The organism is Collinsella sp. BIOML-A6 (assembly GCF_009875845.1).
In the GTDB taxonomy this organism is placed as follows: Bacteria; Actinomycetota; Coriobacteriia; order Coriobacteriales; family Coriobacteriaceae; genus Collinsella; species Collinsella aerofaciens_H.
This window is the reverse complement of sequence record NZ_WWSL01000013.1, coordinates 1-57,671: the sequence shown is the minus strand read 5'-3', so window position 1 is coordinate 57,671 and position 57,671 is coordinate 1. Positions and strand designations below refer to the sequence as shown.

At 60.6% G+C, this 57,671-nt stretch carries 44 protein-coding genes and 2 pseudogenes (1 of these 46 running past the window's edge); 29 read left to right on the top strand and 17 right to left on the bottom strand.

From position 1 onward, the window contains the following. The 12 genes from GT495_RS05940 to GT495_RS05885 form a co-directional block, all read left to right on the top strand. Window positions 1-343: the 3' portion of a PD-(D/E)XK nuclease family protein gene (locus GT495_RS05940; protein ID WP_161161294.1), read on the top strand. Its footprint begins 2,756 nt before the window's first position; 343 of the gene's 3,099 nt are visible here — the last part of the coding sequence; the start codon falls outside the window, past its left edge; its stop codon occupies window positions 341-343. Between the two features lie 3 nt (window positions 344-346). Further along, complete coding sequence (locus GT495_RS05935) at window positions 347-3,979, top strand: UvrD-helicase domain-containing protein (protein ID WP_161161293.1); 3,633 nt, start codon at window positions 347-349, stop codon at window positions 3,977-3,979. A 136-nt stretch (window positions 3,980-4,115) separates the two neighbouring features. Then, entirely contained in the window at window positions 4,116-4,625 is a 510-nt protein-coding gene (locus GT495_RS05930; RefSeq protein WP_161161292.1) for a DUF3284 domain-containing protein, read from the top strand. Between the two features lie 103 nt (window positions 4,626-4,728). Next, the gene (locus tag GT495_RS05925; protein ID WP_161161291.1) at window positions 4,729-5,928 is read left to right on the top strand and encodes an MFS transporter; all 1,200 of its coding nucleotides are present in this window, start codon (window positions 4,729-4,731) and stop codon (window positions 5,926-5,928) included. Between the two features lie 240 nt (window positions 5,929-6,168). Beyond that, entirely contained in the window at window positions 6,169-9,972 is a 3,804-nt protein-coding gene (gene dnaE, locus GT495_RS05920) for a DNA polymerase III subunit alpha (RefSeq protein WP_161161290.1), read from the top strand. 161 nt (window positions 9,973-10,133) lie between these two features. Next, complete coding sequence (locus GT495_RS05915) at window positions 10,134-13,598, top strand: DEAD/DEAH box helicase (protein WP_161161289.1); 3,465 nt, start codon at window positions 10,134-10,136, stop codon at window positions 13,596-13,598. Window positions 13,599-13,699: 101 nt separating this feature from the next. Beyond that, window positions 13,700-14,062 carry a desulfoferrodoxin family protein gene (locus GT495_RS05910; RefSeq protein WP_161161288.1) on the top strand — a complete coding sequence of 121 codons (363 nt, stop codon included), beginning with the start codon at window positions 13,700-13,702 and terminating at the stop codon, window positions 14,060-14,062. A 117-nt stretch (window positions 14,063-14,179) separates the two neighbouring features. Next, window positions 14,180-16,165: a hypothetical protein gene (locus GT495_RS05905; RefSeq protein ID WP_161161287.1), complete on the top strand. Its 1,986-nt coding sequence runs from the start codon at window positions 14,180-14,182 to the stop codon at window positions 16,163-16,165. A gap of 294 nt (window positions 16,166-16,459) precedes the next feature. Then, complete coding sequence (gene ruvC / locus GT495_RS05900; RefSeq protein ID WP_161161286.1) at window positions 16,460-16,981, top strand: crossover junction endodeoxyribonuclease RuvC; 522 nt, start codon at window positions 16,460-16,462, stop codon at window positions 16,979-16,981. Further along, window positions 16,981-17,601, top strand: coding sequence for a Holliday junction branch migration protein RuvA (ruvA, locus tag GT495_RS05895; RefSeq protein ID WP_161161285.1), 621 nt, complete (start codon window positions 16,981-16,983; stop codon window positions 17,599-17,601). The genes ruvC and ruvA overlap by 1 nt, the downstream gene beginning before the upstream one ends. Then, on the top strand, window positions 17,601-18,668 hold the full coding sequence (gene ruvB / locus GT495_RS05890) for a Holliday junction branch migration DNA helicase RuvB (protein WP_152073622.1): 1,068 nt from the start codon (window positions 17,601-17,603) through the stop codon (window positions 18,666-18,668). Before ruvA ends, ruvB begins: the two co-directional genes overlap by 1 nt. 147 nt (window positions 18,669-18,815) lie before the next feature. Next, window positions 18,816-20,483, top strand: a complete 1,668-nt coding sequence (locus tag GT495_RS05885) for a formate--tetrahydrofolate ligase (protein WP_152078140.1) — start codon at window positions 18,816-18,818, stop codon at window positions 20,481-20,483. Between the two features lie 147 nt (window positions 20,484-20,630). Here the strand turns inward: GT495_RS05885 and GT495_RS05880 are convergent, their stop codons facing one another. The 8 genes and pseudogenes from GT495_RS05880 to GT495_RS05845 form a co-directional block, all read right to left on the bottom strand. Continuing rightward, the gene (locus GT495_RS05880; RefSeq protein WP_161161284.1) at window positions 20,631-21,557 is read right to left on the bottom strand and encodes an urease accessory protein UreD; all 927 of its coding nucleotides are present in this window, start codon (window positions 21,555-21,557) and stop codon (window positions 20,631-20,633) included. Then, window positions 21,558-22,178, bottom strand: coding sequence for an urease accessory protein UreG (gene ureG, locus GT495_RS05875; protein WP_152076804.1), 621 nt, complete (start codon window positions 22,176-22,178; stop codon window positions 21,558-21,560). A 66-nt stretch (window positions 22,179-22,244) separates the two neighbouring features. Then, window positions 22,245-22,937: an urease accessory UreF family protein gene (locus tag GT495_RS05870; RefSeq protein ID WP_161161283.1), complete on the bottom strand. Its 693-nt coding sequence runs from the start codon at window positions 22,935-22,937 to the stop codon at window positions 22,245-22,247. Beyond that, window positions 22,934-23,512: a hypothetical protein gene (locus GT495_RS05865; RefSeq protein ID WP_161161282.1), complete on the bottom strand. Its 579-nt coding sequence runs from the start codon at window positions 23,510-23,512 to the stop codon at window positions 22,934-22,936. Before GT495_RS05865 ends, GT495_RS05870 begins: the two co-directional genes overlap by 4 nt. A 77-nt stretch (window positions 23,513-23,589) precedes the next feature. After that, window positions 23,590-25,311 (bottom strand): urease subunit alpha, encoded by a 1,722-nt coding sequence (gene ureC / locus GT495_RS05860; protein ID WP_161161281.1) that lies wholly within the window; start codon window positions 25,309-25,311, stop codon window positions 23,590-23,592. Window positions 25,312-25,439: 128 nt separating this feature from the next. Further along, a pseudogene (gene ureB / locus GT495_RS05855) lies at window positions 25,440-25,739 on the bottom strand (urease subunit beta); the annotation flags it as partial. Between the two features lie 18 nt (window positions 25,740-25,757). Continuing rightward, entirely contained in the window at window positions 25,758-26,060 is a 303-nt protein-coding gene (gene ureA, locus GT495_RS05850; protein WP_161161280.1) for an urease subunit gamma, read from the bottom strand. Between the two features lie 78 nt (window positions 26,061-26,138). Then, a complete protein-coding gene (locus GT495_RS05845) occupies window positions 26,139-27,392 on the bottom strand; it encodes a hypothetical protein (protein WP_161161279.1) in 1,254 nt (417 codons plus the stop codon). A 366-nt stretch (window positions 27,393-27,758) separates the two neighbouring features. Here GT495_RS05845 and GT495_RS11100 point away from each other — a divergent pair. From GT495_RS11100 to GT495_RS05835, 3 genes and pseudogenes are all read left to right on the top strand, one after another. Continuing rightward, a pseudogene (locus GT495_RS11100) lies at window positions 27,759-27,899 on the top strand (zinc-ribbon domain-containing protein); the annotation flags it as partial. 6 nt (window positions 27,900-27,905) lie between these two features. Further along, complete coding sequence (locus tag GT495_RS05840) at window positions 27,906-28,277, top strand: hypothetical protein (RefSeq protein WP_240128124.1); 372 nt, start codon at window positions 27,906-27,908, stop codon at window positions 28,275-28,277. After that, window positions 28,238-29,041: a hypothetical protein gene (locus GT495_RS05835; protein WP_161162689.1), complete on the top strand. Its 804-nt coding sequence runs from the start codon at window positions 28,238-28,240 to the stop codon at window positions 29,039-29,041. The genes GT495_RS05840 and GT495_RS05835 overlap by 40 nt, the downstream gene beginning before the upstream one ends. Window positions 29,042-29,333: 292 nt before the next feature. Here GT495_RS05835 and GT495_RS05830 read toward each other — a convergent pair whose 3' ends face one another. Then, window positions 29,334-29,570 (bottom strand): hypothetical protein, encoded by a 237-nt coding sequence (locus GT495_RS05830; protein WP_035137347.1) that lies wholly within the window; start codon window positions 29,568-29,570, stop codon window positions 29,334-29,336. A gap of 138 nt (window positions 29,571-29,708) precedes the next feature. Between GT495_RS05830 and GT495_RS05825 the strand changes: the two genes are divergently transcribed. After that, entirely contained in the window at window positions 29,709-30,677 is a 969-nt protein-coding gene (locus tag GT495_RS05825) for a hypothetical protein (RefSeq protein WP_161161276.1), read from the top strand. 110 nt (window positions 30,678-30,787) lie between these two features. Here GT495_RS05825 and GT495_RS05820 read toward each other — a convergent pair whose 3' ends face one another. Continuing rightward, window positions 30,788-31,969 carry a cation diffusion facilitator family transporter gene (locus GT495_RS05820; protein ID WP_161161275.1) on the bottom strand — a complete coding sequence of 394 codons (1,182 nt, stop codon included), beginning with the start codon at window positions 31,967-31,969 and terminating at the stop codon, window positions 30,788-30,790. A gap of 226 nt (window positions 31,970-32,195) precedes the next feature. Here GT495_RS05820 and GT495_RS10660 point away from each other — a divergent pair, with 226 nt between their 5' ends. Both GT495_RS10660 and GT495_RS05815 read left to right on the top strand, forming a co-directional pair. Further along, entirely contained in the window at window positions 32,196-32,555 is a 360-nt protein-coding gene (locus GT495_RS10660; protein WP_192924357.1) for a hypothetical protein, read from the top strand. A 54-nt stretch (window positions 32,556-32,609) separates the two neighbouring features. Then, window positions 32,610-33,410 carry a hypothetical protein gene (locus GT495_RS05815; protein WP_161162688.1) on the top strand — a complete coding sequence of 267 codons (801 nt, stop codon included), beginning with the start codon at window positions 32,610-32,612 and terminating at the stop codon, window positions 33,408-33,410. Between the two features lie 165 nt (window positions 33,411-33,575). On the opposite strand, the gene GT495_RS05810 is transcribed toward GT495_RS05815, so the two are convergent. Together GT495_RS05810 and GT495_RS05805 are read right to left on the bottom strand one after the other, a co-directional pair. Continuing rightward, window positions 33,576-34,364, bottom strand: coding sequence for an ADP-ribosylglycohydrolase family protein (locus GT495_RS05810; RefSeq protein ID WP_161161273.1), 789 nt, complete (start codon window positions 34,362-34,364; stop codon window positions 33,576-33,578). Between the two features lie 63 nt (window positions 34,365-34,427). Beyond that, the gene (locus GT495_RS05805; RefSeq protein ID WP_161161272.1) at window positions 34,428-35,441 is read right to left on the bottom strand and encodes a PDDEXK nuclease domain-containing protein; all 1,014 of its coding nucleotides are present in this window, start codon (window positions 35,439-35,441) and stop codon (window positions 34,428-34,430) included. Window positions 35,442-35,645: 204 nt separating this feature from the next. Here GT495_RS05805 and GT495_RS05800 point away from each other — a divergent pair, with 204 nt between their 5' ends. Then, window positions 35,646-35,915 carry a hypothetical protein gene (locus GT495_RS05800; protein WP_161161271.1) on the top strand — a complete coding sequence of 90 codons (270 nt, stop codon included), beginning with the start codon at window positions 35,646-35,648 and terminating at the stop codon, window positions 35,913-35,915. An 85-nt stretch (window positions 35,916-36,000) separates the two neighbouring features. Here GT495_RS05800 and GT495_RS05795 read toward each other — a convergent pair whose 3' ends face one another. Further along, complete coding sequence (locus GT495_RS05795; RefSeq protein WP_161161270.1) at window positions 36,001-36,591, bottom strand: hypothetical protein; 591 nt, start codon at window positions 36,589-36,591, stop codon at window positions 36,001-36,003. A gap of 238 nt (window positions 36,592-36,829) precedes the next feature. Here GT495_RS05795 and GT495_RS05790 point away from each other — a divergent pair, with 238 nt between their 5' ends. The 8 genes from GT495_RS05790 (at window position 36,830) to GT495_RS05755 (ending at window position 51,403) form a co-directional block, all read left to right on the top strand. Continuing rightward, window positions 36,830-37,678, top strand: a complete 849-nt coding sequence (locus GT495_RS05790) for a zinc ribbon domain-containing protein (protein WP_161161269.1) — start codon at window positions 36,830-36,832, stop codon at window positions 37,676-37,678. Between the two features lie 188 nt (window positions 37,679-37,866). After that, window positions 37,867-38,499 carry a cyclodeaminase/cyclohydrolase family protein gene (locus GT495_RS05785; protein ID WP_161161268.1) on the top strand — a complete coding sequence of 211 codons (633 nt, stop codon included), beginning with the start codon at window positions 37,867-37,869 and terminating at the stop codon, window positions 38,497-38,499. A 2-nt stretch (window positions 38,500-38,501) separates the two neighbouring features. Beyond that, a complete protein-coding gene (locus tag GT495_RS05780; protein WP_161161267.1) occupies window positions 38,502-39,356 on the top strand; it encodes a bifunctional 5,10-methylenetetrahydrofolate dehydrogenase/5,10-methenyltetrahydrofolate cyclohydrolase in 855 nt (284 codons plus the stop codon). A gap of 354 nt (window positions 39,357-39,710) precedes the next feature. Next, window positions 39,711-41,234 (top strand): C69 family dipeptidase, encoded by a 1,524-nt coding sequence (locus GT495_RS05775; protein WP_161161265.1) that lies wholly within the window; start codon window positions 39,711-39,713, stop codon window positions 41,232-41,234. 148 nt (window positions 41,235-41,382) lie between these two features. Then, complete coding sequence (locus GT495_RS05770; RefSeq protein WP_152073649.1) at window positions 41,383-41,799, top strand: hypothetical protein; 417 nt, start codon at window positions 41,383-41,385, stop codon at window positions 41,797-41,799. Between the two features lie 8 nt (window positions 41,800-41,807). After that, entirely contained in the window at window positions 41,808-43,571 is a 1,764-nt protein-coding gene (locus GT495_RS05765; RefSeq protein WP_156600297.1) for an AarF/ABC1/UbiB kinase family protein, read from the top strand. Between the two features lie 431 nt (window positions 43,572-44,002). Next, window positions 44,003-50,497: an InlB B-repeat-containing protein gene (locus tag GT495_RS05760; RefSeq protein ID WP_161161264.1), complete on the top strand. Its 6,495-nt coding sequence runs from the start codon at window positions 44,003-44,005 to the stop codon at window positions 50,495-50,497. Between the two features lie 9 nt (window positions 50,498-50,506). Beyond that, window positions 50,507-51,403 (top strand): DUF4430 domain-containing protein, encoded by an 897-nt coding sequence (locus GT495_RS05755; RefSeq protein WP_370457604.1) that lies wholly within the window; start codon window positions 50,507-50,509, stop codon window positions 51,401-51,403. Between the two features lie 159 nt (window positions 51,404-51,562). Here the strand turns inward: GT495_RS05755 and GT495_RS05750 are convergent, their stop codons facing one another. The 3 genes from GT495_RS05750 to GT495_RS05740 all read right to left on the bottom strand — a co-directional run bounded on the left by GT495_RS05750 (window position 51,563) and on the right by GT495_RS05740 (window position 54,580). After that, on the bottom strand, window positions 51,563-51,970 hold the full coding sequence (locus tag GT495_RS05750; protein WP_152073652.1) for a GtrA family protein: 408 nt from the start codon (window positions 51,968-51,970) through the stop codon (window positions 51,563-51,565). A 219-nt stretch (window positions 51,971-52,189) separates the two neighbouring features. After that, window positions 52,190-52,585 (bottom strand): GtrA family protein, encoded by a 396-nt coding sequence (locus GT495_RS05745; protein ID WP_161161263.1) that lies wholly within the window; start codon window positions 52,583-52,585, stop codon window positions 52,190-52,192. A 78-nt stretch (window positions 52,586-52,663) separates the two neighbouring features. Next, on the bottom strand, window positions 52,664-54,580 hold the full coding sequence (locus GT495_RS05740) for a fructose-1,6-bisphosphatase (RefSeq protein ID WP_161161262.1): 1,917 nt from the start codon (window positions 54,578-54,580) through the stop codon (window positions 52,664-52,666). 320 nt (window positions 54,581-54,900) lie between these two features. Here GT495_RS05740 and GT495_RS05735 point away from each other — a divergent pair, with 320 nt between their 5' ends. After that, window positions 54,901-55,791, top strand: a complete 891-nt coding sequence (locus tag GT495_RS05735) for a DegV family protein (RefSeq protein WP_161161261.1) — start codon at window positions 54,901-54,903, stop codon at window positions 55,789-55,791. 81 nt (window positions 55,792-55,872) lie between these two features. Here GT495_RS05735 and GT495_RS05730 read toward each other — a convergent pair whose 3' ends face one another. Beyond that, window positions 55,873-56,964, bottom strand: a complete 1,092-nt coding sequence (locus tag GT495_RS05730; protein WP_161161260.1) for a hypothetical protein — start codon at window positions 56,962-56,964, stop codon at window positions 55,873-55,875. Window positions 56,965-57,217: 253 nt separating this feature from the next. Between GT495_RS05730 and GT495_RS05725 the strand changes: the two genes are divergently transcribed. Next, a partial coding sequence (locus GT495_RS05725; protein ID WP_161162687.1) for a helix-turn-helix domain-containing protein occupies window positions 57,218-57,671 on the top strand: 454 nt, incomplete at its 3' end.

The following is a 57,671-nucleotide window of genomic DNA, read 5'->3' as shown; positions in this document are numbered from 1 at the left end:
CTACGCCCAGGCCATGCGCCGGGCGCTGGATTTGGACACCCGCGCGGCGCTCTACTTTTCGACCAAGGGCGGCAAGCCGGCGTTGCGCGGTGCCGCGAGCGCCGAGCTGCTCGAGGAAGAGCGCGGCGACGGTCGCATCCCGGGCCTTAAGAAAGGTTTCCCCGGCGAGGGTGGCAGCATGGACTTCGACGCCCTGCTCGATCGCGTGGAGGCTGGCATCGCCGAGCGCCTGCGCGAGCTCGAGGCAGGCGACGTCGCCGCCGTCGACCCGACGTCGGCTCAGGCCGCGCATGCGCGCTGCCCGTATAACCACGAAGGAACGTTTGTAAGGAGGGACGTGTAGACCATGGATCTTTCGACTTTGATGCCGCAACAGCTGCAGATCGTCAAAACGCTCGACCGTCCGCTGTTTGTCTCGGCGGGCGCCGGTTCGGGCAAGACCTTTACACTCACGCGCCGCATCGTCTATGCGCTCTCGCCCGAATCCGGTCCGTTCGTCGAGCATCTTGACCAGGTGCTCGCCATTACCTTTACCAAAGATGCCGCGGCCGAGATCCGTGACCGCGTGCGCCGCGCGCTCATCGACGAGGGCATGGACGAGGAGGCCCTGACCGTCGACGATGCGTGGATCTCGACCATTCACGGCATGTGCTCGCGCATCCTGCGCGCACACGCGTTGGAGCTGGGCATCGATCCCGAGTTCACGGTGCTCACCGATACCGACGAGCTTATGGACCAGGCTGTTGAGCATGTGCTGGGTCGCGCGACGGCGCCCGATGCCGCCCCCGAGCTTGCGGCATCGCTCAAGGCCCTCTACGCCTGGTATCCCATGGCGGGCGAGGGCGGTCCCTTTGGCGCCGGCACGACCATCAAGGGGCTGGTGCGCGACCTGCTGGAGCTGTCGAGCCAGTTGCCGGGCGGCATGGACGACGTGCGCGTGGCGCGCGGCCAGGCCGATACCTCGGCACTCGCCGATGCCTATCGCGCGGCGCTGGGCGCAAGCAAGGCCGCGACCGAGAAGGCGCAGGTGGCGCTCGATGCCATCGACGCGTTCGAGGCGAGCGGCAAGACCATGGCCGATGCGGCGCGACTCATGATGTCGTGCACCATGCCGCGCGCGAGCAAGGCATTCCCCAAGGAGCAGGTCGAGCTGCTCAAGGCGGAGGCCGCCGATGCGTTTATCAATATCGTGCTTGCCTGCGGTGGTCCCGCGCTCGATGCGCTGGTGGGCTTGGCCCGCTCTGTAGAGGCTGAGTACCGCGTACTCAAGGCCGGCCAGTCTGCCCTCGACAACAACGACCTGCTCCGCATGGCATACGAGGCGCTGCGCGACTACCCGGCCATTCGAGCGGCATATGAGGGACGCTTTAAGATGGTCATGATCGACGAGTTCCAGGATACCGATCAGATGCAAGTCGACCTGATCCGTTACCTGACGGGTGCGGGGGAGCGCGCGCTGTGCACCGTAGGCGATGCACAGCAGTCGATCTACCGCTTCCGTGGGGCGGAGGTCGAGGTGTTCCGTCGCCAGGAGCGCAAAGTGGGATCGACGGCGGCGTCCGAGACGGGCGCCGCGCCAGATGTCCCCGCCGGCGAGCTCGTCAAACTCGTGCGCAACTTCCGCAGCCATGACGAGGTGCTGCGTTACGTGGCACGCGTCTTCGACGGCGATGACGGCGGCCTGATGCAGGGCTTTTTGGATCTTGAGGCGAGCGACGGCCGCAAGGACACGCTGGTGGCAGACGTCTCGCGTCGCCAGGCCCTCTTTGTTGTCGGCGGCAGTACGCAGGAACGCACGCAGGCCAAGGCCCGTGCGATCGCCGAGCGGTTCCGCGCGCTTGCCGATGCCGGCCAGCCCCAAGGTGGCATGGTGCTGCTGCTGGGCCGCATGACCAACGCCGATATCTATGCGCAGGCCTTCCGCGACCAAGGGCTCGACTGCGTCATCGCAGGCGGCTCGGTCTTTGCGCAGGCTGCCGAGGTGCAGACGGTACGTGCCCTGGTGTGCGCGCTTGCCAATCCGGCCGATACGGCGCAGGGCCTTATGCCGCTGCTGGCCTCGCCGATGTTTGCGCTCGGCGCTCAGGAATTCCTGGCGCTGGCGACCAAGCTGGACGACCAGACGGGGGAGACCTCGCGCCGCAACATCGACGCGGGCATCATGAGCGATTCCGATGTGCCGGGTTTGCAGAACCTGCCTCTCGTGACGCGTGCCCGCGAGGTGCTGCGCTATGCGCTTCGTCGTGTGGGCCGCGATTCGTTCGCGGCGATCGCGCGCGACGTGGTCAACGCTTCCGGCTGGTTTGTGCGTCTGGCGCAGCGTGGTCCCGAGGGCAAGGCCATTGCCGCCAACGTGCTCAAGGCGCTCGACGCCGTGGCCGAGGCGGAGGCCGAGTTCGGTAACTCGCCGCGTTCCATCGCGCTGGCCTTCGATCGCTTCCTGGCGGGCAAGGAGGCGCCGGGCGCGCTCAACGAGGAGGGTGACGGCGCGGTACGCATCATGACCGTGCATGCATCCAAGGGCCTGGAGTATCCGGTCGTGGCGGTTGCGGAGTGTTTTGGCGTGCGCAAATCGTCCGGTGCGGCACAGATGGGCCGCGTCGAGGGCGGAGCGCAAGTCGTGGCGCTGCCGGCACGCTTCGACGGCGTTAAACTCGCGGACGGCACGTTCGTGAAGGGCGATGACGTCAAAAAGCAGTTTGAGCACGCGTTTAAGGGCAAGGGCACGTCGCTGTGGCTGCCGCCAGAGCTCATGGAGGATGTCTGCGCGACGGGTTCTCCCGCCGAGGCATTTGCTCGCCTGCGCAACGACGACCTGCAGCTTTCGCTCGAGGAGCGGGCTCGTTTGCTCTATGTCGCCATGACGCGAGCGCGTGAGCTGGTGATCTTGGCGATGGATGCCGGCGTGAGCCGCGGCAAGCTGTGCGCGCCGACCTTCGATGTCGAGACCGATCTGACCTATGACGTGCTGCGCCGTATTCTGCCGACGGACGGCCTGGACATGCCACAGCTCGATGCCGACCGCCTGGTGTTCGACGACTCCCAGCCGGGCGACTACGAGCTTATCTCGCTGGCGGACTTTACGTTTGGCGAGCAGGCGTTTGAGGCCAACGCTTCACTGGATGCCGAGGGCAGGCTTGTCCGCGGCGATGCGGAGCCGGAGGGTGCCGGTGCAGATGCCCGCGCTGCTGTTCCCGGTCCTGCCGACCCCGAGCCCGATGCGTTTGAGCTCGTGTATCCCCAGGCGGTGGGCGTGCGCATGGGCACCTGCCCGTATCCGGCGCGCGATTCGTACAGCTACTCGTCAATTGCCACGGCGCTGCATGCCGAGGCCGAGGACCGTGCCGCCGAGGCACACGTGCCCATGGACGAGGCTGGCGATGATGCCGAGTCGGATGGCTCGGAGATGGCCGATGCGGACGTGGCTGCTGTCGAGCCCGCCGGCAATCCCATGGCCTTGGGTTCGGCCTTCCATGCCGCCTGCCAGTGGCTCATCGAGATGGGTGCCGATGCACTGCCCACCGCGCGCGCCGAAGCGCTGGCGCGTCTATGGCGCCTGACGCCGGAGCAGCGCGAGCGCTTCGACGTTGCCCTGGACCGCTGGCTTAGGTCGGCTGTTCGTGCCGACCTGCTCGCGTGGCCGTGCGTTCGCGCCGAGGTGCCGTTCTTTTCGCTGGGCTGCGAGGACGAGGACATCGCTCGCTACGGTGCATATGCCGAAGGCGCCATCGACGCTTTGGCGACGAACCCGGCGGATTCGTCGCGCGCGCTGGTTATCGACTACAAGACGGGCGGCACGCCGGACGAGACACCGGAACAGCTGCAGGAGAAGCACGCCCTGCAGGCGCGCGTCTACGCTGATGTTCTGCACAAGGCGGGCTTTGAGGCCGTGACGGTCAAGTTCGTCCGCGTGGAACAGGCCGATCCAGCCATCTTCGTCGAACCCGCCGAACCCCAAGTGGTCACCTACAACCTCTAGCCACCTCAGGCTTTACGGTGCTATTTGGTTGGTTTTGCGGCCGTAAAGCCCTCAATCGTCCAAATGGCACCGCAACGCATGGGAGAGCCTGGGGCGGTACAATGGCTCGAACGGTTCAAACGAATAAGGAGCCATCATGCAGCTCACCAAAACGCTTAAGGTGACGCCGGAGGAGCTTTTTGACGCTCTGGTGGGGTCCATCATGCAGGATATCGAGAACGCCACGGGCAAGCATCCCAGCCGCAACAAGCTCAACGGCTATAAGTACGAGAAGCGCGCCCAGTCCGCAAAAGGCAAGGCCAAGGGCACGGCGATCAAGGTTAAGATCAAGCACTTTGACTACCCGTGTCTCTATGAGGTCCGTTTTCAGTATGCGGCGGGTATCAATACCATGCGCTATGAGGCTGCACCTGCTGGCGATGGTGCCTGCGAGCTCACCTATACCGAGGATTTTCAGGGTGTGGGTGGCAACACGTCTGGCCCGCACGGCAAGCTCGGCCTCTTCTTCTATGAGCGCAAGCTCAAGAGTCACGCCAACCAGACGATTGATCAAATCGTCAAATACATCGAGGGTGAGCGCCGCGTAAAGGCTAATCCCGCCTTCGCCGATGATACTGCCGAAAACGCTTCGGATGTATTCCATTGATACCCTGTACAAAAGCTTTACCGCTCTTCACATCAACTGTGAACACTTCAGGCTTCGAGTCGGTAGCGAGCGGCCCGACAAAATCAGTTGATGGAAGTGCCAAATGAATAAGAATGCCGCTACGCAACTGCACATCTATTCCGCCTTTTTCGTTCTCGCGGGATTTGTTTTAAATCGGGGAGTGTTTCTACTTTTCCTTGCGGAGAAAGGAATGTCTGTCACGGAAATCGCGCTTTATCAAGCCTTGTTTAACATTGCAACGGTCGTCCTCGAGCTGCCAACAGGGCTGATAGGCGATTTCTTTGGAAAGAAGTTTTCGATTCAAGTGGGCGTGCTGCTGCTTTTCTTCCATACGGCCGGCATGCTGTTGCTCTCAGGTCCCTTTCTTGTCGTGCTTTCCCTCGTTGAGGCACTCGCCTACTCCCTTCAATCGGGATCCGAACAAGCTCTTTTATATGAAATTGCCCGAAATGCCGGTCAAGGAGAGCGCTTCCTCACCATCAATGCTCGGCTGCTTGCCGCGCAATCAATCGCTACGGGAATGGCAATTGTGCTCGGATCTTTCATTGCCCAAGTATCTTGGAGCGCCCTCTACGTATGTGTCTCCGTTTTCTATCTCCTGCAGCTTTTCCTTCTGTATCCCATTGAGAGGACGGAAGCGACCCGTTCTGAAAGCTCTGAGATGAGAAGGTTTGACGCGGCCAAGATGTTCAGACGCGAAACCTGGCGTGTTGGAGAATCCGCTTTTGCGGTATTGCTTCTTCTAATCGGCACAAGCATGCTCGATGGATTCTATGGGAGTTATTACAACTTGAATCAGTTGGTATTCGACGCATTTGATGCTCCCGTCTCCATAATAGGAATCTTTTTCGGTGCATCCTATGCAGTAAATGCGACGGCCTACATTGCAGCAGATTTCTTCTCATTGCGTTTCGGGAAAAGAAATACCATGCTCGGCTCGATGCTAATCGAGGCTGGCCTTTTCATGATTCTTCCGTGGTTCGCTTCAAATCCGCTGTGCTTGTTTGGCCTTAGCATGGTGCTTTGTTTTCTCCCAGAAGTGGTGTACATCACTTCGGAAAACTTAATCCAAGATGCGATAGCGGACGATCTCCGCGCGACGATCCTTTCCGTCGCGTCTCTGGTAAGGGCTCTCTTTTCCGCAATGTTTTTCTCCATATTTGGACATGTGCTGGGGTTATATCCCATTCAGATAGCGCTCGGTATTATTGGTGTAATCGCGATAGCAATTACCGCCGTTGTTTCATTGAAAATGGTAGGAATACAGGTCTCCAAGAATTGATATATCGATTGACGAGCTATCCGAAGCGTCGAGCCTTCTTGATGGACATGACTATTCGTCACAAATCACTCCGCGCATCGCCGGGGTTCCAGTAATACTCGATAAATCAGGATGCCCTCATTCCCCTTTCTGAAGGTCCCGAAAAGACTGCACGTGTGGGTTTGGCTAGGTTCGGGTGCCGTCCGCGCCGTGCGGTAAAATCGTTCAGTCAGAACACGAACCCGCATCGGAGCTCATCACATGGCATTCGTCCATCTGCACAACCACACTGTTTTCTCCATGCTCGACGGCGCAACCCGTATCCAGGATATGGTCAACCGCGCCGTAGAGCTGGGCATGCCCGCCGTCGCCATTACCGACCACGGCTACATGTATGGCGTGCCCGACCTGGCACTGGCCTGCGACGCCGTCAACCACAACACGCCCGAGTACAAAACCTGGAGTCACGACAAGTCCTTCTTGGAAAAGGACCGCCGCGACGAGCTGGTGGAACCCGATCCCGAGGCAAACCCGCGCGAGCATGCCCAGTATGTGAAGGACATGGCCATGTGGGACGATAAGGGCAACATCGACGAGCTCAAGCCGCCCCTGGTCATCAAGCCCATATTTGGCTGCGAGGTCTACTTTACGCCGGACGAGACGCTCGCCCGCGACCATAAACCCGAGCTCTACCACATGATCCTTCTGGCCAAAGACCAGGAGGGCTACGTCAACCTGATGCAGACGGTCTCCGAGGCCGCCGTGCAGGGCTTTTACTACAAACCGCGCGTGACGCTTGACAACCTGCGCCGCCATGCCAAGGGTATGATCTGCACGAGCGCCTGCATCGCCGGCATCATTCCCAAATACATCGACCACGGTGACATGGAGGGCGCCATCAAGTGGGCCGAGACCTTCCGTGACACCTTCGACCCCGGCGACTTCTATATCGAGATTCAGGAACACGGCATTACCACCGATAACGGCCTGACCGACGAGCAGATGGACCGCACGCTCATCGACATCGCCAAGCAGGTGGGTGTTAAGGTCATCGCCACCAACGACTTCCACTACCTGCGCCGCGAGGATGCGCCCGTGCAGGACGTCATCATGTGTATTGGCATGAACGCCAAGGTCGACGACCCCAACCGCATGCGCATGACCGGCTCGGAGTTTTACATGAAGACCGAGGAGGAGATGCGGGCGATGTTCCCGTATTGCCCCGAGGCCTGCGACAACACGCTCGAGATCGCCGACAAGTGCTACGTGGAGCTGGACTGGGACTCCATCATCCTGCCGCGCTTCCCGCTGCTCGATTCCGGCGAGACGCACGAGAGCCAGTTCCGCCGCGAGTGCGAGAAAGGCCTGCGCCAGCACTACGGTGACGACTGGGCCACGCGCGAGATCGGTGGCGTCAACATCAAAGAGCGCTTTGAGTACGAATACAAGGTCATCTGCGACAAAGGCTTTGCCGCCTACTTTTTGATCGTCGCCGAGTACGTGCAATGGGCCAAGGACAACGGCATCGGCGTCGGCCCCGGCCGTGGCTCGGCCGCCGGCGCCATCGTCGCCTACGCCATGAACATCACCGCGTTCGATCCGCTCGAAAACGGCCTGATGTTCGAGAGGTTCCTGTCCCCGCAACGTACCGAGATGCCCGATATCGATATGGACTTCGACGATGAGCGGCGCCTCGAGGTCGTGGAGCACGTTCGCCAGCTCTACGGCCCCGAGAAGGTCACCCACGTCATCACCTACTCGACCATTAAGGCCAAGCAGGCCATCAACGACGCCGCGCGCGTCCTGGACTACCCGGTCTACATGGGCCAGCGCCTGTCCAAGATGGTCTCGAGCGATCCCAAGGTCAAGCTCAAACAGGTGCTCGACAAGCAACCCGGCAAAGAGGATCTGTTTAACCCCGACTTTGCCGAGGCCTATAAAAAGGACGACGACGCCCGTCGCATCATCGACACGGCGCTCTCGATCGAGGGCCTCACCCGTGGCGAGGGCGTGCACGCGTGCGCCGTTCTGATCTGCCGCGACCCCGTCAACGAGCACGTGCCCACCAAGCTCGACACCAAGGGCGGCGTCGAGATTACCCAGTACGAGGGTCATACCGTCGCCGACATGGGCCTGCTCAAGATGGACTTTTTGGGCCTGCGCACGCTGACGGTTATCTCCAAGGCCAAGGCAAACATCAAAAAGAACTTCGGCATCGATATCAAAGAGGAAGAGATCCCCTTTGACGATCCCGAGATCTTTAAGCTCATGGGCTCCGGCCACACCGCCGGTGTCTTCCAGGTCGAGTCCGCCGGCATGACGGCCACGATCAAGAACATGAAGCCCACCGAGTACAAGCACGTCGTAGCATTGATCGCCCTGTACCGCCCGGGCCCGCTGGGCGCCGGCATGGTTTCGTCCTACATCAACCGTATGAACGGCAAGGAGCCGGCCGTTTCCTACGACGACCGTCTGGACGACATCCTGGGCGAAACCTACGGCACCATGGTCTACCAGGAGCAGGTTATGCTCATCTCCGTCGAGATGTGCGGCTTCTCCAAGGGCGAATCGGACTCGCGTATCCGTAAGCCCGTGGCTAAGAAAAAGATCAAGCTGCTCACGTCGACGGTGCTCCACTGGGAGGATGGCTCGGACGAGACCACCTACGACCACTGGATGAACGGCGCTATCAAGAACAACTACACGCGCGAGGTCGCCCAGAAGATTTGGGACGATGTTCTCGAGTTCGCATCTTACGCCTTTAACAAGTCGCACTCCGCCGGCTACGCCATCTTGGTTATGCAGACGGCGTGGCTCAAGGCGCATTATCCACACGAGTACATGGCGGCCGTTCTGACGTCCTACACGGGCAAGACCGACAAGATCGTTCACTACGTCTCGGCATGCCGTCACGACGGCATCCCCGTGCTGTCGCCAGATGTTAACGAGTCCGGTACCGAGTTCACGGCGACCAAGGAAGGCGTACGCTTTGGTCTGGCCGGCATCCGCGGCGTGGGCACCGGCGTGGCGCAGGCGATTATCGCCGAGCGCGAGGCGGGCGGCCCGTTTAAGACGCTGCACGACTTTGTCGAGCGCGTGGACTCGAGCCAGGCCAACCGCCGCGTGATCGAATCGCTGATCAAGGCAGGCGCCTTCGACTCCACGGGCTATCCGCGCCGCCAGATGATGCACTTTGTGGACAAGAACAACCCCGAGAACATCATCGACGCCGCGGTAAAGCGCCAGAAGGACCGCGCGAGCGGCCAGACCTCGTTCTTCGATATGTTTGGCGACGTTGAGGGTTCGGGCTTCGAGGTCAGCGTGCCCGATCCGGACGGCCAGGAATGGGACCGCCACCTCAAGCTGAGCCAGGAGAAAGAGGTTCTGGGCATCTATGTCTCGGATCACCCGCTGCGCCCGTTTGAGTATGCACTAGCCAAGGCGCGCGACTTTTCGTTCTCGCAGATCGACACCGGCTACGAAGTTCAGAATCCTACGGGCGGCACCATCAACCAGGAGATTCCCGAGGGTAAGGCGCTGTGGTGGGCCGGCATGGTCTCAAGCGTGTCCAAGCGCGTGACCAAAAACGGCGACCCCATGGGCATCGTGCAGCTCGAGGACATGGAAGGCGAGGCCACCGTCGTGGTGTTCCCTAAGACCTACAAGGAGGCCGAGGGGTATCTGTACGGCGAGGTCGATCCCGAGACCGGCGTGCAGCTGTCCGACGCGTTTGTGCGCATTAAGGGCAAACTCGAGCGCTCGGACCGCGGTGACCAGATTATCGCGCAGGAAATCGTGCCGCTCGAGCTTAGCGAGGAAAACAACAAGCCCAAGGTGTTTGAGGTCATGGTGCCCAACAGCCGCTTTAGCCAGGGAAACATGGCGCGTCTTGCCACGGTGCTCACCACTAACCCGGGCGGCGACCGCGTGGAGATCTTTATCGAGCAGGTGGACGGGCGCGTGCTGCGTGCCGAGGTACCTGCTAAGGTCAACGCGCGCTCGATTCCGCTGCTGGCCGAGGCCAAGGCCATCGTGGGCAACCAGGGCAGAGTGACGGTGATTTAAGGACGGCGTTGGCGGGGTAGCTAATTTGGGACGGGGCTTTTTTAGCTACCCTTTGGCTGACGGCGAATGAGTCGGGGTTGGAATACATCTCAACCGACATTTGGGGGTAGCTAAAATAGCCCCGTCCCAAATTAGCTACCATGTGTGGATTGGAGGAAGTAATGGCGCAGGGGACGTTTGCACAGGCGCTCCGGAAAGAGGCGGCGCTGAGCGGCACCTTTATGAAGGGCCGCTCGCTCATGCTCAACGGCGCCGTGCTGTCGATCGAGGACAGCGGCTCGCGCTTCTCCAAGAATGTGACGGTTGAGGGCTCGGTGCGCGGCTCGCGCGGCGACCTGTACAAGACGCACGTGGCGCTCGACATGGACGAGCACGAGGTGATCGACTTCGACTGCGATTGTCCCGCTGCCTATCGCTACCCCGGCATGTGCAAGCATGCCATCGCCACAGCGCTGGCGTACCTGGACGCCAGCGGCATCGAGCCTGTTGAGGGGCTGCGCACGCCGGTCCGCACGTTTGCGGCGCAGCCGAAACAGCCCGCGCGCACCGCGCCCAAGGCGCCGGCCGTCAACCCCAACTTTCCCTTTCCGGCGCCCGTCCCCACGAGCCCCAGCCTCATGGCGGCGCTCTCCGATCTTTCGGACGCGCGCATGGATGAGCTGGCGAGCATGCGCCGCAAGCTTGCTGGTGCCGTTGATCCCGACGCCCCCAAAGCGGCGTTGGAGCCCTCGTTGGTGCCGTACTACAATCCGCTGTTCGCCGACCGCTTTAGCTGGGCGCTCGAGTTCCGTATTCGCTGCGGTTCGGTGTCCTACGTGGTCAAGGATATCGACGGCATGGCCGACGCCTATGTTCGAGGCGGCACCTTCTCGTACGGCAAGAAACTCACGTTTGTCCATACGCCCGAAGCCTTCGAAGACGTGTCGACAAAGCTGCTCAACCTTGTTGTGACGACAGTTGCCTATCTCGATGACATCACAAGCTCGCGCTCGGCGTCGTATGACTTTGCACGCAGCGGCTTTGTCGCCGAGCGCCAGTTGCCGCTGTCCGAGCATAGCATCGTATATGTGCTGGACCTGCTGCGCGGCCGGACCATCTCCTTTGAGCCCGCCTGGTCGCGGGGGACGACGACGCATCGCACCTATGACGTGGCGGTCGAGATGCCTCCGGAAGGGGAAGACGAGGCACTGTCTAAGCGACCACCGCTCCTTGCCGCCAAAATCGCGCCGGCGGCTGGTGGCAGCTACGATCTGCGCCTGCCGGCCGATGCATACTGCTTTGCTTCGGACGACGTTGCCTATCTGGTCGACACCCGTCGTGCGCGCCGCACCGATGCGGCGTTTGCCCAGCATGCAGCGCCGTTTCTATCGCGCTTGCTGCCCTGTCGCACGCCGGTCCATATCGCTGCCGACCAGGTGGGGGAGTTCTGTCGTATGGCGCTGCCCATTTTGCGCGGCTACACCGACCTCACCGCGCCCGCTGCGCTCGATACCGTGGCGCCCGAGCCGAGCTTTGCCATGGCGATTGGTGTCGACGATGGGCTCGTGACCTGCAAAATTACGGTTACCTACGGCGACTGGTCGACAGATCTCTTTAGTCTGGGCGCTCCGGGCAGTCCCTTCGAAGAGCGGCGTCCGGGCGTGCCGCCGCGCGACGAGGTGGCAGAGTTTCGCGTTATGGACACGGCTGCCCTGTATTTCGACTTTTACGAGAGCGGCCTGGCGTTTGAGGAACGCGATGACGAGAGCCTGTTCCACTTGCTGACCGAGGGCCTGTCTGCCCTGTCCGAGCTGGGCGAGGTCATGCTCAGCGACCGCCTGCGCCAGATTTCGGTTCGCCCTGCGCCCAAGCTTTCTGTGCGCGCGACCGTCAAGAGCAATCTGCTCGATGTCGAATTGGGCGCGAGCGGCCTTTCGGCGGCAGACCTTGCCATCTATCTGGACTCGTACAAACGTCATCAGACGTTTGCGCGTCTCACGTCGGGCGACATCATTCGCTTGGACGAGGGAGCGCGCGCCGCGTTTGGCCTTGCCGAGGATCTGGGGGTCGATGCTGTCGACCTGCTCGACGGCGTGTCGCTTCCCGCGTCGAGCACCCTGTTTGTCGACAGCATGCTCGCGCGCACGCCCGCGCTCGAGGCCGATCGCGACGCTGCATTCCGTCGCACCGTCGAGCGCCTGGATACGCTCGGAAAGATGGACTTTACGGTGCCGGTCTCGCTCAAGGCCTCACTGCGCGGCTATCAGGTCGACGGCTACCAGTGGCTCGGTTCGCTCGAGCACCTGGGCCTCGGCGGCATCTTGGCCGACGATATGGGCCTGGGTAAAACGCTGCAGATGATCGCACATATCCTGGCGCGCGTGGAGGCGGGGGACACTAAGCCCACGCTCGTGGTGTGCCCTGCGTCGCTCGTGTACAACTGGACCGCCGAGCTGGAGCGCTTTGCCCCGTCGCTCGATGTGTGTGCCATTGTGGACGCCAAGGCTCAACGCTGCGTGCAGATCGCCGGCGTGGCCGAGCATAACGTGGTCGTGACGTCGTATGACCTCATGCGCCGCGATATCGACGAGTATGCCGAGCAGGACTTTGCCCGCGTGGTGCTCGACGAGGCCCAGTACATTAAAAATCCGCTCACGCAGGTGGCGCGCGCCGCCAAGCGCCTGCCTGCCGGCGTGCGCTTTGCCCTGACGGGCACGCCCATCGAAAACCGCTTGTCCGAGCTCTGGAGCATCTTCGACTTTTTGATGCCGGGCCTGCTTGGCACGCGCGAGTCGTTTGCCAAGCGCTTCGAAAGCCCGGTCGAGCACGCCGAGGGTGACAGCGCCGCTCGCCTGCAGGCGCTCGTGTCGCCGTTTGTGCTGCGCCGTGTCAAGGAGGACGTGGTGGCCGATCTGCCCGAGAAGATCGAGGACACCGTCATGGCACAGCTCACCGGCGAGCAGCGCAAGCTCTACCTGGCCAACCAAGACCGTATCGCCCAGCAGCTGCAGCATCGCGAGGCATCCGAGTTTAAGAAAGACAAGCTCAAGGTGCTCGCCGAGCTCACCAAGCTGCGCCAGATCTGCTGCGACCCGCGTCTACACTACGAGGACTACAAGGCGGGGAGCGCCAAGCTCGACGCTTGCATGGAACTCGTGCACGGTGCGCTCGACGGCGGACATCACATTCTGCTGTTCAGCCAGTTCACGGGCATGCTCGATATCATCGGCAAGCGCTTGGCCAAGGAGGACATCGCCTTCTTTAAGCTCACGGGGGCTTCGTCCAAGGAGAGCCGCGCCAAGATGGTCGCGCAGTTCCAGGCAGGCGAGGTGCCGGTGTTTCTGATCTCGCTCAAGGCGGGCGGCGTGGGTCTCAACCTGACGGCGGCCGACGTGGTCATTCACTACGACCCATGGTGGAACGTGGCCGCGCAGGACCAGGCGACCGACCGCGCGCACCGTATTGGCCAGCAACATACCGTGACCGTGTACAAGCTCATCGCCAAGGACACGATCGAGGAGCGCATCATGCAGATGCAGGAGTCCAAACGCGACCTGGTCAACAGCGTGCTCGGCGGCGACGGAATTTCCTCGGCGCTGTTTACCCGCGAAGACGTTCTGGCGCTGCTTGGCGGCGACGGGCGCTAGCCTCGCTCGTTATGTGTTCATTTGCGATGCCGTGGATGGTTCGCGCGCCTTTGGGCATAAGAAGCATCGAGAACATCGGCACATCAGCAAAGGAGAACATCATGGCGAAATTCTTTAAGGACCCCGACGGCAAGCTCATCGCCGCCCTTGGCAACGACGTTGCAACCCCTGCCGGCTGTACGGAGCTGACCGCGAACACCGAGGACGCGGCGCACGAGAAGCACGTGCCCGTCATCGAGAGCGAGCGCGACGGTCACGTGATCCGTGCGCGCGTGGGCTCGGTCGAGCATCCTATGGTGCCCGAGCACTACATCGAGTGGATTGCCCTTGAGGCCGAGGGCCGTCTGGAGGTCCATTACCTCCAGCCCGGCATGAAGCCCGCGACGTTTTTTGCCGGCGGTTCCAAGACCGGTACCGTCTATGCCTATTGCAACCTGCACGGGCTGTGGTCCGCGACGTTCTAGGAGCGCGCCCCCGCTCGGGGTATCATAGCTAGCATATGCACATGCAAGCGCCGACTGCATCTTGCGGCCGGCGCTTTTACTGCGATAACGACGGTTTACGACGGAAAGGGCTGAGCCATGAAGCTCGCACTTGCACAGATCGATATGCGCCTGGGTGATATTGAGGGTATCTGCGGTCGCATCGAGGACCAGGCGCGCCTGGCTCACGAGCGCGGTGCGCGTGTACTGTGCGTGCCGGCTCCGCTCTTTATGGGAGCCCTGCCCGGCGGCCTGGTGGGCGCTGTCGACTTTGAGCATGACATGCTTGCCGGCTTGACCGGCGTCGCCGAGCGTATTCAAGAGCTCGATATGATCTGCATCGTGCCCGCAGCGGTTTCGTTTGAGGGCCAGCCCCTGCTCGACTATATGATGCTCAAGGACGGTCGCGTGGTGCCCGCGCGTGCGAGCATTGCCCTGCAGCGTGGCGAGAACAACGACGCGCGTTGGGCGCCGCCGGTGTTCGACGTGGACGGCGTGCGCACCGCGGTGATCTTCGACCTGGCCCGCGAGCTCGAGATGCTGCCGACCGGCGTCGACCTCATTGCCTATTTCCAGTTCAACGCATTCGATATGACCGACCGCGAGACCGCCGCGATCGCCGCCGTGCGCAGCGGAGCCTACCGCAAGATCGCATCTAAGCGCAGCGTGTGGTTTGCCTGCATGGCGCCGGTCGGTGCATACGACGAGTCGGTGTATACCGGCGGCTCGTTTGTGCTTGACGACTGCGGCCGCGTGGTGGCCCAAGCGCCGTGTTTTGAGGAGAGCCTGCTGGTTCAGGAGATCCAGCGCGGTGTGATGCTCGATGCCTTGGAGGACCACGAGCTGCCCGAGTTTTGCTCCGAGGAATGGCTGTGGCAGGCGCTGGTGCTCGCCGTGCGCGATAACGCCCGCGCCCGCGGTACGTCGCGCGCCGTGGTGGCGCTCGAGGGCGACTTGCCGTCGTCTTTGCTTGCGGCGCTGGCCGTCGATGCATTGGGCTCGCGCAACGTGATCGGCCTGGTGTTGGGGCGCAACCGCATCTTTACGCCGGCGCAGGAAGAGGCCGAGGCTGCTCGCTGTGCCGCCGTTCGCTCCATTGCCGAGCGACTGCATATTCGCACGGTTGAGCGCGATGCGCCGGATGCCGCGCGTGTGCTCGACCGCGATGTGTCGGCGGGCGACGCCGAGCGCCTGCGTTCTCGCACGCTGGGCCTTATGCTGGAGGATACGGCGCTCGAGCTGGGTGCGATGGCGTTGAGCCCGCTGTCCAAAACTGAGTACGCGCTGGCGGCGCCCGCGCTTTGCGGTGGCTACCAGGGCGATTATGCGCCCTTTGGCGATGTATACCTGTCGACGCTCGAGTTTGTTGCGCGCGCACGCAACCGTACGTCTGCCGTGGTGCCGCAGGAGCTCGTGACGCTCAACGCGGTGGAGGATTGCATGGAGCGCGTGCTGGCGCAGGCGCTCTCGGCGCTTGACGGTCCGGTCGACATGCTCGACCGCGCGGCGCAGCTGCTCGGCGGGCTTGAGCCGGGCGAGGTCGATGGCACGCTCGAGGCGCACGTGGACCGCAACCGTCCCTTTGACGATATCCCGATGGCCGCTGGCAAGCCCGAGGCCTGCTCGCTGCTGCTGATGCTCGTGCGCCAGGGAGAGGCGGCTCGCCGCCAGCTGCCGACGGCGCCGATCGTCTCGGCCCGTTCGTTTGCCGAGCGTGCCTGGCCGTATATGCTCGCGTGGTCCGATCTTGGCCTGAGCGGTAAAGGGCGTATGACGGTCGATTCGTTGGCGCGCACCGAGGTGCGCCGCTTTGCCGACGACGATACGAGTGACCGTATGCGTGGTGAGATGATGGGCATTTTGGGCGAGCTGCTGGGTATTTCGCCCGAGCAGATGGAGGAGCTGCGCTCCGAGGACGGCCAGCGCCGCCTGCACGAGGGCATGAAGAAGTTTGAGGGCGAGGTCCAGGACGCCATCGATAAGATGATGGGCGGCCAGGGTGGCCCGCAGGGTGGGCCCCAGGGCACGCCGATACCGCAGCCGCCGGTTGATCCGAGACAGTTTCCGTTCTTTAGTCAGAACTAACTATGGGATAGGGGCAAGGTTACGCGGTTCTACCAAACCGCGTAACGAGCCGACGCTGCGCGAGCCCCTGCCGGGCAATCTGCCGCTCAAGCCGTCGCTTGCGTACAGAAGTACGCGGCGCTCCTCTTTCGCGACACCTTGCCACGGCAGGGACTCGCTCGCTGACTTATGCTCAACCTATGGTTCAACCTTGCTTGCTAGATACGGTCGCTGTTGTGTTATTCTAGAACAGACGTTCGTGAATAGTGTGCGGGGCCCTGTCTCGCGCCGTGCTAGTGGCGAGGGGAGGTCGGCTTGGTTATCTTGGGTATCGACCCCGGTTTGGCCCATACGGGTTGGGGGATTATCGAGGAGCGGCGCGGCGAGGTTCGCTGTCGTGCCTACGGTTGTATTGAGACCAGTGCCGGAAGCCCGCTCGCGGTGCGCCTGTCTCACATCGCCCGCGACCTCAAGGATGTCATCGAGCGCTACCGCCCCGATACCGCCGCCATCGAGAGCATTTACTTCGGCGCCAACGTCCGCTCGGCAATTCCTACGGCACATGCCCGCGGGTCTGCGCTTGTGGCGCTTTCGGAGTGCGCGCTCGAGATCGGCGAGTACACGCCTATGCAGATCAAGCAGGCTGTGGTGGGCACCGGTGCCGCAGATAAGCGGCAGGTCGCCTACATGGTGCGCACGCTCACGCAGCTCGATCACGACCCGCATCCCGATCATGCCGCCGATGCCCTGGCTTGCGCCATCTGCCACGTAAACCTCAGCCGCACCCGTGCCCTTACCGGTGGCGAGTTCTATCAACAGAGAGGAACCGGATACTGATGATTTCCCAGCTCCACGGAACGCTTGTCGAGGCCACGATGAGCTCAGCCGTCGTCGATGTGTCGGGCGTGGGCTTTGAGCTCGGCATCTCGGGCAGCACCGCGGCCACATTGCCGACGCCCGGCGGCGAGGTTCGCCTCTACACGCGCATGCAGGTGCGTGAGGACGCCATGACGCTCTTTGGCTTTGCCTCCAAGGACGAGCGCACGATGTTCGATCGGCTCGTGTCCGTCTCGGGTGTTGGCCCGCGCCTGGCGCTCGCCGTGCTCTCCACCTATACCGTGGGGCAACTGTATTCGCTGGTGATGGCCGAGGACGACAAGGGCATGGCCAAGGTGCCCGGTGTGGGCAAAAAGACGGCGCAGCGCCTTATCTTGGAACTCAAGAGCACCTTTGCCAAGGACAAGGGCTTTGTGCCGGTCGACGTGATTCCCGGACAGGTTGCGATGCCCGCGCCCGCTGCCGCTCCCTCGGCCATCGACGATGCCCGCGCGGCACTCCTTTCCATGGGCTTTAGCCCACAGGAGACCGATGTCGCCCTGAGCGGGTATGATGGGCAGGATATGCGTGTCGAGGATCTGCTCGGCGCGGCGCTTAAGCGACTCGGAATGGATGCGTGATGTGGGAAGCCGATGACTCTCAGGACTTGTGGGCGACGCCCGGCAACTCGCCGGCGGCATCCATGGCACATGGCGAGCGCATGGTGGGCTCGGAGCTGACGCCCGAGGACCTCGATGTCGACCGTACCCTGCGCCCCCAGCGCCTGGATGACTACTGCGGCCAGGAGCACATCAAGCAGAGCTTGCGCGTGCTCATCGAGGCGGCGCAGAGCCGTGGCGAGACGCTCGACCACGTGATCTTCTCGGGCCCTCCGGGTCTGGGTAAGACCACGCTGGCTACCGTTATCGCCAACGAGCTGGGCGCTCAGATTAAAACCACGAGTGGCCCGGCCATCGCGCGCACCGGTGACCTAGCGGCCATCCTGACTAACCTGCAGCCGGGTGACGTGCTGTTTATCGACGAGATCCACCGCCTCAACCGCTCGGTCGAGGAAGTTCTGTATCCCGCGATGGAGGACTTTGCCCTCGATATCGTGATCGGCAAGGGTCCGGCTGCGCGCTCGATTCGCCTGGATATTCCTAAGTTCACGCTGGTGGCGGCAACGACGCGCTCGGGCATGTTGACCGGCCCGCTACGCGACCGCTTTGGCATTTCGTATCGCCTGGATTACTACACCGTTGAGGAGCTCGCGCAGATTGTGACGCGCTCGGCGACCATCCTGGGTGTGACGATCGACCATCCCAGCGCGCTCGAGATCGGCTCGCGTTCGCGCGGTACGCCGCGCCTCGCCAATCGTCTACTCAAGCGCGTGCGCGACTATGCGCAGGTGCGCGGCAACGGGCCTATTGAGCTTGATATTTGCCGTCAGGCGCTCGAGTTCTTCGAGATCGATGAGCTTGGTCTGGACTGGATGGACATTCGCATCTTGGAGACGCTTGCCAAGACGTTCTCCGGTCGTGCCGTGGGCCTGACGACGCTTGCTAGCGCGGTGGGCGAGGACCCGGGAACGCTCGAGGATGTCTATGAGCCGTATCTGCTGCAGTGCGGATTGATGATTCGCACACCGCAGGGTCGCCAGGCAACCCTGCGCACATTCGAGCATTTGGGTATTGAACCGACCCTGTAGGAATGGGGCTTGATTTAGCGCATTTGTAGGCTATCGCTGGGTATCGGGTAAACATATCGTCGTTCATCGGTTATGGGCGTTTTACTATTGCACGCGCGTGCTATGCTGGATTGGTCTTTTTCTCATCCGGTAACGAAAGGACCGTCCATGCCCACTGACATCGAAATCGCACGTTCTGTTACGCCGCTGCCTATTATCGAGGTGGCCAAGAACGCCGGCGTCGACGTTAAGCATCTGATTCCATACGGCTTTGACAAGGCTAAGGTCGACTATTCCCTGCTCAACGAGCCAACTGATCACCAGGCCAAGCTTGTCCTCGTGACCGCTATCAATCCCACGCCCGCCGGCGAGGGTAAGACCACCACGACCATCGGCCTGGCCGACGGTCTGCGTCGTCGCGGCGTCAAGAGCGCCGTGGCCCTGCGCGAGCCTTCGCTCGGTCCCGTGTTTGGCGTGAAGGGCGGTGCCGCCGGTGGCGGTTGGGCCCAGGTCATCCCCATGGAGGACATCAACCTGCACTTTACCGGCGACTTCCATGCCATCGGTGCCGCCAACAACCTGCTGGCAGCCATGCTCGACAACCATATTCAGCAGGGCAACCAGCTCGGCATCGACGTCAAGCGCATCACCTGGAAGCGCGTTGTCGATATGAACGACCGTCAGCTGCGCCATGTTATCGACGGCATTGGTGGCAAGGCCCAGGGAGTGCCGCGCGAGGATGGCTTCGACATCACTGTGGCCTCCGAGGTCATGGCAATCCTGTGCCTGTCCACGAGCATCAATGACCTCAAGGAGCGCTTGGGCGAGATCGTTGTCGGCTACAGCTATGCCGGCGAGCCCGTCCGCGCACGCGACCTGAAGGCCCAGGGAGCTATGGCCGCGCTGCTCAAGGATGCGCTCAAGCCCAATCTGGTGCAGACGCTCGAGGGTACGCCCGCGTTTGTCCACGGCGGTCCCTTCGCAAATATCGCCCACGGCTGCAACTCCATCATGGCCACCCGCATGGCTATGCGTTTTGGCGATGTTGCCATTACCGAGGCCGGCTTCGGTGCCGACCTGGGTGCCGAGAAATTCCTGGACATCAAGTGCCGCATGACGGGCGTTCGTCCCAACGCCGTCGTGGTCGTCGCGACCGCTCGCGCCCTTAAGTACAACGGCGGTGTTGCCAAGGCCGACCTCAACGAGGAGAACCTCGAGGCCCTCAAGGCCGGCATGCCCAACCTGCTGCGCCACGTCGAAAACATCCAGAACGTCTACGGCCTGCCCTGCGTGGTCGCCATCAACCGCTTCCCGACAGACACCGAGGCCGAACTCGAGCTCATCGAGTCCGTGTGCCAGAAGCTCGGTGTCAACGTTAAGCTGTCCGAGGTTTGGGCTAAGGGCGGCGAGGGCGCGCTCGACCTGGCCGATGAGGTCATGCGCCTGATCGAGCAGCCGAGCGAGCTCAAGTTTACCTACGAGGACGGTGCCGATGTGGCAGACGCCCTCGAGGCCGTTGCCACCAAGGTCTACCGCGCCGATGGCGTCGACTTCACCCCGGCCGCCAAGCGCCAACTCGCCGAGCTGCGCGAGAACGGCTTTGGCAACCTGCCGGTGTGCGTCGCCAAGACGCAGTACAGCTTTAGCGACAACGCCAAGGCTCTGGGCGCTCCCGAGGGCTTCCGCATCACCGTGCGCGAGCTCAAGGTTTCCGCCGGTGCCCACTTTGTGGTCGCGCTGACTGGCAGCGTTCTGACCATGCCGGGCCTGCCCAAGGTTCCCGCGGCCGAGAACATCGACGTCGACAACGACGGCAACATCACTGGCCTGTTCTAAGCCTGCCGCTCATAGCCGCTTGTCCGCCCCGCCGCGCCTATCAAGGCCCGGCGGGGCTTTTTGATCCCTTGGGGACGGAAGGATTACGGATCACCGCACAGGGCCAACCCTTAAGTGATCCATAATCCTTCCGTCCCCAAGGGATCATTAGACCAGGTCGCGTACTTTGTTGAGGACGTCTTGCAGGCGCTGCGCGCGGTGGCCGAGCAATTTGACCAGGCAGTCTCCGGTGGCAAGACGCGTGATACCGCCCGCAATGACGTCTGCTGCCGGAGCGTCGCTTGCGGGGGCCGCGGCGCTGGCGCCGATCTCGCCCGTTTGGGATTGCAGGTAGTCGCAGATGGTGGCAAAGCGCGCGCCATCGATATCGAGGTTTACCAGCACCAGATTGGCCAGATGCGAGTAGGCGCCAAAAAAGCCAAACCCCTCCATGTCGGTCGAGGTGGGCCGGTAGATGGTGTTGTCGATAAAGACCGGGGTGCCCGAGCAGGTCACACGTACATGGCTGCGATAATCTCGGTACGCAAACCGTTCACCGCGCGCCACGCGCCCGCAACTAAGAATCTCCTCGTATGCCATATGCGAACTATTGTCGGTGAGCTCGATGACCGTGTCGGTCGAAAACGATGAATCCGCAAAGGGAATCTGCGGCAGGGGCCGATAGTCCAGGTAGGCATGCGCGCCAACATGGATGCGAGTCGTGCGCTCGGCATGCTCGCCGTCTTCCATACGGTGGATCTTCTCGAAGGCTTGCGTGGTCATGGAAAGCGCGGCGCCCGGCTCAACGTCAACCGTAAGCTCCTGACGGTCGCCTGCCATAATGCCTGCCGACACGCTCAAGACCATGAGTTGCTTTGGTGCCGCGAGCTTGCTGTGCCCGTCGCCTTGCCCCGCAAGGCGCCCGTAGCCAGGTAGATCGCGCTCGCACACATCAAACGCATGCATCACCTTAAAGGGCATCGATGCATACAGCTCGGGCACGGCCGTCACGCCATCGCGGGCGGTTGCCTTCAGGCGCAGCTCGGAGGTGCGACCAAATCGATTTTCGCCATCGTTTCGGTGCTCGTCGTACATTTAGGCCTCCTCGGCAAGGTCCTCGAGCAGTACGTCGTGTTTGATCCACGAGATGACTTCGTCCACGCCTTCGCCCTTCATAATGTTCGTGAACAGGAAGGGGCGCGCGCCGCGCATACGGTGGGAGTCGCGGTCCATGACCTCGAGCGATGCGCCTACGTAGGGCGCCAGATCGATTTTATTGATGACCAAAAGGTCACTCTTCATAATGCCGGGGCCGCCTTTGCGAGGGATTTTATCGCCCTCGGCCACATCGATAACAAACACTGTGGCATCGGCGAGCTCGGGGGAGAACGTGGCGGAAAGGTTATCGCCGCCACTCTCCACAAAGACGATCTGGATATCGGGGTGGCTCTCTACAAGTCCCTCGACGGCCTCGAGGTTCATACTTGCGTCCTCGCGAATGGCGGTGTGCGGGCAGCCGCCGGTCTCCACGCCAACGATACGGTCGGCGGGCAGCACCGAGTTCTTGGTCAAAAACTGTGCGTCCTCGTGTGTGTAGATGTCGTTGGTAACGACGCCGATCGAGTACTCGTCCGCCATCTTGCGCACGAGGGCCTCAATCAATGCGGTTTTGCCAGACCCTACGGGACCGGCGATTCCGATGCGAACGTGCGACATGTAGTTTCCTTTCCGATGGCGGATTAACAGGTGGGGACGCTTCCGACGGGGGCGGCAGGGGCATTTCTAACTCATATAGAGCCGCGAGTAGAGCGTCTCGTGCTCGATGCAGCGCGTGTCAAAACCGGGGCACGAAAGTCCGAGCATAGTTGCTTCGCAGTTCAGGGCGGTATCGCAGGCCGTCTCCATGGCGCTAAACGAGCCGGTGATGATCTGCTGTCCCGCAGTCTGCGACAGCGGCACCGTCTTGACACAGTTGACGACTATGGCGGAGACCTGGGAATAGAGATAGCGATGCATGAGGGGTGCGAGATCTATGTCGGCAAGGGCAGCAAGCACTCCATAGGCCACGTTGACGGCATGATCGCGCTGCGAGGCCGCATAGCCCGAAAAGAACGCGGCGGCCTCGGGATTTAAAACCTCGAGTTCGCTGACTGTGCGGATAAACCGCGCCGCCAGCTTATTCATGGCGGCCCGGGGCTCGGTAGGCGTTTTGAGCGCCTGCAGCTCGAGTTCCAGTGCGACCAGTGCATCCATATCCGCATGCCGAGCGGCCTCGTAGCCAAGGCGCATACCCAACAGCTCGGTATAGGTGAGTGGGTATGCGATCTGGTCCGCAACATAGGCGGCGGCGCTGTCGGCATTACGAACGATACCAAGCTGGATAAAGGTCTCGAGTCCAAAAGAATGGGAGTACGCACCGATGGGAAAGACCGAGTCGCAAATCTGCTGCAGGAGAAGTTCGGATGCGGGGCTCACGATGCGGTACCTTTCTTTTGGACAATCTTAAAATCGCTGGCAAGTTCGACGGTCGCCTGCACGGCGCGCGTCGAGAAACGCCGATCCGCGGGAAGCGGGCAGACCGTTTTGGATACACGCACGCCGGGAATGCCGGCAAGCATGCGGTCGAGGACGGGCATGGCGGGGGCGAGCAGGCGCACCGTGTGTTCGTCGCTGTCGCCGCGAAAGAGTGGCGCATGCATGTTGCCCACTTCCCAGCAGGCGTGGGCCAAGGCAAGGGGTTCCATCCGGTCGCATTCGATGAGCAACGCTTCTGCACGCCGCGGTCGCGCGACGACCACGATGGGAACCTCGCCTACATCCTCGACGCATCCCAGCACGTCGCCGTCTGTAAGGGGCTGGTCGAGCGCCGCGTCTCCCAAGCGAATGCCAACATCGCGTCCCGCCTCGCTTGCTTTGCGGATTACGCGCCGGCGGCATTCGTCCCAGTCGAGCAGGACCTCGTCGGTTGTGAACGCCCCGCCCAGACGCCGGCGAAGCGCCAGCTCAAAGGAGGGGTCGTTGAGATTGCCCTCGATATGTGTGCAGAGCATGCGCCCCTCCTTGTGCAAATCGTGGACCGCGTGGAGCCGGGGGCCGTGCCCGGGTCCACGCGGTGGCAAAAAGGCTGCTAGAACAGGTTGTAGAGCTGCGTGAGCGGCAACTTGGTCGCCGGCTCGCAGCTGGCGAGCTTGCCGTCGACGGTGACTTTGTAGGTCTCGGGGTCGACCTCGATCTTGGGCATGGCGCCGTTGAGCTTCATGTCGGCCTTGCCCACGGTGCGGCAGCCGTGTACGGGCACGACGTGTTTCTTAAGGCCGAGCTTCTTGGGTACCTCCAGGTCCAGGGCGGCCTGGCTCATAAACGTCAGGCAGCTCGTTGCGCGGGCGAGACCGTCAGCCGCGAACATGTGGCGGTAGGTGACCGGCTCGGTGGTGGGGATGGAGGCGTTGGCGTCACCCATCTTGGAGGCGACGATCATGCCGCCCTTGATGATGATATCCGGGCGCGAGCCAAAGAAGGCCGGGTTCCACAACACCAAGTCGGCAAACTTACCCACCTCGACCGAGCCTACGTAATCGGCCACGCCGTGGGTGAGCGCCGGGTTAATCGTGTACTTGGCAACGTAGCGGCGGGCGCGGAAGTTGTCGTTGTCGTGACCCTCGTCCTCGGGAAGCGGTCCGCGTTGGGCGCGCATCTTGGATGCCGTCTGCCAGGTGCGGGTGATGACCTCGCCCACACGGCCCATGGCCTGACTGTCGGAGCTCATCATGCTAAAGACGCCCATGTCCTGCAAAACATCCTCGGCCGCAATCGTCTCGGGGCGAATGCGGCTGTCGGCAAAGGCGACGTCCTCGGGGATGCGCTTGTCCAGATGGTGGCAGACCATGAGCATGTCCATGTGCTCGTCGAGCGTGTTGTGGGTGAAGGGCATGGTGGGGTTGGTGGAGCTGGGCAGCACGTTGGGCTCGCTCGCAATGCGGATGATGTCGGGCGCGTGGCCGCCGCCGGCGCCCTCTGTGTGGTAGGTGTGGATGGCACGGCCGCCGATCGCGGCGATGGTGTCCTCGACGCAGCCGGCTTCGTTGAGCGTGTCGGTGTGAAGGGCAACCTGCACGTCGTAGCTATCGGCCACGTTGAGTGCATGGTTGATAGCCGCCGGGGTGGCGCCCCAGTCCTCGTGGACCTTCAGGCCGATGGCGCCGGCCTCGATCTGCTCGGCCAGCGGACGCTCGTCCGAGCAGTTGCCCTTGCCGGTGAAACCCAGGTTCATGGGGTATTCCTCGGCAGCCTTGAGCATCATCGAGATGTTCCAGGGACCAGGGGTGGAGGTGACGGCGTTGGTGCCGTCGGCCGGGCCCGTGCCGCCGCCGATCATGGTGGTCACGCCCGAATACAGGGCGCAGTCGATCTGCTGCGGGCAGATGAAGTGGATATGCGTGTCCAGGCCGCCTGCGGTAAGGATGAGCCCCTCGCCGGCCAGGGCCTCGGTGCCCGCGCCAACGGTCATGCCCGGGGTGACGCCGTCCATGATGTCGGGGTTGCCGGCATGGCCGATGCCGACGATGTAGCCGCCCTTAATGCCAATGTCGGCCTTGTAGATACCCGTGTAGTCGAGCACGAGTGCGTTGGTAATTACCAAGTCCAGGTCGCCGTCGGCGCTGGTGGTGGTGACGGACTGGCCCATGCCGTCGCGCAGCGTCTTGCCGCCGCCAAACTTGGCCTCCTCGCCATAGGTGGTCAAGTCGCGCTCCACCTCGATGATCAGGTCGGTATCGGCCAGACGAACCTTGTCTCCGACAGTGGGTCCGTACATGGCGGCGTATTTATTGCGGTCGATAGAAAATGCCATGGCTAGCGTGCCTCCTCGATATCGTTATCCCAGCCCTCGGGGAATCCCGTCGCCGGGCCCTCGCGATAGTCGAGAAAGCCGCGACGACGGGCCTTCTCCATGCTCGCTGCGAGGTTGCGGGGAACCGCCTCGCCGCGTGTGAGGTCGTTGAGGCCAAAGACGCGCTTGGCGCCTCCCAGCTCAACAAGATTCACGACCTTTTCCTCGCCCGGCTCAAAACGGACGGAATTGCCGCTGGGAATGTCGAGTCGATAGCCAAAGGCCTCGGCACGATCGAAGGACAGCGCGCGGTTAACCTCGAAGAAGTGAAAATGGCTACCGACCTGCACGGGGCGATCGCCCTTGTTGGTGACCCGGATCTGTTTGGTGGCGCGTCCGGCGTTGAGCGTGATCGGCTCGTCGCCGCAGATGACTTCTCCAACTTTCATGCGTGATGCTCCTTGGTATTACTGGATGGGGTCGTGGACGGTGACGAGCTTGGTGCCGTCGGGGAAGGTCGCCTCGACCTGAACCTCGGCCACCATGTCGGCCACGCCCTCCATGACGTCGTCGCGGGTGAGGATTTGCTTGCCCAGGCTCATGAGCTCGGCGACGTCGTGACCGTCGCGGGCGAGCTCCAAAAGCTCCGCGCTGATGAGCGCGACGGACTCGGGGTAGTTGAGCTTGAGTCCGCGCGCGCGACGCTCCTTGGCAAGATTGCCCGCCATGTGGAGCATCAGTTTCTCCTGGTCTTTTTCGTTGAGTCTCACGATGCGGTTCCTTTCTTATCTGGGTCTGGTGTGGCTGAGGTTACGGGGGACTTGACTGGGTTCGATGATTGGCTGCACTTACAACCACAGCAGCGCGCCCAAGTAGGCGTAGGTAAAGCTCGCCGCCAGCGCGCTCATGGCGATATAGACGACGCTCGTGGTGATGGCCATGGATGCGACGTTGGCCACGGTGCCGTGGATGTCTTTGGGAAGCCAGCTGGCGACCAGCTCGGCAATGGGTGCGCCCAGGATGCCGCCGAGCACGCCGGCGACAAGGGCAACCGGGATATTGGCGCCCAATGCGAGCACGCAGGCGGGGCCGGTGCTGACGACAGGAACGTAGGTGGCGCACCAGCCGCCGTCAGCAAATTTGCTCGCGTAGAGCAGCACGCCCACGGCCGCCGAGGTAAACTGCGACAGCACGATGGCGGGAAGCGCCGCCCCGGCTCCGTTGACATTGTGGCCGGGGCACAGGATGGTGCCCAGGATGAGGCCGGCGAAGATAAAGAGGCTTGCGACCTCGTTACCGTAGAACGGGGCCTCGGAGAACTCGGCCAGAACGCGACGGACAAACCACAGGGGTGTCGTGACGTCCTCGACGGGGCTGAGCGTGCCGCGGTTCTGGGGAATATCCTGCTTGGTGATCCAGGGGAGCTCACGCAGCACGATAAAGATGACAAAGCCCGTGAGTGCCATAGCGGTGACGTTGGAGACGACGCCGGGCAATCCGAGCGGCGTGCCAATGGTTGCCGTCAGCCAGGTTGCGGTGGGAGAGCACAGCAGCGCCGCCAGCACGCTCGAGGTGAGCAGTGCCGGTACGCTGGGGCCGTAGAGCAGCATCGTTGCGGGCGGGGCGGCGACGATGGGGATGAAGGTGGCGACACAGGTCACATCACCCGCGGCGCCGAAGCCGTCGATAAAACGGAAGACAAAGATGGTGAGTGCCAGGCTCAGCACCTGCGATGCGAGGACCCAGGGAAACATGCGGTGCTCGCCATAGCAGACGGTAAAGCCTTGGAAGCGGCTGTTTTTGCGCGCGAGCAGGTAGGCGGCCGCGCCGCCGATGATGGTGCCGGCACCGGCAAAGACGCTCGCGTAGAACTGCGGCTCGGTGAAGTCCATCAAGAACCACACGAGCTGCCTGGGGAGTGAGGCAGTGATGCCGGTGATGACGTTTGTGTAGTCAAGCTGGGGGATGAGCATTGACCCTTGTGCGACGAGGACGCTCAGTAGGGCGTAGAGGCCAAAGCCGATCGCCATGCTGATGACAAAGCCTACAGGGGAGCCGAATGTGGGCGAAGGGACATTTTGCTTGGAGTCGGTATGGGGCATAGGTATTCCTCTCGTTTCTCTAGAGAGGAATGCTAGTGAGATGCCCGCCCCATAGGGGGCGTCATTGGAGCGGTTTAACCGCCTCATAACAAAGTGCCACGTTTCTTGAAATACATTGATCCGCATGCGACGGAGGAAAACGGATCATTTTGTGGCTGTTGGGTCAAGGATGGGGTCGTTCGTCCAAAACTATGCCGGTTTACTACGATGAATCGGTACACCTCGACCATATCTTGATTTTCCGATAATGGCCGATTCGTTTACCTGCGGTTTTGTTTTCTTGTAAAGTAGCGTGCTCAGGTCCGGGCGATTTATCGTAGTAAACCGGCATAGTTTTGGACGTGGCGGCAATGTTGCGCAACAAGAATGGAGATTTCTCTCGTACGGTGTAGTTGGAAGAACTGCGCGGGCGGATTGCGGCTGCGACGAGAGACGGGAGATGCGCAGTATTGCACTAAGTGCGGAGCTCAGATACCCGATGGCTCCATGTTTTGCACGAGCTGCGGCGCTCGCGTGAGCGGAGTTGAGGACCAGGCGGAGCCTGTGACGTTTCCGGTAGGGGATGCGCCGGCGACCGCTCCTGCGGGGCAGCACGCTCCTCAGGGTGCCTCGGCTCATATGGCGGCGCAGTCTCATTATGAGGAACCTTTGACCGAGCCTGCCGAGGCCCCTCAGCCGTTTGTTCCGACGCCGCAGCCCAAGAAACCCAAGCACAAGGGCCGTATTGTCGCTGCCGTTATCGGCGGTGTTGCCGTTGTCGCCATTGTGGCGGCAATTGTTGTCGTGACGCGTATCGGCGCGTCGTCCGAGGTCACTTCGGGCGGCAAGGACTATGTTGTCTGCGCATGCGAGCCAAAGCCTCTGCCAACTCTATGGACTCGATAAACAAAACCATCGCAACGGTCGCCACGACGCTGGAACAGCTGAAGTCGAAGGACGTTGACGACGCGCAGGTGGGCTACGAAGCCGTTTCCGCCACGCAGGATGTCAACTTTACGGGTGCGGTTGGCGAAGGCCCGCTGAATCCGTCCCCCGATGACACGTGCCAGATCACGGCTACGTGGACCTATCCCCAGGTGAAGGGCCAGGGCGTGGGCGCCGCTAAGTTTAACAAGGATATGGTTCAACTCGTTGCGGACACGCTCGATGCGAGCAGGCAGGCCTCGATGGATGACGAGGACAGCCGAGTGACCATGATGTACACCGCCGAGATCGTCTCGATTGGCGGCGATATCGCCTGCGTGCGAACCTACACCGACAGCTATCAACCTCCGTATCGATCGGAGCGAGTGACAAGGTCGGCGTACTACAACCTTAAGACGGGCGAGCAGGTTTCGCTCGAGGACTCGCTTGCGCAGCATGGGCTCTCGTTTGACACCCTCAAGAGTGAGGCCAAGCAGGCAATTAAGACGGCAAAGCCGAATTTTGACTCTGTGTCCGAAGACAACATCGACGATGACGATAACTACACTGGGGATCATTTCTACTACGATGGCAAGGGCTATATCATCGTCCTCGATACTGGCGAGTTTGACTGCATGGCATGGGATACGCACGACTTGGTTGCGCACGCCTTCGATTCGAGCTATTCCTGCGGTCAGGACGTGACGCCCGAACGGGCTAGGGCCACGTACGTGCCCAACGAGTAGAGTAAAGCCGCAAGAAGTGAATTACAAAGTCCCCGGTGGCGCAAAACGCAGCGACGCCGGGGACTTTATGATACAGATTGGCTCCGAAACAAGCCGTCTGGGCCAGCCACGCCACGAAAAGCGCCCATCTACTACGTTTGTCCAGGTTGTACCGGCCATGGGGCGTTTTTTAACAATGCGGCAAGACGTTTACCTGCGGTTTTGTTAACTCAAATTTGGCTATGGTTAGCACCCTTGGGTTAAACGTAGTAGATGGGCGCATTTCGTGGCATACGACCCAAGCGGGGAGGTATTAGCCGCGCTGGAGGCCGAAGAGTTTGGCGTTGCGCTCGGCGACCATCATGTTGATGTCGGCGATTTCCATCTCGCCGTCAATGTAGGGCTGGTAGGTGCCGTACGGGTCGCCAGCCCCCAGGCTGCAACTGCCGCAGTTATCGCAGCTGCCGTTGCCGCAGCCGGCGAGTGCCAGCTTGATGATCTCTTCGCGCTCGGCACGCGTCGTGTCTTTGATGAGCTTGCTTTTTGCCATGACATATCCTCGATTCGTTTGTTGCCACCTGTCGCGCATGTCTTGTAAATACCGACGGCCTTTGCCCATCATAGGCTTTTGCGCGGGTAGAATGCATGGATAACTTGATGCTTACAGGCGACGGAAAGGAATCGTTGCATGGACCAGGATAAAACGACCGTGATGGGCGGGTACGGTTCCGCGCAGGCTGGCGATAGCGCCGATGCGACCCGCGTTGTTCCCAACCCCGGTTATACCGACCCCGCCGCGACGCAGCCTTCTGCCGAGCCCACCCGGGTTATGGACTATGGCGACACGGCGCAGGATTCTTACGCTGCATCTTCGCAAGGCCCCTATGGCAACGCAGCTCCGGACCCGTTTGATTACGCGCCACAGGATTCTTATGCCGCCTCGACGCCGAATTCCTATGATGACCTACCGCAAAATCCCATTCCGCAGCCTCAGCAGACGACGTATATGCCGCGCACGGCGCAGCCTCGCTATGAGTCGCGCGAGCCGTATCGTGAGTATCCCAAGTCCATCCCTCAGTATGGCGAGGACGAGGAGCAGAAGCCGTCGCGTTCGTCGAGCGTGATCAAGAAAATCCTGATCGTGCTGGCGATTTTCTTTGCCCTGTCGGTTGTGTTTGCCATCGTGTCGGGCATGCTCAACAAGCGGGGCGCCACGACTGATACCACGGCCGAGCAGACCGAGACTGCCCAGTCCAGCACCGTCGACCTGAGCGATATCCCGGGTCAGTACTGGTCCAACGCCAAGAAGCTCCTCAAGTCGCGCGGGGCCGATCTTTCGAACGCCGTGATCCTGACCGATGACGGCTCAACGCCTATTGTCGACGCCAACTGGGTGGTTACGTCTGCACACTACAACGGCGATGGCAACCTGGAGGTCCAGCTCACGCACAAGGGCGGCTCGTCGAGGAATGCGTCCGGCGACCAAGGCGCCACGGACGGCTCGAGCTCTAACATGCTGGAGGACTTGAGCAGCAAGGCGCAGGAGCTGGGAGATAAGGCCCAGAATCTGGGCGATACCGCGCGGAACCTGGGCGACATGGCGACGAACGCCTGGGATGCCCTGCAAAACGGCATTTCGAATGCGCAGGGAAACTAGCGGTCGAGCGGTTAGAGCCTTAGCAGTGCAAACAAAAATGGGGCGCAGGATTGCGTGACCGGGCGCATATGCGCATTGGTCGGCGGTCCTGCGTCCCGTTTTGCTGTCGATTACAGCTGCTCGGCCGGACGGTCGGGCGAGCTGAAGCCCGAGTCAAATGTGACGACGCATGAGACATCGGGCCGGCGTTCGTGCACGATGCGCGTGACGAGCTCCAGCAGCTCCTCATCGGATATGTCAAAGCCGTCGGGACGCACCAGGTCAAACGAAACGAACCCGTCGTGCTCATGCAGGTCGTGGATGGAGAGCGCGGGATCGATCTGCATGACGCCGCGCTTGACCCAGCCGCGCAGGTCGTCGCCGGTGGTGGCGATGGGGTCGCAGTGTAGCGTGATGTCGATGCCCATCTGATGCTTGATTTCGTGTTCGATGGTGTCCAGAATCTCGTGGTGCTCAAAGGCATCGCCCTCGCCGGGCATTTCCACGTGCGCACTGGCAAATTGCCGACCGGGGCCGTAGTCGTGCACCATGAGGTCGTGTGTGCCCAAGACCTGGGGGTACGACATAATCCTGTCGCGGATTTCCTGGACGAGCTTGGGGTCGGGCGCTTGTCCCAACAGCGGGCTGATGGCATCGCGCACCAGGCCCATGCCGCTGATGCAAATGAAGATGCCCACGCCCAGGCCCGCCCAGCCGTCGAGGTCAAAGCCTGTCGTTTGCGAAATAAGCGCCGCCGCTAAGACCGAGCCCGAGGTGATGACGTCATTCTTGGAGTCTTGCGCCGTAGCGATGAGCGTCTCCGAGTCGATGCGGTCGCCCAGCGTGCGGTTGAACGCAGCCATCCAGAGCTTAACGAGCATGGACGTAGCCAGTGCCGCAAGGGAAACAAGCGTGTAGGCGGTGGGGGAGGGCTTGATGATCTTGGTGACCGACTCCAGGATCAGGTTGATGCCGACGGCGCAAACGAGGACGGCGACAAACAAACCGGCGAGGTACTCGTATCGGCCGTGGCCATAGGGGTGCCCCTCGTCGGCCGGGCGGCTGGCAAGGCGGAATCCGAGCAGGCTTACGATGTTGCTCGAGGCGTCAGAAAGGTTGTTGAAGGCATCGGCGATAAGCGAGACGGAGCCCGCGAGCAGACCGGCTATGCCCTTGGCCAGACACAGGGTGATGTTGAGCCCGATGCAGATGAGGCTAGCGGCAAAGCCGGCGTTGGTGCGGCAGGAGGTATCGACCGGCTCGCCCTCGCTGCCGGGAACAAGCGTATGTACCAGCCGATTTACAAATAACATGGTGCGTCTCCTCGCATTCTTATTAAGGGGATAGTGTAGCTCGCACAGACGCAACGCGCGCCGGTGCTCAGAAAATGCAGCAATGGTCTGCCGGCGCTAACGGGCGCGAGGCGGAGGGGGGCGACTGCCCGTACGCCTTCGAGTTCACTGCGCCTTTCCGTCCGACCGAGTGCTCCATTTTGGGCCACATGGGTATGGGCGTGTACCGGTTTGCACGACATACTTAATGTTGACAGTTCCTGTGCAAAGGAGGAGTAAACGGCCAGACGGGTCGTGCGGCCGCGAGACGGATAAAGAGGACGCCCGCATTTCATCACAATTGGAGGATCGCCGTCGCAAAGGTGAATCCGGCAAGGCTTGGCAGATTCTGCAGCAGCGGATCGACAAGCGCCAAACCACCGAAAATGATACCATCTCAGGGATAGACAAATCGCCTGAGGCTCGTGAGGTTCGCGCCGGAATGGTGAAGACCATGAGGAAGCTGAATCAGGCCGTGGAAGAAGCCCGACATGACGACAACAGCGAGTTGGGGGCGGAGCTTCGCAAGATGGATGAACTCAACGAGCGGATTAACGAAGATCGGTGACGCGATGGCTGGAGGTATTTCGCGGTGTTCGAAGGTTTGCGTGAGGCTCGTCGGATGAACGATCCCGCGTCCAATCCTTTGCATTGGGCGAATCGTGGTTGGTCGGACAGCAGGTTCAGCGTGATTCCGGGGACGGTTCGTAAGGGTCCCGGTACGCATCCCCGCGCGGAGTTCGATCTTCCGTTGGCTTTGTTCTGGACTGCGGTATCGGGTCTGGATGCTCCTGCGCGGCGTGATCTTGGCGGTACGCTACTTGAGCCGAGAATCCCGTGGGCGGCAAGTTATTGGCCCGTCTCCTTTTGCTGGCGTGATGGATGGATTATTCTTGAGGACATGAGCTCCATCAATAACGACAGCTCCTCCCGATATATGACGTACTACCGTCCCGTGCGCAAGCTCCCCAATAGGCATGATGCCGTGTTGCATGTGCTGCGTGCCCCGTTCCCGCTGACCGCTGACAAGGCTTTCACGGCGTTTTCGACGTGCTCGTTGGGCCATGTGGACGACCCGGCGTTCATGCCGCCGTACAATGGGCGCCCTTCCGAGACGATGGTGAGTCTGATGAATTCGTTCCGCATGAAACCGGGCTATATCGTGTGGGGCGGGTATCTGCACGTGTGGGTGAACATCCTGTACTGGATGCGGGAAAGCCGTGACCTGGATTTCCGTCATACGGCCGGCGCTGTCTCCGCCGTCGAGGAGCTGGAGCTGTTCCGCGCGTACAAGGTTTACTATGACCAGCTGCGCCGTGAGGTTCCGGCACCGTACGCAGGCACGGTGACATGGCCGGACCAGTGCGACCCGCGTTTCCCGCTGCCGGGCGACCCGCGCCGCGCGAACTACATCCTCGCGTGAGGTGCGCGCGGTTCCTGCATGGCATCCGGCCAATAAGACCATGCGGCACATGGTTCGTGTCACCGAGTATCGTGGGTGGCAAGAGACTGACAGGGAAGGGTTCGTCCATATTTGCGACCTCTCTTTCCATGGTGCCTCCTGGTCAGTTTCTATCGTAAGTGCGCCCTAAAACAAACACTGCTCAATCAGCTCTTTTCCGCGCAGGGTGTCGATCCACTTCTGCGGGATGGCTTTGAGACCGTATGTCGTGCCGGCGAGGGCGCCGGCGACGGCTGCGGTGGTGTCGGTGTCGTCGCCCAGGTTGACGGCGGCAAGGACGCAGGCTTCGTAGCTGTTGGTGTTTACAAAGCACCAGGTAGCGGCTTTAAGCGTGTCGCGCACGAAGCCACCTGACCTGATCTTCTGCTCAGGCATGCCTTTCAGATGGAGTGCCCACGAGGGGAGCGCGCCGTTCATCACATTCCTCATCAGCTCGATAAATATGATGAATGCGTCGGTCGACGTTCTGTGGGCGTGCGTAATCGCGGAGACCTCACCGATCTCTTCGTCTGTCGCATCAGTGAACGCCAGGGGCGCGATGCGCATGAGCGATCCGTTGCCGTTGTCGCGTTCGCCGGAGCTTCCTTTGCCGGTGTGCAGGGCGCGAGCGGTGGTGCCGCCGTAATCGAAAACGCCGTCGATCGTATACTCACCACGGGCAATCCAGCATACGAACTTGTCGCGCATGTCTGCGGTGTCGATATGACCGAGCTCCCTAATTGAGTCGCAGGTGGCGAGCGTCATGGACGTGTCGTCGCTCCAGGTGCCGGCGGGCTGCTCGTGTGTGCCGTAGCCGATCATGTCCGTGCATTCGAACGTGCCGCGGGGCCTGAACTCGTAGGGAACGCCCAGCGCGTCGCCGACGGCAAGTCCATAGATGCAGTCGCTCAGTGTCGTTTTCGGTCTGTCTGTCATGGAGCGCTCCTCTTATGTCGGGGGATATGAAACGCCGTCGGGGGCATCGGTCGCAACGTGCTGCTACCCTTGCGCTTCGCCATTAGTCGCTTCGTTGATGGCGCGGTACTCGGCACTCAGCTCGCGCGCCAGCTCTTCCTTGCTTGGAAGATACGGCAAGTATTTGGCGGCAAACACTTGGTCGTTGTCTTCGGGCAGCGTGTACTCGACAATCGAGTCGCTTTTGTCCGCGCAGAGCACGATGCCTATAGGCGGATTGTCGCCTTCGTTCATGAGCTCGCGCGTGTAGTAGTTCACATACATTTGCATCTGGCCCAGGTCCTGATGCGTAAGGTCATCGGTCTTTAGGTCGATGAACACGAAGCAGCGCATCAGATAGTTGTAAAACACAAGGTCAATATAGAAATGGCGCCCATCAAAGGTGATGCGCTTTTGGCGCGCTTCGAAAGCGAAACCACGGCCAAGCTCCAGCAGGAACTTCTGAAGATGCATGATGAGCGCCTGCTCTAGATCACTCTCGCGAAACGCAGTATCGTCCGAGAAACCTAAAAACTCCAGTACATATGGGTCGCGGATGATATCCTCGGGGCGACGAGCCGGGGCGCTCTTTTGGATTTCCTGGATGACGGCCTCCTTGTCCTTGCTGGCAAGCAGGCGCTCGCGGAGCATGGTGTTGATCTGGCGCTCGAGCTGACGCGTGCTCCAACGAGAATCGGCGCATTCGTTCATGTACCAGGCGCGAGCATCAGGGTCGGGAATGCGCATCAACTTGCGGTAATGAGTCCAGCTCAATTCGCTACGCAGTGCGTCGCGAATTGGAAACGCAAGAAAGAACTGACGCATATTGCGAAGGTTTGCGATGCCAAAGCCTCTTCCGAAATCCGCGGTAAGCCTTCTGGAGAGGCCTGCAATCAATGCCTCTCCATATGCTGCGCGCTCCTCTCCGCCCCGTTCGTCAACAATGCTCTTGCCGATCTCCCAATACGCCTCAACCATCGCAAAGTTAACGGCGGTATAGGCCTTGTCGCGAGCGGCGTTGAGAATCGAGGAAACCTGCTTGTAAAAAACTTCTGGCACGATTGCCGATTCTCCACGGTTTACCAGTTCACCCATCACTGTCGCCCCACTTTCCTCTTGCGGAATGCATCTTTATCGCATTTAGTTTAAAGCCTCGCGCGGACACGAATTGCTGTGCTGTCTGGCACCTTCGCATGGGAGCCTTGCGGTGACTAAAATGTGGCCATAGAGGCAGTTTTAGCGAACCCCGCGGGAGTGACACGCATGGATAACAACACTTTGCTGTTCCAGGACAAAGGTTCGGGTAGGTTTAAAGACGTTAAGATCTACCCCAATCGTATTGAGGTGCTCAAGAAGGGCACGTTCGGCGGCAAGCACACCGAGATTGTCTATCTTAAGGACATCACGGGGGTCAACAGGATCAAGGGCCGCGACGTTTTCCTACGTAACAGGCTGTTGACTACTTGTGTCTTTAGCCTGAGCAGCCGTGCGAAGGCTCAGGAATTCGTCAATGTTCTGAACGTGGTGATGTGACCAGTACACAAAAAGCCGGGATGCAAGGAGTCGCACCTTGCATCCCGGCTGAGCTAAAACGGCGCTGCTGCATGCCGTTGGAGCTTTAGCGCTTGATCTCGATATCGTCGAGCTTGACGTCCATGGCTTCGGTCTTTGCCTCGGCGATATCATCGGCAAATTCCAGAGACTTCATCATGGTCTCGACAGCGTCCTTGTGCTCCTCGACATTGTCGATGCTCACGTAGACGTTGCCGCCGCCTGCTTCGGTGAAGTACTCAGTCGTCACGCCGCCCGAGTGTGTATAGGAGGCGTTGCGCCAAGTCTTGCCGTTGTACTTGACGGGGTCATTCTCGGTCCACTCAAAGTTGGCCTTCCATTTGGCCTCGTAGTCGAACAGCTCGTCGGCGTTCTTGTCAGAGTCGAAGACAGGGATGAGGCGATCGCTGGCGTGCTCGCTCTCGGTGAACTTAAGTTGGGCCCTGTCGGCGGTATCGCCTGCGACGTCCGTGATTTCGACGCCCTCGGGCACCTCGACCTTAAACCAAATGAAATCGGTCCTCATATCCACGGCTGGCTTTTCCGTGGCGCCACCGCCACTGCCGGTAGCGCCGCCACTGCCACCGCAGCCCACCAGGGCAACCGCGGCAAAGAGACTAATGCAGAGGGTGAGAATCGCAAACGCCTTCTTTTTCATGGTCGTGTCCTCCGCTATCTGCAACCGCCCATGGATTACCTGCCTTTACTGCACGCGCGGACGGCTCGCTAGGGTGGGTCATGTGTCCCGTGTTTGCGTGTGCGGTCTTGCCGCAAGGTGGGCCTGGCGCTGGGCAAGCGTGCGGCTTGGTTGATTCTCCCAATGTTGTGCAACAGCGATGCCGGCTTAAGGTTTTAAACTTGGCTGTGACAAAAGCTAAACAACGAAAGGTCGAACGATGTTCTGTCAAAAATGCGGACAGCAAGTTCCCGATGGATCGATGTTTTGCACGCATTGCGGGGCGTCGCTGGCTGGCGGTTCCGTGCCGACGCCTACGGGCGCTGGTCCTTCTTCTGCCCCGGGTCTAACCCAATCGATGCCGCCGGTCGCGCCTGCGCCTCAAAAGCCCAAGAGCAAAGCTCCGATTGTCATCGCGGTGGCGTGTGCCGCCGTGGTACTCCTTGGGGGCGGCACGGTGTTTGCGTTCGCGATGCTTAACGGGTCCAAGAGCTCCGACACACAAATATCGGTGATCGATACCGGGTCTTCGGACGAGAAAGATTCTTCTGCCAAGAAGAAGAGAGACAAGTCCAAGGCCAAGGAGTCTTCGCCGTCGGATGACGAGGCCGTTTCCGAGGACGAATCGGCATACTACGGTTCGGACGATTCGGACGATTCGGACGATTACCTAACCGACGTGCAGACGTACACAAACGACCTTCACCCTTATAGCATGTCGATTCCCAATCGCTTTGAGATGGAAGATACTCCCAGCGGCAGCGGCGCCAGGTATAAGGATCCGGAGACGGGCTTTGTAATCAACCTGTTTGGCTACGTCAACATTAACGACGAAACCGCACACGAGATGTTCGTTGACGCGGACACCTCGGGCAAGGCCGACCTCTATACCGCAGAGGGCGACAACTGGTACGTGGTCTCCTGGCGCGAGGACGATACGATCATTTACGAAAAGACGATCGTCACGGATTCGACGATTGCCACGGCGCATTTGGAGTACTCGACTGCAAACCGCGATATGGGGTCGAAGATTATCGACACGCTGCTGCCGACGTTCCAGGTGGACTAGGCGCCCGTGCCTATAGCCGGCAATCGGAAACACCGATAGCCAGAGCTCCTGACAGCCTTTGTCTTATGGGTTAGACTGGGCTTCAATAAAACCGATGAATGGGACAACCGCTTCCTGGCGTCGTTGTCCCATTTTTTTTATTATGCGTGCGGCCCATGGTGGCCGGCGCGGTGGGCAGAGGTGTTTCGATGAGCCAAGAGATGATGGATAAAACCTGCCGAGGGTTTGCCGAGGCGCTTGCCGCGCGTGAGCCGGTTCCCGGCGGCGGTAGCGCGAGCGCCTTTGTAGGCGCGCTGGGCGCTTCGCTGTGCGGGATGGTCGCTCGCTATGGGGCGACCAATCCCGCGCTTTCCGATCGCGCGGACGATCTGACGCGCGCATTTGCCCAGGCAGACGAGCTGGCGCAGGAACTTGTGGGTCTGGTCGCCGAGGACGTTCGTGCGTACGGCCGGGTGTCGGCGGCATACGGTATTCCGCGCGATGATCCGGCTCGACCCGCGACGATTCAAGATGCGTTGCACGTGGCGGCCATGCCACCGTATCGGATCATGGATGCCTGCGGGCGCGCGCTGGCGCTGCTCGAGGACATGGCGGACAAGGGCTCGCGCCAGCTGCTCTCCGACGTGGCGTGCGGTGCCGTGTTTTGCCGCGCGGCCATGCAGGGAGCGAGCTTGACGCTCTTTGCGAACACCACGTCTATGAAGGATCGTGTCCGCGCCGAGGAGCTCGAGGCGGCGTGCGATGAGCTACTCGATACATGGTTGCCGCGCGCTGATGCTCTGGCGCGCCGCGCCGCTGACGCTGCAAGGAAGAGGGGATAGCCATGACTGAGCTGTTGAAGGGTGCTCCCGTCGCCCGTGCTTTGACCGAGGAGCTCGCTGCTCGTTGTGCTGTTCTGCGCGAGCGCGGCGTTGTGCCGACGCTGGCCATCGTTCGCGTGGGCGAGCGCGAGGACGACCTATCCTACGAGCGCGGTGCCCTCAAGCGCTGCGATAAGGTTGGCATTGAGGCTCGCCGCGTTTTGCTTCCTGCTGATGTTTCGCAGGATGAGCTGCTGGCGGCTATTAAGGACATCAATGCCGACTCGGCCATTCACGGCTGCCTGATGTTTCGCCCGCTGCCCGCCGGCCTTGACGAGGGTGCACTTGCCGCGGCACTCGATCCCGCCAAGGATGTTGACTCCATGACGCCGGCCTCGCTGCTTACCACGCTTTCGGGGCGAGGTGAGGGCTTTGCTCCTTGCACGGCCGAGGCCGTGCTGGCGTTGCTGGATCATTACGGCGTTGAGCTGGATGGGGCCAAGGTCGCGGTCGTCGGTCGATCGCTGGTGATTGGCCGTCCCGTTGCCGCCATGCTTACGGCTCGCAATGCCACGGTGACGACGTGCCATACGCATACGCGCGACTTGACTGCCGAGTGCCGTTCTGCCGACATTGTTGTTGCCGCGGTTGGACGTGCGCGCACGATTGGCGCGGATGCGGTTCGCGAGGGCCAGACGATCATCGATGTGGGCATTAACTGGGACGAGGTCGCCGACAAGCTGGTCGGCGACGTCGATTTTGATGCTGCGGAGCCGATCGTTGGCGCAATTACTCCCGTGCCGGGCGGCGTGGGCGCTGTAACGACGGCGATTCTCGCCAAGCACGTGATCGAGGCGGCGGAGCGTGCATCGAAATAGGCGTTTTGGGCTGTTTGAGGGGTTAGCCATATACCACGTGGTCAAAAAACGCCAAATTTGAGTACTGTTGCCAAGATAGTCACATATGTTTTACGTCTTTTAAACTCCCTAACGATATTCATTCTCGTTAGGGAGTCCATTTTATTGAACCTATGGGGAATAACGTTGTCTTGCTTTTGGACAAATGGGGATTTTCAGCACTCATTACAAGGTAATTTGCTGCTACTAAATTGGTGACAGTACTCATATTTGACATTTTTTGGCCACAGGGGCTGCCGGGGCGGCGGTTTCGCTCTTTTTGCGCCGAAGCGATACACTGTTGCCGTTTGATTTCTTCGCTCAAGGAGGATGCGCATGCCGTGCACAACGATTTTGGTTGGTAAAAACGCGAGCTACGACGGGTCGACGCTTGTCGCCCGCAACGAGGACTCGTCCAACGGGGTGTTTGAGCCCAAGCGTATGCGCGTGGTGCATCCCGACGAGCAGCCGCGTGTCTACACGAGTGTCCTGAGCCACCTGACCATTGAGCTGCCCGACAATCCCATGCGTTACACAAGCGTCCCCGACGTTGTCCCGGGTCATGGCATTTGGGCTGAGGCCGGCTTCAACGAGCTCAATGTGGGCATGTCCGCAACCGAGACGCTCACCACCAACGAGCGCGTCCGCGGCGCCGATCCGCTTGTCGACTACGTGCCCGCCAAGGGCAACGAGGGCGAGGACGGCTATGTTCCGGCGCAGCCCGGCGGTCTGGGTGAGGAGGACATGGTGACCCTGGTGCTGCCGTACGCTAAGTCTGCCCGCGACGGCGTGCGCATTCTGGGCGAGCTGCTTGAGCGCTACGGAACCTATGAGAACAATGGCATTGCCTTTAGTGACGTTGACGAGATCTGGTGGCTCGAGACCATCGGCGGGCACCACTGGATCGCCAAGCGCGTGCCCGATGACGCCTATGTGACCATGCCTAACCAGCTGGGTATCGACAGCTTTGACCTGGACGATGCCGAGGGCACCCAGGCAGATCATATGTGCTCTGCCGACCTGCGCTCCTGGATGGCCGAGTGGCATCTGGACCTGATGCTGGGCATTGAGGGCGACGGTCCGGCGACGGTCTTCAACCCGCGCGAGGCCTTTGGCTCGCACGGCGACAGCGACCACGTCTACAACACGCCGCGCGCCTGGTATATGCAGCGCTGCCTCAACCCCAGCGATGTGTGGGACGGTCCCGACGCCGATTACACGCCCGAGAGTGATGACATCCCCTGGAGCCGCGTGCCCGAGCGCAAGGTGACCATCGAGGACATCAAGTACGTGCTTTCGAGCCACTACCAGGGCACGGAGTACGATTGCTACGGCAGCAAGGGCACGCCCGCCACGCGCGGCGCCTATCGCCCCATCGGCATCAACCGCAACAGCCAGCTCGCCGTGCTGCAGCTGCGCCCCTATGCGCAGCCGGCGTATCGCGCCGTGCAGTGGATGGCCTTTGGCTCCAACTCGTTTAACGCGCTCGTGCCACTGTACGCCAACGTCGAGACTATGCCCGAGTACTATGCCGACACGCAGGCCCGCGTGACGTCCGAGAATTTCTATTGGGCAAATCGCCTGATCGGTGCCTTGGCCGATGTTCGTTTCCATGAGTGCGGTCGCGCCGTCGAGGATTATCAGGAGAAGGTCGGCGGCATGGGCCACAAGCAGATTCACGACGTTGACGCTGTCGTAGCTGCGCTGCCCGAGGCCGAGGTGCCCGCCGAGCTCGCCCGCGCCAACGAAGCCCTTGCCGAGCTCGTGCGCGTGGAGACCGATACCTTGTTGGGCAAAGTGCTCTACACCACGAGCTGTGCCATGAAGAATTCCTTCGCGATGAACGATAACGTAAGGTAAAGACGACCTTGCAACGAGCGAGCGGGGCAAGCGCCGTCGAAGACTTTGCCCCGCTCGATTCCTATCTTGGCGGTAAAACGATTTTGTGTCGTTCGCTCAATCTTGGGTACAAGAAGGACAATGCAGTTGTTCACGATTGGAGCCAACCATGGTTATGAAATTCGATCAGCTTGTTAACGGTGCCATCAACGTGGGCTTCGGCGCCGCTGCCGTTGCCGTCGAGGGCGGCAAGAAGGTTCTTGACGACCTCGGTACCAAGGGCGAGCAGGTGCGCAAGGACGCCGGCACCCCCGATATCGCCCGCAGCGTGTCCGACATGTTCGAGCAGGCCGGCGGCACCATCTCCGACCTGACCGAGCGTCTGGGTATGCAGGGCGAGACCGCGGCGCAGCGCGTACTCGACGAGCTCATCTTGGCCCGCGTCCGCGTTATGACCGCTCCCCAGCGCACGGCCTTTTTGGCCCATGTGCGCGACATCGTCGATGCGGTCGAGGACAACGTGACCTCGGTGCCCGTCGAGTCCGTTGAGCCCGACGACGCAGAGGACGCCGAAGAGGCCGAGTAACAGCGCAGATGGCAGATTCCACCACCGATTACAACAATCTAGATCCCTTGGGTGACGAGGCGGCGGTTGTCGATGAGGTCGATGCCGCCGTCTCGGGCGCTCGCAAGAAGCCGCGCGCTGTCGATATGGTCCCCGAGGAGCCCGATGCGATGGCGCCGGACGAGGAATACCAGCTCACGCCGGCAGGTCGTCGTGAGCGCATTGGGCAGATCGTTCGCCTGATCAAAAAGTACCGCGTATGGGATAACCTCACACCGGTGCGCCTGCGTCGTCTGCTCGAAGAGCTCGGCCCCATGTTCGTCAAGATGGGGCAGATTCTGGCCAACCGCTCCGAGATTTTGCCGCAGCGGTTTTGCGACGAGCTGCGTCGCCTGCGCTCCGACGTAGAGCCGGTACCGTATGAGGTAGTGCTCCGCTGTCTGGAAGAGGAGTACGGCCAGCGCCTGGGGCAGATGTTCGACGCGATCGACCCCAACCCGCTCGGTAGCGCTTCTCTTGCACAAGTTCACCGTGCCCGCCTGGTGACGGGCGAGGACGTGGCCGTTAAGGTGCAGCGCCCCGGCGCGCAGCAGGTCATGGCGCAGGACATCGACATCATTCGCTCGGTGGTGCGCATCGTCTCAAAGTTCGTCAACACCGACCAGTTTGTCGACTTACACGCCGTCGTCGAGGAGCTGTGGGCCTCGTTTCGCGAGGAGACCAACTTTTTGGCCGAGGCCAAAAACCTCAACGATTTCTATGAGTTCCATAAGAACGTCCATGGCGTGACGTGCCCCAAGTCCTATCTGGATCTGTGCACCGAGCACGTCGTGGTCATGGATTACGTCGACGGCATCTCGATTGCCGATCCCGAGCGCCTGGTGGCCGAGGGCTATGACCTGGAAAAGATCGGCTCGGCGATTGTCGAGGACTATTCGACGCAGGTGCTCGATGACGGCTTTTTCCATGCCGACCCGCATGCAGGAAACATCATTCTCAAGGACGGCGTCGTTTACTTTATCGACCTGGGCATGGTTGGGCGCATGTCGAGTCATGACCGCGGTATCGTCAAGGACATGATTTTCGCTGTGGCCGAGGGCGACGTGCCCAAGCTCAAGGATTCGCTCATGCGCTTTGCCGTGACGCGCGGCGATTCTGCCGAGCTCGACCATTCGGCCTTTTTGTCCGATTTGGACTTTATCGTCGCCGACTTTGCGGGGCTCGATCTTAAGGACCTGGATATCGGCGAGTTTTTGACCTCGTTACTCAACCTGGCGCGCAAAAACGACGTTGAGCTGCCGAGCGTGGTGACGATGTTCGCCCGCGGCATGGTGACGCTCGAGGGCCTGCTGACCGAGTACATGCCCAACGTCAACATGATCCAGATCATACAGACGCATATCAAAAACGAAAAAAGCACCTATGCGCGCGTGCGCGATATGGGGCGCGATCTTGCCGCGAGCAGCTATCGCGCGGCAAAAGGCTCGCTCGAGGCGGCCGAGTATCTGGGCTTGGCGTCGCGCATGCTCACGCGCGGCCAGCTTAAGGTGAACACGCAGATTATGAGCAGCGATAAGGCGCTGAGGCAGCTGGGCGGGATTATCGACCGCATGTCGATGGCAATTGTGATCGCCGGTCTGTTTATCGGTTCGTCGGTGGTGTACTACGCGCGCATCGAGCCGGTTGTGTTCGGTATCCCTGTCATTGGCTTTATGGGCTACGTGAGTGCGCTGGTGCTGGCGCTGATGCTGGGCCGCGAGATCTGGCGCAACAGCCACGGCGGCAAGCACTAGAGGCTGCGACCGTCACTGCATTCTCCTATCGCAAACAATAGCTTTTACCTTGGGCTTCGCCTGCGTGCGAGGCCCCTTTGCGTGATACCATACTGACGGTAATAATCGATGGCCTAGATGGTGGTGCGGAGACGCACGAATGCGCGGTTTTCCTGCGCGTTTGGGAGAATCGGGGTGCAAGTCCCCGGCTGTACCAGTAACCGTAATTCCTCTTGGCTCGGGATGTTCGCGTCGCAGATCGGACGACGTGCCCGAGTCGTTAAGGTTAAGTCGGATCGCCTCCCATCTTGCGCGCGGCCGCGGCGCATGCCGCCGGTACGCGTTGGGCTCTGGAGGGAAGGGGGACCCCGATGGGGGTACTCGAGCGCAATATGCGCGATGATGTGGGGCAGCCTCAAGGCAACGTTCCAAGTACAGACAATGGGGGACAAATGGATATGTTTGAGGACGAGCGCGAGCGCGCCTCGTTGCATCGCCGTGGCACGATTGCACGCGGTGTAGCCAAGCGCGGTCTGGTGGCGTTCCTGGCTTTTGCCATGGCTTTTGGAACTACGCCGGCGCAACTTTGGGCCGAGGGCGCCGAGGGCATTGCCGAGGCCGTGACTGCTGGGACGGCTGGCGAGGGCACGGCGGCCGACGATGGCACTGCTGCCGACACCAGCGCGAACAGTGCGCCGGCGAGCGCTGCTGACAATGGCACCGACGCAGATCAGGGTGCAACTGCGAGTGCCGCGAATGGCAATGACACCGCTGCAGACAACGTGACTGAGTCTGAGAATTCTGCTGCGACGCCTGTTGCTTCGGAGCAGAAGAACGCCGTTGCCGCCGCGTCCGCCACAACGCTTTCCGGTGAGGCAAAGGTCTTCATTCAGGATTCCAAGGACAAGGACAACTCGTATTCCACGAAGTCTGGCGCGCTCAACGCGGGCGATACACTCTGGGCAAATATGTACGATGAGGTCGAGGACGATTGGTACGGCACTTCGACTGAGTCCGTTGCCAACCCCGGCACCTGGTCCTACACCTGGCTCGCGGGTACGGTTAAGGCGAGCAACAACGTCGCCGATTACACTGAGGTCGTAGGCCACGAACAGTCACTCACCGTTACCGACGCCATGGTGGGCAAGTACTTCATCTGCAAGGTAACGGTTGATGGCAAGGATTATTATGGTCCGTCCATTTCTTCCGGCGCGGGCATCAATGCCAACTACATTCCTGGCCCCGTGCTGGGCACCGGTCAGATGGAGCTTAACAGCGTCAAGCTGAGTAGCGACGTACCGAGCATAGGCGATACCCTTACGGCGACTCCGTATGTAAGCTATGCGCAGCAGGCCCCTGCCGACGCCAAGGTTACCTACACCTGGTCCGCATCCACCTTCCAGTCCTCGGGCTTTACCAAGATCGAGGGCGCGACGGGCGCCACACTCACGCTGACCGATGACCTCGAAGGAAAGTACATTAAGGTTGAGGCCACCGCTGGCGTCAACACAGTGAACAAGACCACTTCCAGCAAGGTCAAACAGGCCGGTGCGGTCGAGATTTCGGCCGTGTCCATCGTTAACACCAAGGACAACACGAGTGTCTTCGCAGTAGGGGATACCGCTAAGGCCCGCGCCAAGGAGAAGGGCGGCGCGTACGGCGCGTTCGTCGACGCGAGCAAGCTCAACTATCAGTGGCAGTGCTCTGACATCAAGAACGGTACGTATACCGATATCGCGGGCGCCACGGGTGAGACCCTCGAGCTTACCGACGCTTTTGGCGGTAAGTACCTCAAGTGCAAGGTGTCCTCGAAGATTGGCTCTTCGAGTTTGACCAACTCGACGGGCGCTCTCGTTGCTGCCACCGGTTCAATTAATGTTACGAGCGTGACTATGAGCCCGACTTCGGGCAAAGTCGAGGTCGGATCCACGATTACGGCGACCGCCAAGGCGGGCTCCGCTGATGTTACCGCCGATTCACACGTTTCGTGGCAGTGGTACAAGGGCACTTCGAGCTCCGCAAACTCGTGCAACACGCCTATCGAGGGTGAGACCGGTAACACCCTGACGGTGACCGGCGCCCTTAAGGGCTACTACGTCGTGGCCAAGGCCAACGGCGGCTATGGCGAGCAGAAGCCCTACTATGCGGCGGGTCCCGTCTCCGTAGCTGGCCAAGTTGAGCTTTACGACGTGCAGTTCGAGGGCTCTCCTGCTGCCAACGGCGTACATGTGGGTGATACGCTCAAGACTAAGGTCCGCAAAAAGGATGGTTCGAGCTACAGCTATATCGGCCGCACCGATAATGTGACCTATCAGTGGCAGTATGCAAACAGTAGCTCGAGCTACGACTCCGCTTACACCGATATCCCCGGTGCCACCGAGGCGACCTATACCGTTGACGCCGCCTATGCTGGCAAGTACCTGCGCGTGAAGGTTACAAGCGAAAATACCGTTTTCAGCACGCAGAAGAAGAGCTCCTACGGCGGCACGCAGTCCGTAGCTCCGCTTGGTCCGGTGACGCTCAAGGGCCAGTACAAGCTAGCAGGCATCGAGCTTGCCGATAAGAACGTTACGCTGAGCGTGGGCTCAAAGATCACACCGAGCGTGCAGGTTCCGGGTAGCTGGTCGGGCTCGACTAAGGACGTGCCCGACGATGCCGAGCTCACCATGGCGTGGTATGCCAGCGAGAACGGTACCGACTGGACCGAGCTTACCAACGGCATCGATACGACCGATGGCAGTCTGACTCTTACGGACGCGCTTGTCGGCAAGCGCATCAAAGTTACGGCGAGCGCCCTCGACAACACGGTTGAATGGGTTTCGTCCGACAGCGTTACCGCGGCGGGGGAGTATAACCTGCTGCGCGTGACCACTACGCCGCAGATCAATAGCGAATCGACCCATCTCGTCTCGGGCGATAGCGTTAAGGCGACGGCGCAGGCCAAGCGTGCCGACGGTTCGGCCACCAACGGTATTGACGTCACCGACCAGTCGACTGTTGTCTGGTATGCGGCCGACGACGCGAAGGCTCCGGAGGCCGACTGGACGCCGCTGTCCGATATGTCGGGTGCCGAGGCGACGGTCTCGGCATCTGCTGCTGGCAAGTATCTGAAGACTGTCGCCACGAGCGGCAGCTCGAAGGTCGAGCTCGTCTCCGCCAACAAGGTTATTGCCGCGGGCTCGCTCGAGGCCGCAGTCCAAAAGCTCAACGATGCTAACAAGCAGATTGTTGTTGACTACAGCGCCAAGGGCGGCAACGTCAACGATGTCCTGAAGGCGCAGCTTGCTGATCTGGGATTTGCCGACGTTGACGTTAAGGTTTCTAAGGGCGACGTGCACTTTAAGGCTGAGGACGCCAAGGCTACGGTCGGCATCTCCGACGCCCAGGATAAGACCAACGGCGATGTGACGTTCTTCTTCATTGACCCCAACGACTACACCGGTTACAACATCGACGGTCTGCGTAACGCCGATGTGGCGTTTGAACTGTCGCGCGATGGCAAGACCGAGCATTACCAGCCCAACAAGTCGGTGCAGGTTGCTTGGGACGAGGCCCGCGTTCAGCAGATGCTCGATGATGCGGCCGATCAGGTTGCCATCGGTTACGCTGCGGGCGATTCGGCCGAGTCCGTTACGTCCAACCTGACGCTGCCGTATCGCACGGGCATCAAGAACAAGCTTCAGGTTGAATGGAAGAGTTCCGACGGTGATGTCATTTGGCCTTCCGGCTATGGCTGGAGCGACTACACCGGCAAGGTGACGCGTGCTTCGAGCGATCGTGCCGTTACGCTGACCGCGACGGTTTCGTTTGTGAGCGGCGGCCCGAGCGATGTCGAGGGCTCGCACGACTTCACCGTGACGGTCAAGGGTGACCCCGAGAAGGTCGCCGCCGACAAGAAGGCGCTCCAGGAGAAGGTCGATGCGGCCTTTACCTACGACAACATCAAGTACTCCGGCACCGACACGGTCGCCAACAAGGATGGCTTGACCGCCGACCTGCAGATGCCGCGCACGAGCACGCTCAATATCGACGGCAAGTATTACGAGGTCAAGTACTCTGCCAGCACCGATGACATTACGTTCAACGGCTACAAGGGCACGGTCTATCAGCCGCTGCCTGGCACCGAGGCGGCGAAGACCAAGATCACCCTCACGGTGACCGACAAGTCGAACGCCGAGGTCACGGCAAGCAAGACCCTCGATTTTGCGATTGCCCCGCAGGACAAGGACGAGCTCAATGCCGAGCTGTTCCACCTGAGCCTTGCAAAGTCAGCATTCTCTCAGGGTATTCTTAACGGGCAGGATGCGTCCAATGTAACGGGGAACTTGCATGCGCCGTTGAAGGTGTACGGCCAGGGACATGCTGTTAATTGGTGCTATTCCGCCGAAGAGGCTGCTGGCCACTACGGCTTCGTGTTCAGTGAGCTCCCCGGCGGCACGGAGAACACCTATCGTTTGCTCAAGTCGAGCAAACCGAGTGTTATCGCGCATGAGAACCTTATCCTCACTCAGCCCGAATACAACACGAAAGTCACGATTAGCGGCCGTCTGAAGAGTGAGCGTTTTGCCCGCTATGCCGAGCGCTATCCCGACAGTTCGGACTACGCGGTACTTGCCGGTTTGGATGTTTCTGCGACGGTAAACGTCAAGGGAACGACGGGGCTCGACAACCCGAACGAGGGCAAGACCATTACGGTGACGGCCAAGGTCACGGGCGTTTCCGCAAGTGACGCCGGCGGCAACTACACCGAGCAATCGGTGGTGCCCTTGACCGAGCTTACGCTTCCCGCCGACGAAGACACGACGGCCGAGTCGGTGCTCGAGCAGCTTATGACGGCTGCCGGTTGTACGAACCTCGAAGCAAATGCATGGGGTCTTACGAGTGCGACGATGCCCGATGGCCGCGTGCTGAGCACAACGAGCGCCGCGCCGTACAGCTACTGGTCGTTCTTTGTAAACAATGGGTATGCGAGCGTCGGCGCCCCGAGCTATTTCCTTAAGAACGGCGATTGCGTCGAGTTCCGTTATGTTAAGGGTGACGGCACGCAGAAGCCCTCGACGGCTCCTGCCACCAATCCCGGAACGGAGCATCCCGATGTCGATGCGGCATGGAATGGTTTTGCGAACGGTGGCTCGGGATCCTCGACGGACGCCCTTACGCCTACAACAAAGACCGATACGCCCTCATGGGCGCTCAACCTTCTGACCGAAGAGCAACAGAAGGCGGGCGCAAATGTCTCTGCATCCGATCCTATTGTTGCAAATGGAAAGGTGTACCTTGTCACGGGCGCCTCGGTATGGGGCGGAAAGACGTGGAATGCTGTCCTGAACGAGATCGATTCCGCAACGGGCTCCGTTGAGCGATCGCTTGAGCTTGGCTCCTCCATGGATAGCACCTGCCGTCCCGTTATTGCGCAGGGCATCATCCTGATTCCGCTTTCGGGCGGCTATCTGCAGGCTGTTTCGGCAAAGACGTTTAAGACGCTGTGGTATTCCGATGCCTTCGCTATGCAGAATCTCTCTTCGTTGACCGTTGACGGCGACTACGTCTATATCAACACCCTTGATCATTGGTCTGGCAATGACGTGCAAAATGGTACGGTCAGGCGCATCAATATTCACACGGGCGCCATCGCCGGTAGCGCCTCCGTCGCTGACGGAGGTTACTACTGGTCTGGCGGCCTGATGGTAAATGGCTACTATGTAGTTGGCGGAGATTTCGGCCAGATCCGCGTGTATTCTGCCGACCTGTCAAAGCTTGTTGGTTCGATTAAGCTATCTGGTGGCAATATCCGTTCGGCGCTTGTCCTTCATGACGGCTTTGTATATGCGGTCACGCGCGACGATGGTACGTTGCACAAGCTGGCCATTGGTTCCGATGGTTCCGTTGCTGAGGACTCGGCAGTTCAGTTTGCCGCATACTCGACTTCAACGCCTGTGTTTAGCGGCAAATATGCCTTTATTTGCGGTGCGACTGCGAACAATTGGAAGGCTAAGGGTCTGCTTTCGATCATCGACCTTTCCGATATGAGCGTGAAGCAGATTGCAAAGGCCAATGGCGAAGAGCTCGGCTTCGAATCGAAGAGCACGCCGCTCGTCTCGATGCATGATGGCGAGACGTACGTGTACTTCACTCTGAACGGCGCCAAGGGTAACTGGCCCAACTACACTTCGGGCGGCGGCGTGTACATGTACAGGCTGGGCGATGCCGAGGCGACCGAAGTCTTTGCCCCCGGTTCTGGATATGCCAACTATTGCATGGCTTCGGTGATGTGTGACGAGTTCGGTAACCTGTATTACACCAACGATTCCGGCCACTTGTTCTGCGTGAAGTCTCAGTCCCATCGCGTCAAGTTTGATGCTCAGGGTGGCTCTGCGACTGGCGATCAGACGCCTGCTTCCGGCTCGACCGTTGCCAAGCCGGCGGATCCCACGCGCGATGGTTACACCTTTGCCGGTTGGTACACCGATGAGGCTTACACCAAGGCGTATGACTTTAGCGTTGCGGTGACGGCTGATATGACGCTGTATGCCAAGTGGGTCAAGAATGCTGTTAACCCTGGTGGTAACGGCGGCAATGGCGGTTCCAACGGCGGCTCGGGTAATGCCGGTGCTGGTTCTGGCTCCGGTAACGGCACAAGCGGCCAGCAGACTGGCGGTGCTGTTGCTCCGGGGCAGAAGCCGGTGTCGTCGACCACGACCAAGACCAAGGACGACAAGGATTCCAAGAAGGACTCCGATAAGTCCGATAAGAAGGACGAGAAAAAGTCTGACAAGAAGTCCGATTCCAAGTCCGATACGGGTGCTGCTTCCACGACTGCTGCTAAGAAGTCCTCTAGTGTTTCCGAGCAGGAGACTGGCACCAACCCGCTCGCCATTGTCGGCGTAGCGGCAGGCGTCATCGGTCTCGCTGTCATCGGCGTGTTCGTGTTTACCAAGCGTCGGTAGGTGAGGGCTGTGTCCAATAAACCTCAGGATGCCGACTCCAAGCAACCCGACTCGTCGTTCATTCAGCTCGACGAGCAAAAGGGCGCCGCTTCGGCGGCGTCCGCCCCTCGGCGAAAGGCGCTGCTTGGCGTTCTGACTGCCGCGTGCACCATTCTGATCGTCGTCTCGCTGGGTTTCGTCCATCCTTCCACAAGCGGTGCTTGGTCCATCAACTGGATCATCCAGACCGTGACGGGGGAGAGCGTCGTCGCCAAGGACACTAAGGCGTCTGGCTCGACTACGACTTCGGGCGAGGCCAGTTCCGAGGACTCCAAGTCATCGAATGATGCAAAAGACGAGCCCAAGGGTTCGAACGATGCCAAGGATGATTCCGAGTCTTCGGACAAGAAGTCGGACAAGGACTCGAAGGAGAAGAAGTCCGAGGACCAGGACGGCAAGAAGTCTGGCGATACATCCGCTGTCCAAAATACGGGAGCCGGTGATACTTCCAATGTGTCTGGCGGTGCTTCTTCGGGCGGTGGCCAGTCGTCTGATGGAGCCTCATCCTCTAATGGTGGAAACGCCTCCTCGGGCGGACAGGGCGGCTCGCAGGAGTCCAACTACGTTACGGTGACGGTTTCGGTCACATCGAGCGCCGTGGGCAATCCTGTGTCTTCTGGTGGCACCTTCACCTTTAACGAGGGCGCTACGGTCTACGATGCCCTGTGCGCGCTGGGCCTTTCAGTCAACGCGCATGGCTCATCGTACGGCACGTATGTCGCCGCCATTGGCGGTCTGGCCGAGAAGGAGCATGGCAGCACGAGCGGTTGGATGTACTCCGTTAACGGTGTGACGCCCATGACGGCGTGCAGTAACTACGTTCTCTCCAATGGCGACAACGTGGTCTGGTATTACGTTACGGGCTAGAGGCCTCGAAATAACGCGTCAGACGGGCGGTTCGGACAAACATCCGGGCCGCCCATTTTTAACGCGAATGGGACTATGTCGCCAGGTCTCTCGGCAAACAAAAAACCGGTTGGAACGAGAATTCCAACCGGTTATACCTTTAAGCAACTGTCGAACAAACTACGACTGCGCGCCCTCGAGGAAAAAGCGACGGCTAAAGTAGTTGTACCAGGTGACCAGGAACGTGGCGATGGCCTTCATGGCCTGGTAGCCGATGCTCAAAAACGTGACACCCACAAACATGTACAGGTCGTTGAGACCCAGGCCAATCACCGACAGGATGGTGAAGATCGTAAACTCGCGCTTGCGGCTCATGCCCTCGCGGTGGTCGAACACGTACTTCATGCTGAGCCAGTAGTTGACCACGACGGACGTGACAAACGAAATCGTGGTGCTCATCAAAAAGTCGAGGTGGAACAGCTCGACGAGCGCAATGAGCATGCCCCAGTCGATGCCAAAGGAGATAAGTCCCACGACGGCGAACTTGAGGAACTGCTTGGTATGAGGTTGTGCCAGTGCCTTGCGCACGTAATCACATCCAATGCGTTGACAAATCGAGCAGAGGATACTTTAGAGCTTTTGCAAGGGAAACGTAAGGGCTTTGCCAAGAACTATACGAACTCGCCAAATTTGCAAGAGACAATCCGCAAACGTCGCAAATCCTTCCGTAAATGAGCAAGGCCTACGAACAACGCAGCACTCGACGCACGTCGTCCGTGGGCCCCGTAGCTGTGCGGGAAAGTCGAGCTACTTGGTCTCGTCTCCCTCCAGGAAGATCTTGCGGGTCACAAAGTTGTAGACCATAACAAGCGCGGTGGCGCAAATCTTAGCGATATTGGCCTCGAGCCCCAGGCCGGCGTTGAGCGCCAGCACGATACCGTCGTTGAGAACCAAGCCGATCACGGACAGCACGACAAAGATAATGAACTCGCGGCGGCGGCTCATGCCCTCCTTGTGCGCAAACACGTACTTCATGCTCGCGACGTAGTTAAAGATGAGCGAGACGATAAAGCCACTGGTATTGGCGATCAGGATGTTAAGGCCCAGACCGTAGTGGAGCAGATTCATGATGCCAAAGTCGATGACCGTGGCGACGACGCCGACGACGCCAAACTTCATGATCTGCGCAAGGAGCTTTTGCATGGTACCTGCCTTAGGGTGGCGCCGGGGCGCCGTGGGGATGACGAACGCAGCAAGTTTAGCCAATCCCTGCAGCCGGGGCTAGGCGCGCTCCTCGATAGCACCGTTTCTATATGCATCGAGCAGTTGGCGCAGGTCCTGGATCTGGCTGCGGATCTTGGCACCGGTATCGGTGTCGCTCACCATGCGGCGCCGGTCGGCCTCGTCAAAGCGGTTGGTCTCGCTCTCTATATCGATGTTGCGGGTGAGCGCCTCGGCAACGGTGGTAAAGGCCCGGTGCGACTTGAGGCGGCATCCGCGCGAGCTCGAGATAAGCGTGTAGCCGGCGATGCCCGTCTTGGGATGGTAGGCGCGGCAGAAGCCGCCATCGATGACCAGCAGCTTGCCCTCGGCGCGGATGGGCTGCTCGCCCTTGGTGGTTTTAACGGGTGTGTGTCCGTTGATGATGTGGCCGATCGGCGAACATGCCATGGGGGTAACGCCGAACTCGCGCATGATGTCGTCGCAGACCGAGGGCGATTTGGTAAGCGTAAAGTACGGGTCCATCGGCTCGACCCAGGTGCTCTTATCGGCGATATAGGCGCGCTCAAAGGTACGCACCAAGCGTCCGCTGGCGGGTGAGTTAAAGCCGATCCACAGGTACCACATCCAGTCGAGGGCATCGCGGTCGCCCACGCGCCAGGCGCGGCGGGCGATACGGTCGCAAAAATCGAGATAATCGCGGCCTGCGTGCCAGGTGCCCAGGCAGTTCATGCTGCTAAAGGTACCATCCTCGTTGAGCGGCACGCAGCCATGGAACAGTAGGTTGCCGTTGGTGACCTTGTACATCGAGCCGTGGGTGTAGAGGAAATCGATATGGCGATGCAGGTGATCGGCGGTGACAAACTCGGACACGAGCTTGTCGATGATGTGCTGCTCCTCGGGCGTGAGCGTGTAGGGGTCCGTCGGGTCGACGGTGGGGAAGTCGTTGGTCGTGAGCGGCCACACGCTGCCGTCGGCGAGCGTGACCGTACCGGTGTCGTGGTCGATCTTGTCGAGCAGCAGACGGTCGGCCATGTCGAACTCGGGGTGACGCTGGATAATCTGGCCCTCGAGTTTAAAGAGCAGCACGTTGATGGCTTTGATCAGCGGGCTGATGGACTCGCCGGTGGTGTAGGTGGCATCGGCAAAGGCGACGAGCTCGCGCAGCGAGATGCCGTAGTCGTTCTCGAGAATCTCGTAGTTGTCGTAGCGCAGGTTGTTGCGCAGCACCGTGGCGATGCAGGCGGGCTCGCCGGCCGCAGCGCCCATCCACAGCAAATCGTGGTTGCCCCACTGAATGTCGAGCGAATGATAGGTGAGCAGACGGTCCATAATCTTGGCGGCGCCGCCGCCACGGTCGAAGATATCGCCTACCAGGTGCAGGTGGTCGACGGCCAGGCGCTTGATGAGCGAGGCGAGCGACTCGATAAAGTCGTCGGCGCTGGCGGTCTCCAAGATGGATTCGATAATGCGTTCGTGATAACGCACGCGATAGTTGTTCTCGTCTGGATGCGTGTGCAGCAACTCGTCGATGATGTAGGCGTAATCGCGCGGGATGGCCTTACGCACCTTGGAGCGGGTATAGCGGCTCGAAAGCGAGCGGGCAACCACAATGAGTTGGTCGAGCATGGTCTTGTACCAGGTGGGGGAGTCCTCGTGCTGGCTGCGGACCAGCTCGATCTTCTCGCGCGGATAGTAGATGAGCGTGCACAGCTCGCCCTTCTCGTCAAAGGAGAGCGTCTCGCCAAAAATCTCGTCGACATGCTCGCGCACGACGCCCGAGCAGTTGTTGAGGATGTGCATAAAGGCTTCATACTCGCCGTGCACGTCGCTCATAAAATGCTCGGTGCCCTTGGGTAGGTTGAGGATGGCCGAGAGGTTGATGATTTCGGTAAATGCGGATTGTTCGGTGGGGAACTGTCTCGACAGCAGGCGCAGATACTTGAAGTCTTGCGGATTGCGATCGAATGCGACCATGAAACACCTTCCGATGGGGTTGGTAAAACTGATAAACAGCGTTAAATGTTTATCAGTATGCGCCGCTTTTGTTTCGATTTTGCGCCAGCTGCTGAATTGTTGGCTGAACGGTCTGGTAAATCGATTTAGTTGAGGTAGATGTGTCTGTTGAGTGGAGACGACAGAGGGTGTCTTCTCAGTTATTTATGCGTGGGGTCGGTGGAGATGACGGTGGTAAAGATGTTCGCTATTATTGGTTCGAATTGGTAAATAGTGGACATTTGTACCGTATATAGGCTAGCTGTGCGATAATTTGCGTAGCAATACGTAAGGAGCCTCATATGAGTGATTTTGTCCTGACCTGTGAATCCGCCGCCGACCGAACCCGTGAGTTCTTTGCGTCGCACAGTATCCCTGTCGTGTGTTTTCATTACGAGATCGACGATGTGGTCTATACGGACGATCTGTATCAGTCGGTTACGCCGGACGATTTTTTTGCCCAGATTGCCGCGGGCGCCATGCCCAAGACGTCTCAGGTGAGCGTGGGCGAGTACGAGGAGTTTTGGGAGCCGTTCGTTGCCGAGGGTAAAGACGTGCTGCACCTGACGTTGTCATCGGGTATTTCGGGCACGTATGGATCGGCCTGCGTTGCGGCGCAGATGCTCGCGGATCGCTATCCCCAGGGCGGCAAGGTGCACGTCATCGATTCGTTGGCGGCGTCTTCGGGCTTTGGCCTGCTGGCGGAATGTGCCGCCGACGTTCGCGATAGCGGCGCTTCGCTCGACGAGACGGCCGCTTGGATTGAGGGGCATAAACTCAACCTTCACCATTGGTTCTTCTCGACCGATCTGTCGAGCTATCTGCGCGGCGGTCGCATTTCGGCCGCGAGCGCGATCATCGGCACGGCGCTCAAGATTTGCCCACTTATGACCGTCGATTGTGAGGGCAGGCTTTCGCCACGTGAGAAGATCCGAACTAAGAAGCGCGCGATTTCCGAGATGGCTAAGACCATGATGGCACACGTGCAGGACGGTGCGGATTATTCGGGTAAGTGCATCTTATCCCATTCGGCGTGCCGCGGGGATGCCGAGGCCGTTGCGGCACTGATCGAGGAACAGGTTCCGCAGCTCAAAGGTAAGATTGAGATCAACAATATCGGTGCTCTGATCGGTTCGCATACCGGACCTGGTACGGTGGCGCTCTTCTTTATGGGCGACAAGCGCGTGGATTAACTTGCTCCATCGCATCGCTGCATGATTGCTCAAACGAAAACGGCCCGCCTCACGTTTGTGGGGTGGACCTTGCTGTTGGGGCTAGCGTTTCTTGCCGCGGAAGAAGAAGCCGTGGAGCGATGGCTTGAGTCCGCGGTTGGCGCGGCGCTCCTCAACGCGCTCGTGGATGGATGCGACGCGCTCGATAACCCCATCGGGAATCGGCACGTCAGGATTCATGTTCTCGACCTGACTGACCTCGGCGGCGGCGACCTGGTCGATAATGGGCACATCGTCGCGCGAGATGACGGGCGTGGCGTCTTCTTTCATCTTGCGGTAGCGCTGCATCATGTCGGCCTGCAGCTGCTGGGCCGAAGGCGGTGTCCAAATGATGGCGTTGGCACCGGCGGCGATGGTCTCGCGGATGCTCTCGGGTGTTTTGCCGCCCGGTGCGATGAGCGGCAGGTTGGGATAGTGCTCGCGCAGTTCACGTAGAACCTGTGGCGTGTTCTTGCCGGCCGCGATGTTGAGGACCTTGGCTCCGGCGCGCACCTTGGCATGCGCATCATCGTCGCAACGTACGACCGTGGCGATGACGGGGATGTCGGCGATGTTGGTGATGTGCTCGACCATCTCGGCAGTGGCGGGGGAATTGACCACGCAGCCCGCCGCGCCCTGCATCTCGGAGACAGCTGCCATCTGTACGGAGCGCTTACCGGTCGTAGTCCCGCCGCCCACGCCGACAAAGACTGGGCACTCGGCAACGGTCAGCAGTGCCTGCGTAATGGCCGGCTGTGGCGTGAAGGGGTAAACGGCAAAGACGGCATCGGCGTTGGAGTTGCGGATGACCGCGACGTCGGTGGTGTAGATAAGCGACTTGATGCGACGACCGAAGAGCGTAAAGCCGCTGGCCTCCTCGATCTCGTCGGGCATGCGGAGGGCCGCCTTGCGCAGGCGTCCATCGATGGGTAGCGGCTCCATGGGGAGCAGTCCGTTGGGGGTCACGGCTACCTGGGGCTCGGTGAACTCGTCTGCGAGCTCGACCTCGGAAAAATCGACCGAGGCGACGATGTCCTCGTGGACCTCGGCGGGAACATCGATGGGGGCTTGGTCGTTTGCCGTGGCCGGCGTATCGAAGGAGCTGGTACCGACGAAGGCGTCGACGCGCTCGTTTAGGTCGTTGAGGGTATCCATGGGGGCTCGATTCTATGCGATGGTGGCTGGCGGGGTGTCGGCAGCGTTGTGCTGACTATATCATTTGACAAGTTGATTTTTCCCCGCCGCGCTATCCGTTAGACCGAAGGGCCAGCGAACCCTTGATTGTCATTTTCATTGCAACAGCCTCAGGACTCAGCGCAACGCGTTGCGCTGAGTCCTGAGGCGCGAATCCGGGTAGGCAACCCCAGAGGGGCCGGAATCCCCCGGCCCTCGATGGAGGGAGGCCGGCATGTCCAGACCGAGACCGTCCGGAAGGTCGTACGGGAGGCTCACGAGGCACGAGAGGAACGCGATCGAGAGAATGCTCGACCGCAACCGAAGCGCCCGCGAGATCGCCGCGGAGCTCGGCAGGTCGCCCTCGACCGTGACCAGGGAGGTGGCGGCGCACCGCTACGTCACCGCGCCGCGCTCGCGCTACGGCGAGCCCGCGCCCGAGGACCTCTCGGGGGCCTGCCCCAGGCTCGCCGCATGGCCGAGGTGCTGCAACGGCTGCTCGCACAGGAGGGGCTACGGCTGCTCGAGGAGGCCCAGGGTGTTCTACAGCGCCAGGAGGGCGCAGGAGGCAGCCGACGCCGAGCTCTCGTCGAGCAGATCCGGGATAGACGATGTTAGCGTCAATCTATTTTTCACCAGTTTCGCTAAACAGGCGCACCGTTCGCGCAAAGGCGGTTTCACCGGTTGCG

Coding starts and splice junctions, on each gene's coding strand:
- GT495_RS05935 (WP_161161293.1), top strand. CDS start 347: ATGGATCTTTCGACTTTGATGCCGCAACAGCTGCAGATCGTCAAAACG.
- GT495_RS05930 (WP_161161292.1), top strand. CDS start 4,116: ATGCAGCTCACCAAAACGCTTAAGGTGACGCCGGAGGAGCTTTTTGAC.
- GT495_RS05925 (WP_161161291.1), top strand. CDS start 4,729: ATGAATAAGAATGCCGCTACGCAACTGCACATCTATTCCGCCTTTTTC.
- dnaE (WP_161161290.1), top strand. CDS start 6,169: ATGGCATTCGTCCATCTGCACAACCACACTGTTTTCTCCATGCTCGAC.
- GT495_RS05915 (WP_161161289.1), top strand. CDS start 10,134: ATGGCGCAGGGGACGTTTGCACAGGCGCTCCGGAAAGAGGCGGCGCTG.
- GT495_RS05910 (WP_161161288.1), top strand. CDS start 13,700: ATGGCGAAATTCTTTAAGGACCCCGACGGCAAGCTCATCGCCGCCCTT.
- GT495_RS05905 (WP_161161287.1), top strand. CDS start 14,180: ATGAAGCTCGCACTTGCACAGATCGATATGCGCCTGGGTGATATTGAG.
- ruvA (WP_161161285.1), top strand. CDS start 16,981: ATGATTTCCCAGCTCCACGGAACGCTTGTCGAGGCCACGATGAGCTCA.
- ruvB (WP_152073622.1), top strand. CDS start 17,601: ATGTGGGAAGCCGATGACTCTCAGGACTTGTGGGCGACGCCCGGCAAC.
- GT495_RS05885 (WP_152078140.1), top strand. CDS start 18,816: ATGCCCACTGACATCGAAATCGCACGTTCTGTTACGCCGCTGCCTATT.
- GT495_RS05880 (WP_161161284.1), bottom strand. CDS start 21,557: ATGTACGACGAGCACCGAAACGATGGCGAAAATCGATTTGGTCGCACC.
- ureG (WP_152076804.1), bottom strand. CDS start 22,178: ATGTCGCACGTTCGCATCGGAATCGCCGGTCCCGTAGGGTCTGGCAAA.
- GT495_RS05865 (WP_161161282.1), bottom strand. CDS start 23,512: ATGCTCTGCACACATATCGAGGGCAATCTCAACGACCCCTCCTTTGAG.
- ureC (WP_161161281.1), bottom strand. CDS start 25,311: ATGGCATTTTCTATCGACCGCAATAAATACGCCGCCATGTACGGACCC.
- GT495_RS05845 (WP_161161279.1), bottom strand. CDS start 27,392: ATGCCCCATACCGACTCCAAGCAAAATGTCCCTTCGCCCACATTCGGC.
- GT495_RS05835 (WP_161162689.1), top strand. CDS start 28,238: ATGCGAGCCAAAGCCTCTGCCAACTCTATGGACTCGATAAACAAAACC.
- GT495_RS05830 (WP_035137347.1), bottom strand. CDS start 29,570: ATGGCAAAAAGCAAGCTCATCAAAGACACGACGCGTGCCGAGCGCGAA.
- GT495_RS05825 (WP_161161276.1), top strand. CDS start 29,709: ATGGACCAGGATAAAACGACCGTGATGGGCGGGTACGGTTCCGCGCAG.
- GT495_RS05820 (WP_161161275.1), bottom strand. CDS start 31,969: ATGTTATTTGTAAATCGGCTGGTACATACGCTTGTTCCCGGCAGCGAG.
- GT495_RS10660 (WP_192924357.1), top strand. CDS start 32,196: ATGTTGACAGTTCCTGTGCAAAGGAGGAGTAAACGGCCAGACGGGTCG.
- GT495_RS05815 (WP_161162688.1), top strand. CDS start 32,610: ATGAACGATCCCGCGTCCAATCCTTTGCATTGGGCGAATCGTGGTTGG.
- GT495_RS05810 (WP_161161273.1), bottom strand. CDS start 34,364: ATGACAGACAGACCGAAAACGACACTGAGCGACTGCATCTATGGACTT.
- GT495_RS05800 (WP_161161271.1), top strand. CDS start 35,646: ATGGATAACAACACTTTGCTGTTCCAGGACAAAGGTTCGGGTAGGTTT.
- GT495_RS05795 (WP_161161270.1), bottom strand. CDS start 36,591: ATGAAAAAGAAGGCGTTTGCGATTCTCACCCTCTGCATTAGTCTCTTT.
- GT495_RS05790 (WP_161161269.1), top strand. CDS start 36,830: ATGTTCTGTCAAAAATGCGGACAGCAAGTTCCCGATGGATCGATGTTT.
- GT495_RS05785 (WP_161161268.1), top strand. CDS start 37,867: ATGAGCCAAGAGATGATGGATAAAACCTGCCGAGGGTTTGCCGAGGCG.
- GT495_RS05780 (WP_161161267.1), top strand. CDS start 38,502: ATGACTGAGCTGTTGAAGGGTGCTCCCGTCGCCCGTGCTTTGACCGAG.
- GT495_RS05775 (WP_161161265.1), top strand. CDS start 39,711: ATGCCGTGCACAACGATTTTGGTTGGTAAAAACGCGAGCTACGACGGG.
- GT495_RS05770 (WP_152073649.1), top strand. CDS start 41,383: ATGGTTATGAAATTCGATCAGCTTGTTAACGGTGCCATCAACGTGGGC.
- GT495_RS05765 (WP_156600297.1), top strand. CDS start 41,808: ATGGCAGATTCCACCACCGATTACAACAATCTAGATCCCTTGGGTGAC.
- GT495_RS05760 (WP_161161264.1), top strand. CDS start 44,003: ATGGATATGTTTGAGGACGAGCGCGAGCGCGCCTCGTTGCATCGCCGT.
- GT495_RS05745 (WP_161161263.1), bottom strand. CDS start 52,585: ATGCAAAAGCTCCTTGCGCAGATCATGAAGTTTGGCGTCGTCGGCGTC.
- GT495_RS05740 (WP_161161262.1), bottom strand. CDS start 54,580: ATGGTCGCATTCGATCGCAATCCGCAAGACTTCAAGTATCTGCGCCTG.
- GT495_RS05735 (WP_161161261.1), top strand. CDS start 54,901: ATGAGTGATTTTGTCCTGACCTGTGAATCCGCCGCCGACCGAACCCGT.
- GT495_RS05730 (WP_161161260.1), bottom strand. CDS start 56,964: ATGGATACCCTCAACGACCTAAACGAGCGCGTCGACGCCTTCGTCGGT.